Origin of the sequence: Paenibacillus sp. FSL M8-0212 (assembly GCF_038004645.1) — a bacterium.
Lineage (GTDB): Bacteria > Bacillota > Bacilli > Paenibacillales > Paenibacillaceae > Paenibacillus.
In genome coordinates this window covers 4,613,332-4,671,002 of the sequence record NZ_JBBORP010000001.1, presented here as the reverse complement: position 1 = coordinate 4,671,002, position 57,671 = coordinate 4,613,332, and the positions used below count along the sequence as shown (strand labels likewise).

52 protein-coding genes and 1 other RNA gene (2 of these 53 only partly in view) are annotated in these 57,671 nt (G+C 46.8%); 8 read left to right on the top strand and 45 right to left on the bottom strand.

Annotated features, from left to right (window positions below):
* Nucleotides 1-498: the 5' portion of an RsfA family transcriptional regulator gene (locus tag MKX68_RS20520; RefSeq protein WP_076211575.1), read on the bottom strand. 153 nt of this gene lie to the left of the window's left edge; the window shows 498 of its 651 coding nt (coding positions 1-498); the start codon lies at nucleotides 496-498; its stop codon lies beyond the left edge, outside the window.
* A gap of 314 nt (nucleotides 499-812) precedes the next feature.
* On the opposite strand from MKX68_RS20520, the gene MKX68_RS20515 reads away from it, so the two are divergent.
* Together MKX68_RS20515 and MKX68_RS20510 are read left to right on the top strand one after the other, a co-directional pair.
* On the top strand, nucleotides 813-1,049 hold the full coding sequence (locus MKX68_RS20515; protein WP_017687281.1) for a DUF2626 domain-containing protein: 237 nt from the start codon (nucleotides 813-815) through the stop codon (nucleotides 1,047-1,049).
* A 183-nt stretch (nucleotides 1,050-1,232) separates the two neighbouring features.
* Nucleotides 1,233-2,312 (top strand): hypothetical protein, encoded by a 1,080-nt coding sequence (locus tag MKX68_RS20510; RefSeq protein ID WP_338587974.1) that lies wholly within the window; start codon nucleotides 1,233-1,235, stop codon nucleotides 2,310-2,312.
* Between the two features lie 2 nt (nucleotides 2,313-2,314).
* Here MKX68_RS20510 and MKX68_RS20505 read toward each other — a convergent pair whose 3' ends face one another.
* Together MKX68_RS20505 and MKX68_RS20500 are read right to left on the bottom strand one after the other, a co-directional pair.
* Nucleotides 2,315-3,586 carry an extracellular solute-binding protein gene (locus MKX68_RS20505; protein WP_340913958.1) on the bottom strand — a complete coding sequence of 424 codons (1,272 nt, stop codon included), beginning with the start codon at nucleotides 3,584-3,586 and terminating at the stop codon, nucleotides 2,315-2,317.
* Between the two features lie 222 nt (nucleotides 3,587-3,808).
* Nucleotides 3,809-5,143: a PhoH family protein gene (locus MKX68_RS20500; protein WP_024628438.1), complete on the bottom strand. Its 1,335-nt coding sequence runs from the start codon at nucleotides 5,141-5,143 to the stop codon at nucleotides 3,809-3,811.
* Nucleotides 5,144-5,295: 152 nt separating this feature from the next.
* Here MKX68_RS20500 and MKX68_RS20495 point away from each other — a divergent pair, with 152 nt between their 5' ends.
* Nucleotides 5,296-5,991: a YhcN/YlaJ family sporulation lipoprotein gene (locus tag MKX68_RS20495; protein ID WP_133385545.1), complete on the top strand. Its 696-nt coding sequence runs from the start codon at nucleotides 5,296-5,298 to the stop codon at nucleotides 5,989-5,991.
* A gap of 7 nt (nucleotides 5,992-5,998) precedes the next feature.
* Here the strand turns inward: MKX68_RS20495 and MKX68_RS20490 are convergent, their stop codons facing one another.
* From MKX68_RS20490 to MKX68_RS20465, 6 genes are all read right to left on the bottom strand, one after another.
* Nucleotides 5,999-6,451, bottom strand: coding sequence for a pyridoxamine 5'-phosphate oxidase family protein (locus MKX68_RS20490; RefSeq protein WP_339186449.1), 453 nt, complete (start codon nucleotides 6,449-6,451; stop codon nucleotides 5,999-6,001).
* Between the two features lie 98 nt (nucleotides 6,452-6,549).
* Complete coding sequence (locus tag MKX68_RS20485) at nucleotides 6,550-7,611, bottom strand: LCP family protein (protein WP_036614987.1); 1,062 nt, start codon at nucleotides 7,609-7,611, stop codon at nucleotides 6,550-6,552.
* Between the two features lie 90 nt (nucleotides 7,612-7,701).
* Nucleotides 7,702-7,998, bottom strand: coding sequence for a YlaH-like family protein (locus MKX68_RS20480; protein ID WP_036614990.1), 297 nt, complete (start codon nucleotides 7,996-7,998; stop codon nucleotides 7,702-7,704).
* A gap of 311 nt (nucleotides 7,999-8,309) precedes the next feature.
* Entirely contained in the window at nucleotides 8,310-10,154 is a 1,845-nt protein-coding gene (typA, locus tag MKX68_RS20475) for a translational GTPase TypA (RefSeq protein WP_340913955.1), read from the bottom strand.
* 177 nt (nucleotides 10,155-10,331) lie between these two features.
* Nucleotides 10,332-10,826, bottom strand: coding sequence for a hypothetical protein (locus MKX68_RS20470; protein WP_340913953.1), 495 nt, complete (start codon nucleotides 10,824-10,826; stop codon nucleotides 10,332-10,334).
* A gap of 297 nt (nucleotides 10,827-11,123) precedes the next feature.
* Nucleotides 11,124-11,783: a TerC family protein gene (locus tag MKX68_RS20465; protein WP_340913951.1), complete on the bottom strand. Its 660-nt coding sequence runs from the start codon at nucleotides 11,781-11,783 to the stop codon at nucleotides 11,124-11,126.
* Nucleotides 11,784-11,870: 87 nt separating this feature from the next.
* On the opposite strand from MKX68_RS20465, the gene MKX68_RS20460 reads away from it, so the two are divergent.
* Nucleotides 11,871-12,581 carry a TerC family protein gene (locus MKX68_RS20460; protein ID WP_047843768.1) on the top strand — a complete coding sequence of 237 codons (711 nt, stop codon included), beginning with the start codon at nucleotides 11,871-11,873 and terminating at the stop codon, nucleotides 12,579-12,581.
* Between the two features lie 122 nt (nucleotides 12,582-12,703).
* Here MKX68_RS20460 and thiI read toward each other — a convergent pair whose 3' ends face one another.
* From thiI to MKX68_RS20430, 6 genes are all read right to left on the bottom strand, one after another.
* On the bottom strand, nucleotides 12,704-13,945 hold the full coding sequence (gene thiI / locus MKX68_RS20455) for a tRNA uracil 4-sulfurtransferase ThiI (RefSeq protein WP_036615288.1): 1,242 nt from the start codon (nucleotides 13,943-13,945) through the stop codon (nucleotides 12,704-12,706).
* 5 nt (nucleotides 13,946-13,950) lie between these two features.
* Complete coding sequence (locus tag MKX68_RS20450; RefSeq protein WP_340913948.1) at nucleotides 13,951-15,099, bottom strand: cysteine desulfurase family protein; 1,149 nt, start codon at nucleotides 15,097-15,099, stop codon at nucleotides 13,951-13,953.
* A 173-nt stretch (nucleotides 15,100-15,272) separates the two neighbouring features.
* Nucleotides 15,273-16,025, bottom strand: a complete 753-nt coding sequence (locus MKX68_RS20445) for a lytic transglycosylase domain-containing protein (protein WP_036674814.1) — start codon at nucleotides 16,023-16,025, stop codon at nucleotides 15,273-15,275.
* Nucleotides 16,026-16,215: 190 nt separating this feature from the next.
* Complete coding sequence (locus MKX68_RS20440; RefSeq protein WP_036615008.1) at nucleotides 16,216-16,629, bottom strand: hypothetical protein; 414 nt, start codon at nucleotides 16,627-16,629, stop codon at nucleotides 16,216-16,218.
* A gap of 35 nt (nucleotides 16,630-16,664) precedes the next feature.
* The gene (locus MKX68_RS20435) at nucleotides 16,665-16,883 is read right to left on the bottom strand and encodes a DUF1540 domain-containing protein (RefSeq protein WP_074095869.1); all 219 of its coding nucleotides are present in this window, start codon (nucleotides 16,881-16,883) and stop codon (nucleotides 16,665-16,667) included.
* 165 nt (nucleotides 16,884-17,048) lie between these two features.
* Nucleotides 17,049-17,555 carry a YpuI family protein gene (locus MKX68_RS20430; RefSeq protein ID WP_338587982.1) on the bottom strand — a complete coding sequence of 169 codons (507 nt, stop codon included), beginning with the start codon at nucleotides 17,553-17,555 and terminating at the stop codon, nucleotides 17,049-17,051.
* Nucleotides 17,556-17,838: 283 nt separating this feature from the next.
* On the opposite strand from MKX68_RS20430, the gene MKX68_RS20425 reads away from it, so the two are divergent.
* Nucleotides 17,839-19,713 (top strand): S8 family peptidase, encoded by a 1,875-nt coding sequence (locus MKX68_RS20425; protein ID WP_340913945.1) that lies wholly within the window; start codon nucleotides 17,839-17,841, stop codon nucleotides 19,711-19,713.
* A 100-nt stretch (nucleotides 19,714-19,813) separates the two neighbouring features.
* Here MKX68_RS20425 and MKX68_RS20420 read toward each other — a convergent pair whose 3' ends face one another.
* Nucleotides 19,814-20,071: a hypothetical protein gene (locus MKX68_RS20420; RefSeq protein ID WP_076211601.1), complete on the bottom strand. Its 258-nt coding sequence runs from the start codon at nucleotides 20,069-20,071 to the stop codon at nucleotides 19,814-19,816.
* Between the two features lie 86 nt (nucleotides 20,072-20,157).
* Nucleotides 20,158-21,678 (bottom strand): MocR-like pyridoxine biosynthesis transcription factor PdxR, encoded by a 1,521-nt coding sequence (gene pdxR, locus MKX68_RS20415; protein WP_340913943.1) that lies wholly within the window; start codon nucleotides 21,676-21,678, stop codon nucleotides 20,158-20,160.
* Nucleotides 21,679-21,785: 107 nt separating this feature from the next.
* Here pdxR and MKX68_RS20410 point away from each other — a divergent pair, with 107 nt between their 5' ends.
* On the top strand, nucleotides 21,786-23,015 hold the full coding sequence (locus MKX68_RS20410; protein ID WP_307416717.1) for an aminotransferase-like domain-containing protein: 1,230 nt from the start codon (nucleotides 21,786-21,788) through the stop codon (nucleotides 23,013-23,015).
* 257 nt (nucleotides 23,016-23,272) lie between these two features.
* Here MKX68_RS20410 and rnpB read toward each other — a convergent pair.
* The 24 genes from rnpB to MKX68_RS20290 form a co-directional block, all read right to left on the bottom strand.
* Nucleotides 23,273-23,682, bottom strand: an RNA gene (rnpB, locus tag MKX68_RS20405) — RNase P RNA component class A.
* Nucleotides 23,683-23,764: 82 nt separating this feature from the next.
* Entirely contained in the window at nucleotides 23,765-24,880 is a 1,116-nt protein-coding gene (locus MKX68_RS20400; RefSeq protein WP_340913939.1) for a Nif3-like dinuclear metal center hexameric protein, read from the bottom strand.
* The gene (locus MKX68_RS20395; RefSeq protein ID WP_340913936.1) at nucleotides 24,856-25,614 is read right to left on the bottom strand and encodes a tRNA (adenine(22)-N(1))-methyltransferase; all 759 of its coding nucleotides are present in this window, start codon (nucleotides 25,612-25,614) and stop codon (nucleotides 24,856-24,858) included. Before MKX68_RS20395 ends, MKX68_RS20400 begins: the two co-directional genes overlap by 25 nt.
* A gap of 184 nt (nucleotides 25,615-25,798) precedes the next feature.
* A complete protein-coding gene (rpoD, locus tag MKX68_RS20390) occupies nucleotides 25,799-26,938 on the bottom strand; it encodes an RNA polymerase sigma factor RpoD (protein WP_017687256.1) in 1,140 nt (379 codons plus the stop codon).
* A 43-nt stretch (nucleotides 26,939-26,981) separates the two neighbouring features.
* Nucleotides 26,982-28,802, bottom strand: coding sequence for a DNA primase (gene dnaG, locus MKX68_RS20385; RefSeq protein ID WP_340913934.1), 1,821 nt, complete (start codon nucleotides 28,800-28,802; stop codon nucleotides 26,982-26,984).
* Nucleotides 28,803-28,849: 47 nt separating this feature from the next.
* The gene (locus tag MKX68_RS20380) at nucleotides 28,850-29,338 is read right to left on the bottom strand and encodes a YaiI/YqxD family protein (protein ID WP_047843776.1); all 489 of its coding nucleotides are present in this window, start codon (nucleotides 29,336-29,338) and stop codon (nucleotides 28,850-28,852) included.
* Between the two features lie 208 nt (nucleotides 29,339-29,546).
* Nucleotides 29,547-31,622 (bottom strand): glycine--tRNA ligase subunit beta, encoded by a 2,076-nt coding sequence (gene glyS / locus MKX68_RS20375; RefSeq protein WP_340913932.1) that lies wholly within the window; start codon nucleotides 31,620-31,622, stop codon nucleotides 29,547-29,549.
* Nucleotides 31,615-32,502: a glycine--tRNA ligase subunit alpha gene (glyQ, locus tag MKX68_RS20370; RefSeq protein ID WP_340913930.1), complete on the bottom strand. Its 888-nt coding sequence runs from the start codon at nucleotides 32,500-32,502 to the stop codon at nucleotides 31,615-31,617. The genes glyS and glyQ overlap by 8 nt, the downstream gene beginning before the upstream one ends.
* Nucleotides 32,503-32,912: 410 nt before the next feature.
* The gene (gene recO, locus MKX68_RS20365; protein ID WP_047843778.1) at nucleotides 32,913-33,665 is read right to left on the bottom strand and encodes a DNA repair protein RecO; all 753 of its coding nucleotides are present in this window, start codon (nucleotides 33,663-33,665) and stop codon (nucleotides 32,913-32,915) included.
* A 33-nt stretch (nucleotides 33,666-33,698) separates the two neighbouring features.
* Nucleotides 33,699-33,839, bottom strand: a complete 141-nt coding sequence (locus MKX68_RS20360) for a YqzL family protein (RefSeq protein WP_074095877.1) — start codon at nucleotides 33,837-33,839, stop codon at nucleotides 33,699-33,701.
* A gap of 104 nt (nucleotides 33,840-33,943) precedes the next feature.
* Nucleotides 33,944-34,843: a GTPase Era gene (gene era / locus MKX68_RS20355; protein WP_047843779.1), complete on the bottom strand. Its 900-nt coding sequence runs from the start codon at nucleotides 34,841-34,843 to the stop codon at nucleotides 33,944-33,946.
* A gap of 37 nt (nucleotides 34,844-34,880) precedes the next feature.
* Nucleotides 34,881-35,294, bottom strand: a complete 414-nt coding sequence (locus MKX68_RS20350; protein WP_036615035.1) for a cytidine deaminase — start codon at nucleotides 35,292-35,294, stop codon at nucleotides 34,881-34,883.
* A gap of 291 nt (nucleotides 35,295-35,585) precedes the next feature.
* A complete protein-coding gene (locus MKX68_RS20345) occupies nucleotides 35,586-35,957 on the bottom strand; it encodes a diacylglycerol kinase family protein (RefSeq protein ID WP_340913929.1) in 372 nt (123 codons plus the stop codon).
* Nucleotides 35,957-36,454: an rRNA maturation RNase YbeY gene (ybeY, locus tag MKX68_RS20340; protein WP_340913927.1), complete on the bottom strand. Its 498-nt coding sequence runs from the start codon at nucleotides 36,452-36,454 to the stop codon at nucleotides 35,957-35,959. The genes MKX68_RS20345 and ybeY overlap by 1 nt, the downstream gene beginning before the upstream one ends.
* A 218-nt stretch (nucleotides 36,455-36,672) precedes the next feature.
* Nucleotides 36,673-38,922, bottom strand: a complete 2,250-nt coding sequence (locus MKX68_RS20335; RefSeq protein ID WP_036674803.1) for an HD family phosphohydrolase — start codon at nucleotides 38,920-38,922, stop codon at nucleotides 36,673-36,675.
* Between the two features lie 16 nt (nucleotides 38,923-38,938).
* A complete protein-coding gene (locus MKX68_RS20330; protein ID WP_017687243.1) occupies nucleotides 38,939-39,910 on the bottom strand; it encodes a PhoH family protein in 972 nt (323 codons plus the stop codon).
* Between the two features lie 6 nt (nucleotides 39,911-39,916).
* Nucleotides 39,917-41,110 carry a sporulation protein YqfD gene (gene yqfD / locus MKX68_RS20325; protein WP_282320716.1) on the bottom strand — a complete coding sequence of 398 codons (1,194 nt, stop codon included), beginning with the start codon at nucleotides 41,108-41,110 and terminating at the stop codon, nucleotides 39,917-39,919.
* Complete coding sequence (yqfC, locus tag MKX68_RS20320; protein WP_017687241.1) at nucleotides 41,107-41,400, bottom strand: sporulation protein YqfC; 294 nt, start codon at nucleotides 41,398-41,400, stop codon at nucleotides 41,107-41,109. Before yqfC ends, yqfD begins: the two co-directional genes overlap by 4 nt.
* Nucleotides 41,401-41,580: 180 nt before the next feature.
* Nucleotides 41,581-42,183, bottom strand: a complete 603-nt coding sequence (locus MKX68_RS20315) for a hypothetical protein (RefSeq protein WP_340913925.1) — start codon at nucleotides 42,181-42,183, stop codon at nucleotides 41,581-41,583.
* Nucleotides 42,184-42,196: 13 nt separating this feature from the next.
* Nucleotides 42,197-43,207: a flotillin-like protein FloA gene (gene floA, locus MKX68_RS20310; RefSeq protein ID WP_076332307.1), complete on the bottom strand. Its 1,011-nt coding sequence runs from the start codon at nucleotides 43,205-43,207 to the stop codon at nucleotides 42,197-42,199.
* A gap of 160 nt (nucleotides 43,208-43,367) precedes the next feature.
* Entirely contained in the window at nucleotides 43,368-44,690 is a 1,323-nt protein-coding gene (locus MKX68_RS20305) for an NfeD family protein (RefSeq protein ID WP_051447387.1), read from the bottom strand.
* A gap of 282 nt (nucleotides 44,691-44,972) precedes the next feature.
* Nucleotides 44,973-45,416: a GatB/YqeY domain-containing protein gene (locus MKX68_RS20300; protein ID WP_017687237.1), complete on the bottom strand. Its 444-nt coding sequence runs from the start codon at nucleotides 45,414-45,416 to the stop codon at nucleotides 44,973-44,975.
* A 15-nt stretch (nucleotides 45,417-45,431) separates the two neighbouring features.
* Nucleotides 45,432-45,605 (bottom strand): 30S ribosomal protein S21, encoded by a 174-nt coding sequence (rpsU, locus tag MKX68_RS20295; RefSeq protein WP_005547957.1) that lies wholly within the window; start codon nucleotides 45,603-45,605, stop codon nucleotides 45,432-45,434.
* A gap of 232 nt (nucleotides 45,606-45,837) precedes the next feature.
* Complete coding sequence (locus tag MKX68_RS20290) at nucleotides 45,838-46,197, bottom strand: histidine triad nucleotide-binding protein (RefSeq protein WP_024628477.1); 360 nt, start codon at nucleotides 46,195-46,197, stop codon at nucleotides 45,838-45,840.
* 247 nt (nucleotides 46,198-46,444) lie between these two features.
* On the opposite strand from MKX68_RS20290, the gene MKX68_RS20285 reads away from it, so the two are divergent.
* Nucleotides 46,445-47,368, top strand: coding sequence for a PLP-dependent cysteine synthase family protein (locus MKX68_RS20285; protein ID WP_340913922.1), 924 nt, complete (start codon nucleotides 46,445-46,447; stop codon nucleotides 47,366-47,368).
* A 1-nt stretch (nucleotide 47,369) separates the two neighbouring features.
* Complete coding sequence (locus MKX68_RS20280; RefSeq protein ID WP_340913920.1) at nucleotides 47,370-48,503, top strand: bifunctional cystathionine gamma-lyase/homocysteine desulfhydrase; 1,134 nt, start codon at nucleotides 47,370-47,372, stop codon at nucleotides 48,501-48,503.
* Nucleotides 48,504-49,275: 772 nt separating this feature from the next.
* Here the strand turns inward: MKX68_RS20280 and MKX68_RS20275 are convergent.
* From MKX68_RS20275 to addA, 4 genes are all read right to left on the bottom strand, one after another.
* Nucleotides 49,276-49,620, bottom strand: coding sequence for a hypothetical protein (locus tag MKX68_RS20275; protein WP_036674796.1), 345 nt, complete (start codon nucleotides 49,618-49,620; stop codon nucleotides 49,276-49,278).
* A 586-nt stretch (nucleotides 49,621-50,206) separates the two neighbouring features.
* Entirely contained in the window at nucleotides 50,207-53,626 is a 3,420-nt protein-coding gene (locus MKX68_RS20270; protein WP_340913918.1) for an SMC family ATPase, read from the bottom strand.
* Nucleotides 53,623-54,807 (bottom strand): exonuclease SbcCD subunit D, encoded by a 1,185-nt coding sequence (locus tag MKX68_RS20265; protein ID WP_036615059.1) that lies wholly within the window; start codon nucleotides 54,805-54,807, stop codon nucleotides 53,623-53,625. Before MKX68_RS20265 ends, MKX68_RS20270 begins: the two co-directional genes overlap by 4 nt.
* 59 nt (nucleotides 54,808-54,866) lie before the next feature.
* A protein-coding gene (addA, locus tag MKX68_RS20260) for a helicase-exonuclease AddAB subunit AddA (RefSeq protein ID WP_340913915.1) crosses the window boundary here: on the bottom strand, nucleotides 54,867-57,671 show its 3' portion. 1,623 nt of this gene lie beyond the right edge of the window; the window shows 2,805 of its 4,428 coding nt (coding positions 1,624-4,428); its start codon lies beyond the right edge, outside the window — the gene reads right to left on this strand; the stop codon is at nucleotides 54,867-54,869.

The following is a 57,671-nucleotide window of genomic DNA, read 5'->3' as shown; positions in this document are numbered from 1 at the left end:
TACTTCATTCACTTCCTTGGAGAGACGGTCATTCTCAAGACGTAGTTCAAGCAATTCATCTTCTTTCTCGCGAAGCTCCTTCTCCAGCATCTTGAGTTGACGATTACTCTCCTGCACTGTTCCCTTCCATTGCCGCAGGAAGCGGATTACTGCATCCATCGATAATGAATCGTCTGAGATCCCATCTGATTTGTACAGATGTTCTTCAGTGTCCAGTGTAGACAATGCTGCAACCTGCGGTCCGAGCATAGCTGGCTGCTTTCTGAGATAACTTCGTTTTTGTCGTTGTGCCTTGGCGTTACTGATGGCAGAATCATACTTTTTACGTACACAACTGTTCCAGCGAAAACCGCATGCGGCAGATGTTCTGCCTATTTTTTCGCCCACCTCTTCAAAAGCGGCCAATTGTGTACTGCCTTCCCGAATATGACGCAAAGTAACCTCAGCCAATATCAAATCGTCCTCTGTACTCCAAGCATCCTGTCTCACTGCAGTCATGCTATAATACCCTCCTAACAACATCCTAAAATAACCGTCCGCATTACCGGAAGCCCGGTATGTGAATTAGGTATAAAAGCTGCTTCATTCATTCTTATGCCTCTCATAGAGTTCATAGAATTGATTTCATACTAAAATGTATTTCCACATTCAGGCTTGCTCATACGTGACATACGTAAAACATATCCCTATATACTTACTTTGAGTAAAAAAAGAATTCGCTTTCATATCCAAATTTGTTTACACGTTTTTCCTTTCCCGGTATAATGTTGTGTAGACAATCTATGAACGTACTTAGGAGAGGAGGATTTACCGTGGCACGCATGTTTCGGGTACTCGGGTTCTTCACGCTTGCAATTGGCCTGATGGCTTTTGCGGGAGATCTGGTCGAAATGGCTTTGCTTTTTTTCCTGCAGACTGCGTTTTTTGTCATTTTGGGATACTTGAAATTTACCGAGCGAACGTACATATTGCTCTTCTGGGGTTATATGATCGTAACATTCACGGGGTTCAGCTACTGGACCGTATTCGAAATGGGGTTGCCGCTCTAATCCACCTGCAGCATCAAAGTGATCCGATAACTGTCGGGTTGCTTTTTTGTTGTGTTCAGATTAATGAATGTTCATGGTGTTATGTAACCACTAAGGATATTTCACGTATTTGTTTCATATATTGTCTGGAAGACAACAAGCCTGTACGATTGTCATTTAAGAAGCGGAAAGGAGAATGGATCGGTGAATCGTCAATACGGCATTGCCGCCTTTATATTATGCATCATTTTATTCCTCCAGCTACCTTTAGCCCATGCCTATGGAGAGTCTTCACCTGAGGATACACGTGAGATATTGCAAAAAAGTCTATCCATCGTTGAAATCGATCACGAAATCGAACGGATCGCCGAAAGGCAGAAACAGCTGGCTCAACAATACGAGACATTATCCGTCCAGCTTCAGGAACAGGAAGAGCAGATACATATTCAGCAAGATCGGGCCGGAGCTGTCGTGAGGTCCTACTACACAGGAGAACGCGACAGCCTCCTCATGACGGTCCTGGGAGCCAGGTCGTTCAAAGACTTGTTTGTACTGTATGATTATTACCAGATTATTATCGGACGGGATCAGGCTGTGCTGGACAAGTATCAGGACCGTTATCACACCCTGCAACAGACTTCCACTCAGATTCGTCAGACTACAACAGAATTAACCGAAATGAAGACTAATCTTCAAAACCAGCGGGAACGTGTAGTCACCTTGCAAAAAGAAGTGGATGCCCAAATAGCCACCAGCGGAGATGCGGCAGCGATTCAGAAACTGATGGATGAATTAACCCTTTATTGGGAGAATATCGGCATCTATGAGGTGAAACGATATTTCAAAGCATTGGCATCTGCCATGCAGAACCTGCCCGATTTTATCCAAAAACAAAACGGAGGTATATCCACGACTGGAACAACGTATACGATTCGAATTGGGCAGGATGAGCTTAATGCATTTCTGCGTTCCCAAAATTCAATCTTTGAAGATTTTGCCTTTCAGTTTAATCAGGATAAGATTATAGCTTCCGGTCAGCGGGATCAATTGCAATTAAGCATTGAAGGACATTATACGGTAGAAAATGAACCTCAAAACTCCATTCGTTTTCATGTGGACAAACTTGTATTCAACCAGCTTGAATTACCAGACACTACTCGCCGAATGCTGGAAAGAGAATTTGACCTTGGGTTCTATCCACAGAAAATCCTGTCGTTTGTCAAAGCAACCGATGTTTCAACAAGTGAAGGCATACTGGAAGTAAAACTAGCTATATCCTTTTAAAGTTAGTTCGCCGTTCTAATACTGTCTACGTATTGATTCGCTGTAATTTCTCCCTTTAAGAATTGTTGTACTTTTTTATGAAAACGAGTTATTAGAGCATGACTTTCGGTCGTTGCAGCGGGGACATCTTGGGTGGTTGAGAACCAGGATTGTCCCTTTGTCATATCATAACGTCCAACGAGTTTCTCAGACTCCAAATCCAGCTCCTGTTGCTTTGCGGGCAACCGGTTAACCTGTTGGTACCATTTCAGCTGTGTCGTAGCGGACGTCATTCCTTCAATCCATCTACTGGCCTCCTCAGCCTCAACCGAACCCGCAGTAATAACGAGGCTTCTGGAGTTTACAGTTTCCAAGGTTTCGAAAGAAAACCGCTCCAAAGAATCTTCATCAACTGCACTCTCTTGATCTGCACTTAATAATTGAGATAACAATGATACAACCATCGGTGTGTCGTTCTGGTCAGCAGTTGGAGAAAACCCTGGATTGGTAGACTTGAGCCTAATAAGGGGCTGAATCTGATTCATCAACTGAATCCCCTGCTGAAGATCTCTTGTTTGCGAATCTATTTGCGTTTGACTAACTTGATCTGGCGCCATCCTTGGTTCCAAATGATTCAGCCACGCATTTGTCCCGTACATATCATTGATGTTCATTGTAATTAAAGGGATGCCTTCCGCAATGGCTTGTTGAGTAAGTCTGACCCACTGATCTTTATTGTGAGGTAATGACTCCAGACCAGATCTTTTCAGAAATGAAGATTGTGCAGCCAGAATGTACGGATCAAAATCAAAAGGCATCCCCCATTGATAACCATTCCACTCTGTCATTCCCCGTAACCCAACTACCGTATCTCCTAGCGACTTCGACAATGTTGTTCCGTTTAACGGATACAGGTACCCTTTTTGGGCATAGTATTGCACTTCCTTACTATCAAGCAGAACAACATCACCATTCTCCCCTAGTGAAAATTCAAGATCCAAAACATGCTTATATGTATCCGGCTTCTCATTCCGAAGATTAATCTCTACCAGCTGGGAAGCAGCAACTTCTTTAGCTATTTTTTGAAAGGCTTGGAACTCTACATCCGACATGGCCACTACAATCTCCAGCGGAGCTTGAGCATCTTCATTACGGGACAACGAACCCGGAAAGGTATCCTTCTCCTGGTCGCGTTCCTGATTGAGCTGTGAACCTCTAAAGTCAAAACTCGGTGACAAGATCGTTAACGAAAGCAGCAATACCGCGAACAAAACAACCTGATGTCTACGCTTCATTAACTTCCCTCCCTGTTCACCTAGTTTTTTCCTGCAGCAATTATTGTAACAAATAAGTAGTACTCTTGTCCTACCCTGCCGAAAAACACTTTTTCGGATTTTTGCATAATACGAGCATATCGAGTTCTGTGTAATAACGCTTACTTATTTTTTCAGCAAAAAGCCGGCTCCAGGAGCCGGCTTCAATAACAACATTTTCCGGGAAATAAATCCCCCTTAATTTTACAATAAATCAGCTGCAAGCTGTGCCAGCTTGGACCGTTCTCCTTTTTCGAGCATGATGTGTCCGCTGATTCCCTCTTGCTTGAACCGTTCCACGATATACGTCAGGCCGTTACTGGCAGAATCAAGATACGGATGGTCTATCTGCTCAGGGTCTCCCATCAAAATAATCTTACTGCCTTCACCGACCCTTGATACAATGGTCTTCACTTCATGGCGGGAGAGATTCTGGGCTTCATCAATTATGATAAACTGTCCAGGTATCGATCTTCCACGAATATACGTTAAAGCCTCCACCTGAATACTGCCAAGCCCCATTAGAATTTTATCGATATCTCCGGCTTTTTTGGTGTCAAACAAAAACTCCAGATTATCATAAATCGGCTGCATCCATGGACGAAGTTTTTCTTCCTTCTCACCAGGCAAGTAACCGATATCTTTCCCCATGGGAACAACAGGGCGAGCGATCAGCAGTTTTTTGTACTTATGATCATCCTCTACCTTAAGCAGACCTGCTGCAAGTGCCAGCAAGGTTTTCCCTGTTCCAGCTTTACCGGTGATGGTAACAAGCGGGATGTCATCATTCAAAAGCAGTTCCAGTGCCATGCGTTGTTGTGCGTTACGTGCGCTAATGCCCCAGACATTGTCATTACTGAGGAAAAGCGGCTCCAGCTTGGTTCCCTCTGTGTTCACTTTAAGCAAAGCCGATTTATTGGTTCCCATCTCATCCTTGAGAATGACAAATTCATTCGGATACAACGAATAAGACAATTGTAACGGTTTGATTGGTAAAAAACGATATGTGTAAAACTCATCAATCACTGACGGATGAACTTTTAGGGCCGTATAACCTGGATATAACTCACTGAGTCCTGCCGTCCGATCTGATAAGTAATCCTGTGTGAACAGACCAAGTACATCCGCTTTGATACGCACAAGTACATCTTTACTGACAAGCACGACCTGACGTTCGACTACTTCCTTTTCATTCTCCTCAATCTGATAATTCAGTGCGACAGCCAAAATCCGATTATCGTTGGACACTTCACCAAACATTTCCTGAACTTTCACGAAACTCCGATGATTCAGCTCTACTTTCAGGTTACCTCCATTAGCCAAAGGTACCCCACTGTGCAAGTGACCCAGCTCACGTAATCCGTCTAACAGTCTGGATACATTACGGGCATTACGCCCAATTTCATCGGCATTTCTTTTTTTGGAGTCGATCTCCTCCAGTACAACCGCGGGAATGATTACCTCATGTTCCTCAAAGGCAAATATGGCATTGGGGTCATGCAGAAGCACGTTGGTATCCAATACAAAAATCTTTTTCATTCAATCCCCTCCAAAGCGGCGTCGTTAAAGGCATGGATAGTGTGATCTTTCAGCAGCGGCATGGACAATCATGATCCCATACATAAATGTATTCGACTAGGGCAAAATAATTGTCAACCATTCTGAAAAACTCCAAGAAAGGATGAACATTTATGAAAATATGGGTTTGCACGCTGCTTCTGATCTTTATACTTACAGGTTGCAACAGTTCCACACGTAGCGCTTCGCCGAATCAAGGTACACATGCGAAAGGTTACGGAGGAAATGTAACAACTCAGCAAGATCAAGGGAAAGGATCTCACATGCTCAATGCACAGGAAGATCGGATGAATCCTTCACGTTTGGACCGCCTCAATGAGAATACAGGTGAAGTCCATGATACCAACATTGCGGATGATGCACAGAGTGGCCGGATGCCAAATGAAAAACGAATCAATCACCTTAAAGCCCTTGCCAAGCAAGTGGAAGGTGTTGAAGATGCGAACTGCGTCATACTCGGTAATACAGCCGTAGTTGGCATCGATGTTGATGGTGAACTGGAACGTGCTCGGGTTGGTACCATTAAGTACGCAGTTGCCGAAGCACTTCGCAAAGACCCCGAAGGTGTAGATTCCATCGTTACTGCTGATGCAGATGTCACCGAAAGAATTAAAGAAATCGGTGAACATATTCGTCAAGGGCACCCAATCTCCGGTTTTGCTTCAGAACTTGCTGACATGGTGGGACGAATTATCCCTCAACTCCCGAAAGATGTCAAAGTCCGTCAAAATCCGGATGAAAACGTGAATCAAAAACAACAAATGCAGCAGCTGCATTCATCTGACAAAAGACAACAAAAAGCCCAGTGATCTCTCACTAGGCTTTTTTCATTGCAGCAAAAACCTGCTCATCTAATTTCTCAGCAGCACGCTGATCATATATTTTGACATATTGAGGCACAGAGGACAATTGAGCGCCGTAAAACAGAGCATTCCTCACCGCTTCAATTGTAATGTCGAAACAGCACATATTAAATGGAACGTCCAGCAGCGGATCTTGTCGTACCACAGCACGTCCGTTCACTGCGTACACCGTCTCTTCTCCAAAGACAGTAACCGTAATGAGCGGATTAGTAATCATGTTATTCACTAAACGTGAACGATGATCAATTGCTACACGAAAAGTAGAAGCATTCTCCGCATAAATCCAGGAGATGGCTGTTGAAGTCGGACCTCCGGATTCTACATCCACTGTGCTCAGAAGCACAAAGGTCTCATTCTTGAATTGCTGTAAAAGAGATTCAGTTAATTGTGTGACGGCTTCGGACATTCAACCAGCCCCCTAACCTTCTTTATGCAATTCTTATACTTGGTTTATGTTATTATAGCATACCGATTAACGTGCTTCCAATCCCAAAAGAATGAAGGTTATTCGCCTGAAGGCGAAGCCGTTACTTTACCTGAAAGTGTATCTTGTAAAGCCTGCTTGGCATTGGCGAGTTCCGTTTCATTAATATACACATATGGACTTCTCCACTCTCCAGTAACCGGAGTATAATGCACATCCGAAGTGGAAATGTTCCAATACGTCGAGATAAAGTTTTTCATTTGTTCCGATTCCACATCTGTCGTCATATTCTTGTCCACTGCACCAATCACTTTGCTGATCTTTGTAATGCCCCCAAGAGATTTCATCTGATCCAGCATGGAGTTCAGCACTTGGTTTTGACGTTTGTTACGATCAAAGTCATTGGATTCATCAGTCTTTGGATTACAATTGGATTTGCGGTAACGAACAAAATCTAGTGCTGCTTTACCATCGAGATGTTGTGCGCCTGCGACCAGATTAATATCTGTACCATCGGCTGTATCTCTATAACACATATTTTTATCCACAGTCACATCCACGCCACCTACGGCATTGACAGCATCACGGAATGCCTGGAAATTCAGGACGGTTGTATAATTAATATCTACATCCAAATACTTGCCCATCATTTCTTTCATCTGATCCTCTGCATTTTTGCCAGTGGTTTTTTCCTGTGCTTTGAATCTTGGATAATAGGAATTCAGCTTGTTGGATTTGTATCCATCCAATTGAATACGCGTGTCTCGAGGCAAAGATACAATGGTTGCCGTCTTGGTCTCCGGATTCAACGAAGCCACCATAACAACATCCGAGAGATATGTGCCAGTTTCAGGACGGTTATCTGTGCCTAATAACAGCATCGTGATCGGTTTGGTTGTGGCTGACATCCCGGGAGGTACCGGTTTATCGATGCCTGTATCCACGACTTGATTGTATACCCAGTACGCATATCCACCGCCTACCACAATGGCAATAACCAATAGACTTAAAAGGATTCTGCCAAAAGCATTCATTCTCTTTTTCTTCTTAGGCTGCTTGCCCTTGCCATTCTTCGATCCAGAAGCACCGGATTGCGTCGGTGCCTGTCTCCGTGGAGGCAGTCCGTTCGAATTTGAGTTCATATCTTCAACACCTTTATCACATCTGTTTTTGTCTAAATAAAAGACAACCGCTTTCCCTAAGGAAAACGGATGGTCTGTACAAGACAGGATTTATGAATTTCGAGCGGCAGCTTCCGCTTTTTTCTTTTGACGACCTTCAATAAAATAACGCACTCTCACTAATAACATCAAACCAACCGCCACCAGCAAACATTGAATGATGGGAAGCTTGTCGATTTGAAAAATAAGAAGCATGAATGTGCCCATCGCCATCAAAATATAGAGAACGATTTCCTTACCAAGTGGCAATTTCTGACGTACCCGAAACACCTTGTTATATACGTAAGTAATCAATACAAAGATGACGATGTAGGCTACGATCGGGTGTGATGCGAACCATGCTTGCATGCACAGCCAGCTCCTTTCGTGTTCATGCTAGAGTATAAGTTAACTGGTTGATGGAACAACACCAACAACATTAATTACAAAGCTCTGAAATATGACCGTTTCGGATTCGGATCGTTCTTTTGGTCGCTGTTATCCCCAAATTTTTTTGATCCATTTTTCAATGGTAAAATCCGGGGATAAAGGCGAACGCTTCGCTCCTACAGAATCGATTCCGTATCCTCCACTACTTTAGTGGGTTGTAATTAACGCCGATGGTGCATATGTGTTCCATCAAACGTTAACTTATATGTTTTATTTTGTTGTTATTATTATTAGGCTTTAGAAGCCATTTTGCGTTGTTTTTCTGCACGCTCACGCTCGGATTTATTCAGGATCTTCTTACGAAGACGAATGGATTTTGGTGTAATCTCACAAAATTCATCTTCATTCAGATATTCAAGCGCCTGTTCCAACGAGAAGATAATCGGAGTTTTAATTTTAACCGTATCATCTTTACCAGAAGAACGAACGTTAGTCAGTTGTTTTTCTTTGCAGATGTTAACAACGATATCATTGTCACGTGTATGTTCACCAACAATCATACCTTCGTAGATTTCAGTACCCGGCTCCAAGAAGAGCGTACCGCGATCTTCAACGCCCATCATGCCATAGAACGTAGATGTACCTGTTTCAGTTGAAATCAGCACGCCTTGGTGACGTCCACCCACTTGACCGGATACTACTGGAGCGTAGCTGTCAAATGCATGGTTCATTACACCGTAACCACGAGTCAATGTCAGGAAGTTTGTGCTATATCCGATCAAACCACGTGCTGGAATCAGGAACTCCAGACGAACTTGACCACTACCTGTGTTAACCATGTTAACCATCTCTGCTTTACGTGCGCCCAGGCTCTCCATTACGGAACCCATGCTCTCTTCAGGGATATCAATCAACAAGCGCTCAACAGGTTCCATTTTCTTACCGTCAACTTCTCTTACGATAACTTCTGGTTTGGATACTTGAAGCTCATATCCTTCACGACGCATATTTTCAATCAGGATACCCAAGTGAAGCTCACCACGTCCGGAAACGATAAATGCATCAGGGCTATCCGTTTCGTCAACACGTAGGGAAACGTCTGTTTCCAACTCTTTTAACAAACGCTCACGAAGTTTACGGGAAGTTACCCATTTACCTTCACGACCTGCGAATGGACTGTTGTTCACGAGGAACGTCATTTGCAGTGTTGGCTCATCAATTTTCAGAACTGGCAAAGCTTCCGGGTTGTTAGGGTCGGCAATGGTTTCACCAATGTTGATGTCCTTGATCCCTGCAATGGCAACGATGTCGCCTGCTCCTGCTTCTTCCGTCTCAATACGTTTGAGACCTTGGAAACCAAACAGTTTCTCGATACGTGCAGTTTTGCTCTTACCATCACGCATAATAACCGTTACCGATTGTCCTTGACGGATCACACCGCGGTTAACACGACCAATGGCAATACGGCCAAGGTATTCATTGTAGTCCATCAAAGTAACGAGGAATTGAAGCGGTTCTTCAACATTTTCGGTAGGGTGTGGGATATGACTAACGATGGTGTTGTAGATCGCCATCATGTTGTCATCTTGTTTGGCAGGATCATTATCCATGCTGGATGTTCCGTTCAATGCGGAAGCATATACAACAGGGAATTCGAGTTGTTGGTCGTTGGCACCCAGTTCAATGAACAGGTCCAATACTTCATCAATAACCTCAGTCGGACGAGCCGCTGGACGGTCAATTTTGTTTACAACAACGATTGGTGTCAGGTTATGCTCAAGTGCTTTACGAAGTACAAACTTCGTTTGTGGCATACAGCCTTCATAAGCATCAACAACGAGCAATACACCGTCAACCATTTTCATGATACGTTCAACTTCACCACCGAAGTCGGCGTGTCCTGGTGTATCCACAATATTAATCAGGTAATCTTTATAAGTTATAGCCGTGTTTTTGGCCAAAATCGTAATACCGCGTTCACGCTCCAAATCGTTGGAGTCCATTACGCGCTCCTGTACCGTTTCGTGATCTCGGTAAGTACCGGATTGCTGGAGCAACTTGTCAACGAGTGTTGTTTTTCCGTGGTCGACGTGGGCAATAATCGCAATATTGCGAATGTGTTCTCTTGAATGCATGTTTTGTATCCATATCCTTTCCAATTTCAAATCATATCTACTTAAACTTCCCGCAATTTCGCAGGTTACTCACAAAATAAGCGTCGGTGATATCCCGACGCATGTCTATATCCCTTATATTATAGTTTATTATAGGTAAAAATCAAGATATTTCGCACGAAAAGACCACTGGGAATGTTACCAGCCTCTCCCTTGACGTCCTCGTCCAAGTAATAACCAGACTCCACCCAAGATCAAAAGGACAGCAAGTACATAGATTATTCCCGTTTGCAGCAAGGTAAATCCGAATAATATGATGGACACTGCACCAAGGATCAAAGCTGCAGGTAACACATATTCCGGTCTTCGTCGTTCAGCCATTCCATATTCGAGTAACCCTATGGCGATCCCAAGCAAGAATGCTGGCCACAGCCTGCTCATAAGTCCAACGCCCCATGTATTCGTTATACTGAATAAAACACCATACACCGTTAGTATGCCGGCAGGAACGAGTGACCACGATGGTGAAATACGCGCATAATATAACGCATGAAGGGCGATGCCTGGCAGCAGGATCAGCAAAGGCCAGAAATTACGACCAATAAATCCAAACACGCCAAACTTGCCAAGCAGAATAATAATTCCCGCAGCTGCAATAAATAGTCCAATCGCTTTTTCATTTCTCATCCTCATCTAAAATCACCTCTTATACTATGGCTATGTACTTTATTTCTTCATAAACGATAGACATTCCATGTTGACTGTTGATATTCAAACCTATAATCATGCTTCTAGTGTATCCGATGTTTCGGCAAAAAACTATACTTTATGTCGCACTTTGCGTGTGTCCTTTACCTGTATTACCCTAAAATGTGCAACTTATGACCAGCCCAATGGTTGTTGTATTGACAAGCGGATTATCTCACCACAAAACCGCCTAAACCGGACGGTTCAGACGGTCATATGTTCAAGCTTTTATCCAAAATTAAACTATGCGTTCTTCCGCACAAATTTATGTGCGCCTCCAATCGCAACCACAAGACAAGCCATGGCTACGGGTAGCAGCGTATGCACCTCTGATGTCATACCTCCCAGCCATTCTCCTAACTTGGGGTCTTTCATTACCATCTCACCTGCTGTGAAGGCCAGGATGCCTGATCCAACGAATACAAGAATCGGAAATCGCTTCAACAAACCAACAATCAACCCACTCCCCCATACGACGATGGGGATACTGATTGCAATCCCGATGACGATCAGAGCCAAATCTCCATCTGCCAAAGCAGCTATGGCCAAAACATTATCCAAGCTCATTACAAAATCGGCAATCAGAATGGTTTGAATGGCTTTCCAGGTCGTAGAAGCTTCTCGAATATGTACTTCATCCTCATTTTGAAGCAGCAGCTTTACTGCAATCCAGAGTAACAGCAGCCCACCTGCCGCTTGGATAAAGGGAATTCCCAGCAATAATACCGCTACAAAGGTTAACACACAACGCAGCAGCACCGCACCAAAAGCTCCCCACCATACCGCTTTTTTGCGTTGTATTGGTGGCAGATCCTTGCTGGCAAGTGCAATAACAACCGCATTATCTCCACTTAATACCAGATTGATCATTAAAATTTCAGTTAACAGCCATAGTGTATCCATGTCCTCATCCCCCCACATTAACTTGTATGTCGGAGTTGTCCATGCTATTCTTAATGATTGAACCGTATATAAGGAGTGACATATCTCATGGAGCTATTTAGTCCCACATTCTGGCTGGCTTTGCTGAACGTTGTCTTTATTGATCTAATTCTGGCTGGGGATAATGCCATCGTCATTGGTCTCGCAGCTCGAAATTTGCACCCTTCCGTGCAGAAAAAGGCGATTCTATATGGAACTGGCGGCGCACTTTTGATTCGAATTTTAGCAACAGTTGTTGTTTTATGGTTGCTTAAAGTTCCGTGGCTCTTGCTTGTGGGAGGCATACTCCTGATCTGGATTGCCTATAAATTATTGGCGGATCAGGGAGATGAACACAATGATGTCCAAGCGGGAACTTCCTTGTGGACTGCTATTCGTACCATTGTGATCGCGGATGCAGCCATGGGATTAGATAACGTGATTGCAGTTGCTGGAGCAGCGCAGCAGCATCTCGTGCTTGTCATCCTTGGACTCCTGATTAGTGTACCTATTATCGTCTGGGGCAGTACCCTGTTTATCAAGCTAATTAATCACTTTCCTTGGATCATCTATGTCGGAGCCATTGTTCTCGGGTATACGGCTTCCAATATGATCACTGAGGAACAGCGACTCTTGCCTTACTTTACTGAACATCCGGCATTGCGCATTCTCTTTATCGTTGTAGTTATTGCAGGTGTAGTCTTTGCAGGTTATCGCAAACGCTCCAGCAGTTCCAGCCACAAGGGATCTGGTGGGGAACAGCAGCGCTCCTATTCGTAGGCTAATTTAAACTAAAAATTTCATCTGAATACAGCAAAGGACTGAATGATATTTCATCGGACAGTCCTTTTTTGCAGTTAACATAGCCCTTATTATGTCAGCCATGCTAATTTTTATCGAGTTTAGAACCAGTCATCCTTCATGCCATTGTCTCCTGTTGGATTCGTTACCACAGAAGTTTCACCGGCGTGCAGTGTGATCGTTTCAGTTTGTTCCACCGCCTGATCCACCCATTCTGACAGATGGCTCATTGTTGATTCTATTTTATCCACAATTCGAAGATTTGGATTGGTTGAAGGTGACTTTGGCACAAAGAGAGTACAGCAATCCTCATAAGGCAAAATAGAAATGTCATACGTTCCGATCTGTTTGGACAAGGTAATGATCTCCTGTTTATCCATCATAACCAGTGGTCGCAACAGTGGCAGATCCGTCGCACGACCAATGACATTCATACTCGGAAGAGTCTGACTCGCTACTTGGCCCAGGCTATCCCCGGTGATCAGTGCTAATGCCCGCTCACGCTCAGCAAGTTTGGAGGCAATTCGCAGCATTGAACGTCGCATCAGCGTAATAATCAGGTTATCCTGACCCAGCTGGGTAAATGCCGTTTGGATCTCCGTAAACGGAACCAGATGCAGCTTGATTGTTCCTGCATGATCAGCAAGGGCACGTGCCAAATCAATGACTTTCTCTTTGGCGCGCTCGCTTGTGAACGGGTAACTGTAAAAATGTACACATTCCACTTCAAGTCCACGGCGCATGGAAGACCAGGCTGCAACCGGGCTGTCTATACCACCTGATAGCAGTACCATTGCTTTGCCATTCGTGCCCAGCGGAAACCCGCCTACTGCCGGAATGGTTTCGTTGAAAATATAGGTGCCCTGATCCCGAATTTCCACTCGCAGTTCAATATCAGGTTGGCGAACATCAACACTCAATTGCTGGAACTTCCGAAGGATCGGGGAACCAACCAAATGGTTCATTTCATGGGAAGAGTTCGGGAACTCCTTCCATACCCGCCTTACATTTACCTTGAATGTGGTGCCTTCTTTGAATTCGTCCTCCCTTTCGTCCATAAACGCAACTGCAGTTTTCACAATCTCATCAAGCTCGGATGGAGTAACTTTAACCGGACTAATCGACATCACACCGAATACCCGCTTCAGCACCTTAATCAGTTCAGTATGTGATTCGCCGCCAAGATCCACATAGACACGGCCATATTCTTTGCGAAGGCTCGCTCCTGGATAAGGTTTAAGCAAAGCTTTCACCTGTGTAATGATCGTTTTCTCAAATCGGGCGCGATTCTTGCCTTTTAACATAAACTCTCCGAAACGGAGAAGTAGCATATCATATTTCATATCCATTACATCCGCCTTTCGAGGGGCCGCAACTGCGCCACCATCTGATGTAAAGCCTGTTCAAGCAAGGCTACATCTTCTTCTGTATGTTCATCTCCAAGACTAATACGCAATCCACCAGCAGCACAAGCTGCATCTCTGCCCATTGCAAGTAAAGCCCGACTCGGTTCAGCCGAACGTGAAGAACAGGCAGATTGGGTCGATATGGTTACGCCAAGTTGCTCCAAGGTGTGCAGCGCCACTTCTGCCTTCATCCCGGGATAGGAGAAGTGCACAATATGAGGTGCACCCTCTGTGCGACTGTTTAATTCAAATTCAGGAATAACACGTATCGTTTCCATCAATCGATCACGGAGCACCGTTGTACGCCGGGCAAAATCAACCTGATCTTCTGCTGCCATTCGCATGGCCTTTGCCATACCTACCAGCAAAGCCACGTTCTCTGTGCCTGCTCTTAGTCCCTGCTCCTGTGATCCTCCTGACAATAGCGGCGTAAGCTCCACTCCACTACGCACATACAAGAGACCTGCTCCCTTCGGTCCACGAATCTTGTGAGCAGACAGACTGTACAGATCTGCACCCCAAGCAGCAGGTGTAGCCTCTATTTTCCCAAAACCCTGAACACCATCTACATGGAAAAGCACGCGTGGTGCTTTCTTTTTGAGCTGTTTGCCGATCTCTGCAATCGGATGGATGGCTCCTGTTTCATTATTTACATGCATCAGACTCACAAGCACCGTGTCGGGCCTGATCGCGTCTACAACCTGCTGAGCGTTCACCACACCATTGGAATTGACAGGAATTAGCGTCACGTCCCATCCCCATTGCTGCAATTGCATAAAACTTTCATATACCGAGGCATGCTCGGTAGCCGTAGTGATGATATGTCTGCCTCGTGACTGATAACGTAATGCCGCACCTTTTATCGCAAGATTATTACTCTCGGTGGCACCGGAAGTAAATACAATCTCTTCTGGCTTAACGCCGATTGCCGCAGCACATCCAGATCGAGCACGACGCAGCAACTGATCGGCACGCTCTCCATACCCATGGATGGAGGACGGATTACCGAATTGTGTCTCCATAATTTCGGCCATCGTACGAATCACATCAGGATGGGGAGGTGTGGTTGCAGCATAATCAAAATATTTCAAATGAGGTTAGACCTCCCTTATCTCTTCGTTCTTGAACCTACAGTGAGCATTGTAACACGATACCCATACAACACAAAAAGACCAACCGGGAACAGGCGTTTCAAGCGCTACTGCTCCCACATTTGATCTCATCCTGCCTATCATGTGTTTTTCACAAATGTCTATCTGTGAGTTTAAATCACATATTTCGACTGTGCCTTCTCTACCTTGGAGATATAATTCTGAGTTTCTGAAGGCAGACGGTTAAGTACACTCATCAGTTCGCTATCACTCGACACGCCCAGACGTGAAACACGACCTGGTCCTGCATTATATGCAGCAAGTGCCATTTTCACTTCTCCACCGAAACGCTGGAGCTGAAGGGAAAGATACTTCGTACCCGCATCAATGTTTTGGGCAGGATCAAATGAATTACTCACACCAAGCCCTGCAGCCGTGCCATCCATTAATTGCATGAGCCCTTTGGCACCAGCTGAGGACACGACATTTGGGTTGAAATTGGACTCTGTGTCAATGACGGCCTTGATCAATGATTCAGGAACACCGTACTTCGCACTTGCCTCAGCAATCAAAGATTCATAATCCGTAGGTACAGATGCACCGGAATCCACGATTCCTGTATTGGATGAAGATAATAAAGACTCAACGATGTTATTGGAGACAGAGGACGATCCTGCCGTATTTATATCCGGATTGTACGTGCTTCCGAGTTGCAGCCACAACAAACCATCACTGGATCTTTTGGAGACCGTCGCGGTGGAATCTGTATTGCTCGTCGAATTGGCACCCGTACCTAACAGCCCGTCCATCACATTGGCGAAATCCACTGTTGAACCAGCATCCGATTGTGATCCACTGGTTTGGTTATTCACATTTGACAATTGCAGTTCCAACAACTGCCGCGATCCGCTTGGATCAATCTGCATGAGTTATACCCACTCCCGTATAATTAAGCGTATTATGACCTTATTCTACATCGTTTTACAGCAAGGTTCCATTGTTTTCATAAAAATATATGAATCTCTCCACATAACCTGCGCATATACGAAAAAAACCTTCTGTAATTCACCGCATTTGGGTGAGAACAGAAGGCTTTTGAATGAATCATTTTACACGTTAACGAGCGAATGGAATCATGAAAAAATAACTCAGCGTAGCTACAACACCCAGTCCAATGGACCAGGCTCCCGCTGTCTTCCGACCATTCACATATGCATAGTAACCCAGTACAGCTGCGGCCGGTCCAAGTACGATTGACCACATGAACAAAGACGCGATCCCGAAGGCAAGTCCCATGTAACCCGCAACCTTGCCTGTTGATTCCATGACCCGGTCTGCCTCATGCTTCTCAGGTACAGGCTCTGCCCGTTCGGTACCTCCAGTTCTTACGACAGTCGGAGGAGCGACCTCTGCCCCGTATTCTTCCCGATGTGCTTTTCTGGGATAATCGACGCGCATACGCTGTTTTTCACCGTCAACATTGATTTTAGGGCGATCCTGAAAATTAAACTTATTATCGTCATTTTTCATTGGGAAGCACCTCCGTTATGAATAGGGATGACTGCTCACTTGGGTTTGAACGTGTGACAGCATGTTGCAGAGGATGTGCGTGCATGATCATGATGATCGGAGTCAAATGTCTCACCGGCAAATTCCTCATGCAGACGACGGGTGGCATGTTGGTCAATGTCAATCATGATGGCATCAGCGTGGCAGAAGTTGTTCTCTCCCCAAAAGTTGCAGTTGGAGACGCTGCATTTGACAATTGGTTTGTCTTGGCTCATTTTTTATCACCTCGACTACTATTGTCTCCCCGCCACAAACCTGATATTCCCCGTCAAAATGCCAGATGATGACATGATCACACTTCGTCTGATTCTCACTAAAAACACAAAAAAACCGCCACAAGGGCGGTTTCGTCCAATTTCATATTCAGGTTTAAACGTTAATTAGGCGTGATTCCGTTGATTTTGCATACGGCGCTGAGTCAGGTAATCACTTTCATAATATGCCAGATCATCGCGCAATTCTTCGTACGTTTTGGAAACCTCAAGAATGACATCCCGTACTGCACGGATTGGCTTGTCACGGAAACGAATGGCATCTTGTCCTGTGTAAGCGTATCTTCCGTCTTCGGAATAACATTCATTTTTGGGATAGAAAAAGCTGTTTACGCATTGGTGATACGTATTATAAAGAGCCTTTTCGGCAAAATCGACATCAAAGTTGGCACGACGCAGCACAACGCCAAGTTTTTCGTAAGAAACTTCAGAAAAAACGAGCAAATGACGGAGATCTGAAAGAAATCCTTTGTAGAAGGCTGTTGATTCTTCCGTCTGATTCTGATCCAGTTCAGGCAAAGCATTATCATTCAAAAATTTTTCAATCCGATCGATAGCCGGTTTTAACTTTTCCCTAGTTGACTCACATGTTTTCTGTACATTGGCTGCTGACATAAAGGTAGCTCCCCCTTAAATAAGTCCTTACATATAGGTCGGCCAACGGTGGTTTTCCCCTGACCTTTGAATTCTCAGCTATAATCCTACCATAAAAAGATGACGAGCGGTATCCCTTAATCATGCTTTCCGCTTCTGCCGTTAAACATGCCTATTATACGCAGTTAGACTCGAACTCGCCTGCATAAAAATATCCGCTTTTTCTAACGATAGATATAACCAGTGACAACGACGAAGCACTGTTAATGATTGTCCAAAATGAACGAAGGAGGTTCCATCCACCATGTCCAGAACGAAATGGATTAACTGGGCCCTTGCAGCTGGTGCGGGTGCACTCGCCCTGACGCTCCTGCTTCCAACATCCAATCGTCCCGAATCTAAGCCAGGTGCCCTGTCAGACTCTGCTCATGAAGAGCACACGAGTAAACAGCGTCTGAAAGTGCAGGATGTCAAAGCAACCGATCTTCTGACCCGTATGGATGCCAAGCAACATCTCAGTATCATGCTGGAGAAAACCGCCACAATGAATGCTGCGCAGGTTAGCCGATATGTGAATGATCTCCAAAGTTCACATGAACATATCAGATCCATTCATCTCATGAATACCAATGGCTCTTTTAACAAGCCCTTTGATCACGCCTCCACACAAGGAAGCAAGTTGGAACAACAGAAGCTTCAACATTCGCTCAACCTTGCCAAAAAAGCGGTAAACAAACGTCAAAGTTTTGAATCCTCTTCTTTTCCTTTGGGAAAAGAAAAATATTTTGTTATGGGGCAACCCTCCAAAGATGGCAAAAGAGCTGTGATTGCCTTGTTCAGCCAGAACGTATTAAATGCTGTTGAACAACATCAGCGGAAAAATCTGCGCATGATCCCTTATCCGCGTGAGGGTAAATTCAAAATTGAGTCTGTTCACCCGGATACGCTTAACGAAATCACAGTAAAGACCGGACATGATAATGCAAATGCCAGTCATTTTTACGAAAATGAAATCGTCATCCGTTTTCGCCAGGATCCCGGTGAACGGGATATGCGTATCATTAAATCCGATCTAAGAGCGCAATCTGCGCGCAAGCTGGGATACACGTATGTTTTTCGGTCAGAACACATGAGTTACAAGCAATTGCATAGTTATTTCGAAAGCAAATGGAATCCACTCTATATGGAACCCCACTATATGTATTTAACCAATGATACTGTAACTGAACAAACAGATGTAACGATACCCAATGACATTTTGTTCTCCGATTATCAGTGGAACCTGCCTGCGATTGAGACAAACAGAGGTTGGAATATTAGCAAGGGAAACAAAGATGTCATCGTAGCAGTGGTCGACACGGGGGTTGATATGAATCATCCTGACCTGAAGGGCAAGCTCCTTGAGGGTTATAATGTGGTCGAGCCGGGAAGCCAACCGATGGATGATGTGGGACATGGGACACACGTCGCAGGCATTATAGGCGCTATTGTCAACAATAACGAAGGCGTGGCAGGCATGAGCTGGTATAACAAGGTACTACCGGTTAAAGTACTCGACAACTCAGGTTCTGGTACCACGTATGCCGTTGCCGAAGGCATCATCTGGGCAGCCGATCATGGAGCCAAAGTTATCAACATGAGTTTGGGTAATTATGCTGATGCGCAATTTCTTCATGATGCCATTAAATACGCTTTTGACCGGGATATCGTCCTGATTGCAGCCACAGGGAACGATAATACTGAGCGTCCAGGATACCCTGCTGCCTATCCGGAAGTATTTGCCGTATCTGCTACGGACCCGGATATGAGCAAAGCTTCCTATTCCAACTACGGGGATTATGTAGATGTGATGGCTCCAGGGTCCAGTATCGCCAGTACCTATCCAAACAATCAGTATGCGGCCTTATCTGGAACGTCCATGGCTAGCCCCCATGTAGCCGCACTTGCAGGTTTGATTCGTTCATTGAACCCGGACTTGACCAACACGGAAGTGATGGATTTGATGCGCCAAAGTGTTATTGACCTCGGTGATCCGGGTCACGACAAGTATTTTGGCTATGGCCAAATCGATGTCTATAAGGCACTGCAAGCCGCATCAGGCAACAGCGCTCCTTTGCAATTCTGGCCGCAACATGTCAGACAACAAATGGATAATACGATGAAAAAGTATACCCAGTAATCGTAATGACTCTACTCAGCAAAAATACAAAAGCAGCTGCGCCCCGGGGCGTACGCTGCTCTTTTGGTTTATATTCAATTCCCCGGGGCACCCGCTGCGCTTAGCGCTTGCGAGAAGATGTGCGGGCTTTACTTGATTTTTTCACGGATTTTTTCTTCGGATTATGGCTGGATACATAACAAGGGTCTTCTTCTTTGACAACAACAGGATACATGTGGTGATGAATCGGAACACAGTGATGTTTTTTGATCACTTCAATCGGGTGAATTACAGGCACGATTTGTGGGATGTAATAATCCTCAACAACCTGGATCGGGTCACAGACAATCGGGCAAAGCGGTGGACAGTAATGGTTCATTTCAAAACCAACTCCCTTTCTGGTGATACTATAACCTATTGCAACAGATCGAAAGTGGATTGGATGTATGTCCATAGTCCGAAAAATTATATGAGCGGTAGCCTGTCCGCCACTGTCCCACCCTGCCCAGGTGTTACTCTGTCAATGACTTGGCACAGTACACGAAGTCCTTCACACAAAAGCTCAACGTTTGTTACAGTGAAGCAGATACGCAGACTTGGTGTATCCATCTCCCCTACATAACAGGCGGAACCGGGGAGGAAAGAAACCCCTGCAGCAAGTGACTGATGATGCAACTCACGCATATCCAGGTTACTCGGAAGTTGGAGCCACAGATTAAGTCCTCCCTCTGGCAAGCGCCACTGCATGCCCATAGTAGCATGCTCTTCCAGCACTTCAGATGCTGCGCATAAGCGAGAATACAATTCATCCCTCAATCGGGATACATAGGCATCGTACTGATTCTGAATGAAAGATTGCAATGCCTTTTGTGTAAGCAGCGGACTCCCCAAGTCCGCCGTAGATTTCGCGGCCACAAGCCGGGTCAATACACTTCCGTCTGCGATGGCGCAGGCTATACGGCAACCAGGAGACAGCACCTTGCTGAAGCTTTTGATATATACGACATGACCTGTCCCATCCATCGATTTAATGGAAGCCGGGGGAGGGTCCCGAAAATAAAGATCTGCAAACGGATCATCCTCCAGAATGAGGCAGTGGTAGCTTTGCGCGAGATTAAGAAGCTGTGCTCGTCTTCTTGCACTCATCGTGATACCTGTTGGATTGTGATAGGTCGGGATCGTATAGATCAGCTTGGGTGGATAGGTATCACATAATCGTGTCAACAGATCAATACGCATGCCTTCGTCATCCATCGGGACCGTAATGATCTTCGCGCCTCTACTCGTAAATACATCAATGGCTCCGGTGTAGCTCGGTGCCTCCATGTATACAACATCCCCAGGTCCGACAAAAGTCCGTGCCACAAGATCAATTCCCTGCTGAGCACCACTTGTAATTAACATGCATTCAGGTGCAGCCTGTAGTCCACGCTCGGCAAAATGTTCGGCAAAGATCTGTCTAAGTTCCCGATCTCCCTGAAAAGATCCATACGCCGCCATACGCTCTGTATGATCGGAAGAGAGTCGGTAGGCACTGTCGATAATCTCGCGTGTAGGCAACAATTCCGGCTGAATTGCTGACATATGAAGTTCATACCGCACTTGAGGTGACGTATCAAAATGTCTCCAGAGCTGCGCTCGCGGTAAATAATCCACCAGTGCCATCTGCCAATTCCATGACGTACTGGATTCACTGTTGGCATGGTTTCGCTGCGTTCGGTCCATATCCTCCGTCTGATCCACGTTCAATGTACCTCTCACATAACAACCTTTCCCTTGGGAGCAGGTGATCAATTGAATCGCTTCAAGTTCAGCATACGCTTTGGATACAGTGACCAGGCTGACACCCAAATCCGCAGTCATTTTACGCACAGAAGGAAGTCGGGTTCCGGGTTCAATGAGTCCTGATCTGATGCGATCGGCAATCGTTAGCGCAATCTGCAGGTACAATTTGGTACTGCTTCCCCGCTTTAATTCAATATGCATATGTGCTCCCCCAACTGTTATGATCTTCATTTTACTGTTATAGTGTAGTCCGTCTATTATAGTTTATAATATCAGTATAACAGTGAATAACAGGAGATGAGAATAACATGAGTATCCCTTGGTCCAAAATGGCACAAAACACCCCGTCCTCTGTCGTTCGCGACATGCTCCAGGCCGCTCAGGCACCTGGAATGATCTCACTAGCCGGTGGATTACCAGCCCAGACTTCATTCCCGCTGGAAGCCATCCGCGTTGCATATGAAAAAGTATTTATGAGCGGAGCAGCCGCTCTTCAATATGCGGAGACTGAGGGTTACCGTCCTCTTCGCGCCAAAATCGCCGAACGTCTTGAATCCAAGGGCATTCCCGCTTCACCCGATCACATGCTTCTCACTACGGGTTCACAACAATCCATTGATTTGGTTTGCCGCATCCTTCTTGACCCGGGTGACCGTGTATTGGTTGAATCACCAACCTACCTCGCTGCTCTGCAAGTCATTCATTCCTATCAGGCTGAATCTCACGGCGTAGCCTGTGATGATCACGGCATGTTGCCTGAATCTCTGGAGGAACAGCTCCAGTTGCATCGTCCAAAACTTGTCTACATTAATCCCACGTTCTCCAATCCTACGGGAAAAGTATGGTCCCGAGAAAGAAGACAGCAGGCTGTGGATCTGTGCCGCAAGTATGGTGTACTCATTCTGGAAGATGACCCCTATGGTGAAATTCGGTTCAATCCGGAGCAATTGGATGTCCCTGCTCTCGCAGAACTGGATGCAGCATCCTATGACGGCCCTTCCAATGTTATTTACACCAGTACATTCTCCAAAACGGTAGCACCTGGCCTTCGTACTGGCTGGATACTGGCTGCTCCCGATATTGTCAAAATGGCAGCACGAGCCAAACAAGGTGCCGACTTGCACTCCAGCAGTATCGACCAAAGAGCGCTTCATGCACTGCTTGAATCTTTCGATCTGGATGCGCATATCCGCCATATCTCAGAGGATTACGAACAACGCATGAAAACACTGACGACTCTTATGGCAGCCAAAGCTTGGGAAGGTATCTCGTGGAATTCACCACAAGGTGGCATGTTCTTGTGGCTGCAATTACCTGAAGGCATGCTGGCAAGCAATCTGTTCACTTACGGGATCCAAGAGAAAGTGTGCATTGTGCCAGGTGATTCCTTCTATGCAGGTACACCAGAGTTAAACCGCATGCGGATCAACTTTACTCATACGGACCCTGAGCTCCTTCCGGAAGCCGTGGAAAGAATGGATCGCGCCATCCAACGTTGGCATGCTTCCTTAACATCCGACAGTGTTGTTACACTGTAATGAACTGTCATAAACGTTTCGCGATTCTTTAGCGTATAAAGGTTAGTTAACTTGATATGAAAAATAAAAATAAGGCGGCAGGCCCGAGAATCTCGGAACTGCCGCCTTATTTTTATAGAACCTGTTATCAACAGGAGTTATGTTTTTTTAGATGTTCATGGGTCCTTCTGATCAGTCAGGCCATCGGATGATTCATACGAGTTGTCCTCGACTGATAGGTGGACTACATTGTGTTGCAATAGTGTTGTTGTTGCAGTTAGGAAAGCTTACCGTAAGCCGGGTTCTGTGCTCTTCGTGGTTCATACGGGAACTACCCTCCCACCAGAAGCGACAATCATCTATCTAGGCCATACATTGCTGCACAGCTCAAGCGACCAACCTAGACACACCTCGGGCTAAGGTTGCCTCCTCCGAAGAGGCGGCTGTGTCCCATTAGGTCTTGCTCCAGATGGGGTTTACCAGGAACGAAGTCACCAGCGTTCCTCGGGGTCTCTTACACCTCGGTTCCATCCTTGCCTGTGCCGGAAAATCCGGCCATCGGCGGTCCATTTCTGTGGCACTATCCTTCAACTCGCGCTGACTGGACGTTATCCAGCATCCTGCCCTGTGGAGCCCGGACTTTCCTCTCGTGGCAACAAAGGCCACCAGCGATTGTCTGTCAAGCTTTCCGAACAACATTACATAGTATACAGGCATTTAGGTTCCCAGACAAGCTTAATATTACTGGGAACTACACAGCAACGGTCTTTTTAGATAAATTGGAATACCTCCGTATCAACCTCTGAAGCTGTAACTTGCGTATCATATCGTTTCTCTTCCAAACGGGAACGAAGCCAATCCGCTGTTTTTGGTTTCATAATCTTCTCGGAATTATGTCCAGGGTCGATGATACACATACCTGCCATTAACGCATCATGAGCCGTGTGATAATCAATATCTCCGGTCACAATAACATCCGCACCTTTGAAACGGGCAGTGAGCGCGTAGCGGCTACCAGAGCCGCCAAGAACCGCTGCTTTTTTGATCTGCTTGTTCAGATCTCCTACTACACGCACATGAGGCACATTGAATTGGGTCTTCACAACCTCCACAAGCTCACCTAATGTCTTAGGCTCCCTAAGGGGTCCCAAGCGTCCCAGACCGAGCGTACGGCCCTTTAAATCCATTGCATAGAGGTCATAGGCCACTTCCTCATACGGATGAGCCTTAAGCATCGCCTGAACGACTTTACTTCTCAGACTTTGGGGTACGATGGTCTCAATCCGCATTTCTTCCACACGTTCCATCTGCCCTTGGGTACCGATAAACGGTTGAGTTCCTTCACCAGGCACAAACGTTCCTGTACCTTCCGTGTTAAAGCTGCACTTATTGTATTGACCGATACTCCCCGCTCCGGCTTCCAGGATGGCCTGAAGAACCTGCTCATGATGGGTACGAGGCACAAAGACAGCCAGCTTGTACAGATGATCTGTGTGTACATCTTCCAGCGATTCTTTACTCTCGATGCCAAGTGCCTCGGCCATCCAGTCATTCATACCACCCTCGGCCACATCCAAGTTTGTATGACTGATATAGACAGCGATATCATGTTTAATCAGCTTTTCATACAATTTACCCATAGGTGTATCTGTACTCAGTGATTTAACTGGACGGAAAATGATAGCGTGATGAGCGATAATCAGGTTGGCACCAATACGAATCGCTTCGTCCACCACTTCATCCGTCACATCCAAAGCAATTAACACGTGACGGATTTCTTTTTGCAAACTGCCGAGCTGGAGACCAATGCGGTCATCCGGTACAGCCAGATGTTTGGGAGCGAGTTGCTCCATCAGTTGAATTACAGTTTGACCTTTGGCAAACATGCCAAAACCTCCTTCAAGTTTGCGATAAGACGCTCTACCTCAGCCGCCTTGTACCGGGAAGAATCCTGATCGGATTTGGAGATGGAGTTAACAACCCCTTGCAGTTTGACGATCTCACTTTCCCATTTGGCAAAAAATACATCCGTCGGTCGATCAACCAAATAAGGCCCCATCCGTAGCAGCAAATCTTCCGTCAATTCTGTCCCGCCTTGAAGCGGACGTGCACGATACACCTCTACATTGGCGATCGGGCTTACAGATTGTGGCATCGCCGTTATAATCTCATAAATCTTTCCATCTTCTTCGAGCAACTGTTCTGCTACAACTACCCAGTGATGCTCCAGTAACCAGCGTCTGAGGATATCCTCACCCACATTTGGTTGCAAAATAAGTAACTGGACTCCTTCCAGTTTGGATAAACCTCTGTCCAAAATAGAAGCAATCAAGGCACCGCCCATGCCTGCGATGGTGATGACATCCACTTCACCCGCAGAGATCACATCAAGACCGTCTCCACGACGCACCGTGATTTTTTCTTTCAGGCCAGCATCGCTGACTTGTTTGCATGCAGCATCATAAGGGCCAGGATTGACTTCCCCGGCTACTGCATTTGCAGCTTTACCACTGCGGATTGCGGCTACTGGCAGCAACGCGTGGTCTGAACCGATATCAGCCATGCGGCTGCCATCGGGAATTTGATCATGTATTCGCTGTAATCGATTCGAAAGTTTCATGAAGCACCTACACCATTCATTTAATTTATTGATTTGCATTGAACAAGGAAAAGCGATAAAATAAAATCCAATAAAACATTTCAAGGATGAATTTCCAAAACCAAGAAATCAAGACGTTTAAATTAAAAATAAAGGAGACCCCGCCGCCGCTAAAGCGTCTTGCGGAAAGTCTCCCATAGTTCGATTATTCGAGGAAATCCTTGAGCCGTTTACTACGACTCGGGTGACGCAACTTACGAAGAGCCTTGGCTTCGATCTGACGAATACGCTCACGCGTAACACCAAATACCTTGCCGACTTCCTCCAGCGTTCTCGTCCGTCCATCGTCCAGACCAAAACGTAGACGAAGCACGTTCTCTTCACGTTCAGTCAATGTATCCAATACATCTTCGAGCTGTTCTTTCAGCAACTCATACGCAGCAGCATCCGCCGGAGCAAGTGCTTCCTGATCCTCGATGAAGTCACCCAGATGGGAATCATCTTCCTCACCAATTGGTGTTTCCAGAGAAACCGGTTCCTGTGCAATCTTCGTAATTTCACGAACTTTCTCTACACTCAGATCCATCTCAGCAGCGATTTCTTCTGGTGTCGGTTCACGCCCAAGTTCCTGCAACAGCTGACGGGATACCCGGATCAGCTTATTAATCGTCTCCACCATGTGCACAGGGATACGGATGGTACGCGCCTGGTCAGCAATAGCACGAGTGATCGCTTGGCGGATCCACCATGTTGCATACGTACTGAACTTGTATCCTTTTTTGTGGTCGAACTTCTCAACCGCTTTGATCAGACCCATATTACCTTCCTGAATCAAATCAAGGAACAACATTCCACGTCCAACGTAACGCTTGGCGATACTGACAACGAGCCGTAAGTTAGCTTCAGCCAGACGACGCTTGGCTTCTTCATCCCCGTTCTCAATCCGTTTAGCCAGTTGTACTTCATCATCTGCGGACAACAGTGGCACACGACCAATTTCCTTGAGGTACATACGGACAGGGTCATTGATTTTGATACCTGGCGGCAAGCTCAGATCATCATCAAAGTGGAATTCGTCCTCTCCCTCTCTGGTGTTGTTCTCGGAATCTTCACTAGGACGAAGTGTAACCTCTTCATTGTTTTCATTCACTACATCGATACCCAGATCGCTCAGTTGCTCATAGAACTCATCCATTTGCTCTGCATCCTGCTCAAAAGGAGAGAGTTTCTCTATAATTTCCTTGTAATTCAGCGAAGCTCTTTTTTTACCTGATTCAATCAATTGATCTTTAACCTGATCCAGTGTCAATTCTGTTTCTAGTTCAGTATGCTGATCATTCGCCATAATTCGACTCCCTCCTCCCTAGAAACATCTAATCATCAGACGTTCACTGTCTCTCTAGGGCAATCATTTCAATTGCAATCTGTGCCGCGCGTACAGAATCACCTGCCCGCTCTGCAGCAATCATTTCTTCTTTTTTCAAATCGTACTCTTTCTTACGCGGATGCTTCAGCACTTCCCTGATGCAATCATCGAGCATTTGAATACTCCATTCACCTGGACCATCCATCATCGAGATTGAACTGACCGTTTTTTCCAGGCGATCGTCATGCAGTGAAGACATAAAACGGCTTGTATCCGACGGTTTGCCTTGCGCATAGTAGGCATATAGATAAGCAGCAATAGCTGCATGATCATCCAAGTTAAAAGCTTCACCAAGATGCTCATTCACGTACTGGGCAGCCTCATCATCCTGCAACATCCAGGCGATCAGTTTGCGTTCAGCTGCGTGGTAAGCCGGCAACAGATTGGGTGTAGGCACCTGCCTATTTTGTTGCCTACCATTATTCCACCTTTTCGGGTTATTATCCCCAAACTGGAGGTTATTTTTCATCGCCTCCCGTTCTTCATTACACTCCTGCTTCAATGTTTCGAAGGATACGTCCACTTCTGCAGCCAGTTCACGAAGATACACTTCCCTTTCTGTTGGAGAAGGTAAGGGGGCAATCAACTTTACTGCTTCTTTCGAATAGGCGATTTGTCCGCCACCCTCTAGCAGTATATGGCTTTTTTTTAAGTTTATAAGTTTAAATTTTGTAGTTGTCACGGCGCCGTCCACAATCTGGTTTCGGAACCGTTCACCACCATGCTTCCGGATAAAATCATCCGGGTCAAGTCCCTCAGGAATGAGAGCCACTTTGACCTGCAATCCAGCTTCCTCAAGAATAGGGAAGTTTTTGAGTGCAGCAGCCTGTCCTGCTTTGTCGCCGTCATAACATATGATGACTTCGTCGCACATCCCTTTGAGCATTAGTGCCTGATTCTCGGTTAACGCAGTACCCATTGCCGCTACACCATTCTGGATATCCTGATCCCATGCGGAGATGACATCACCATATCCCTCGAACAAAATGGCTTGTCTTTGTTTGCGAATTGCATTTTTGGCATGATGCAGATTATAGAGAACACGGCTTTTGTTAAATAACCGGGTTTCCGGTGAATTTAGATACTTCGGTTGCCCATCTCCCAATATGCGTCCTGCAAATGCAATCGGCTTACCGCTCCTGCCATTAATCGGGAACATAATCCGGTCTCGGAATCGATCCACATATCCCTGACCTTCATTTCGCGGTGACAGAAGTCCACCCTTTTCCATCTCTTCGAGCGGATAGTTACGTTTCTCAAGAAATTGTACCAGTGTGTCCCAACGATTTGGTGCAAAACCAATCTGGAACTGGTCGATTAACTTGTCGCCAAAACCTCTTGAGCGTAAATACTCCATGGCTGACTTGCCGTGCTCTGTATTTTTCAACAAAAAATGATACAGCTTCGCGGTAAGCTCATAAGCCTCCAACAGACGTTCCGTCTCCGGATTCACATGAGCAGATTCACGCCCTTGCCAGTCCCCCATAGAGATGTGACTTTCTTCCGCCATCGTTTTGACAGCCTCGGGAAAGGATAACCCTTCGATTTCCATCCTGAATTTGATGGCATTTCCACCCGTGCCGCAACCGTAGCAGTAGAAAATTTGTTTCTCAGGTGTAACGGTGAACGAAGGCGTCTTCTCGGAATGAAAAGGACAGAGGCCTTTCATATACTTCCCCTGTTTGGTCAGATGCACAAATCGGCTCACCGTATCGACAATATCATTCTGCTGTAACACCGATTCAATAATACTTTCGGGTATACCGCCTTGTCCGGTACTCATCTCTGGCCACCTTCATCTCTTCAACACGTAAATATAATTCGATAAACTTACACATTCTCCTGCAAATCTTTTAAAAGTTTTGTCAGTTTATGTTGAAACATTTCTCGATCCTGCTCTGTGAAAGGCTTTGGGCCTTTCCCATAATGGCCTCTTTTTCGCGCTTTGGCCGCAGTATGACGAGAATCCAACATGAAATCAATGTCACGATCGTTGAACTCACGACCACGAAAGGACAAAACATAACAACGTTTGCCAAGCGCAAGTGCCGCAAGTCCATAGTCCTGAGTGATAACCACATCATATGGCTTAATATGATTAGCAATATACAGGTCTGCGCTCTGATCACTGCGATCCACCTGCACGGTTCGCACCCCTTCTCCTCCTTGAAGCAGATGATCAAATGAAGAGACTAACAGTACAGGGATGTTGAAAAGGCGAGCGGTTTGCGCAATCTCGGTTTTGACCGGGCAAGCATCACCATCCACAACAATGTGGCGTATATTTAACTCACTCAAACCCAGACCACCCGGTTTCATAAAATAGCTGCATATTGTTATATACGACCCCGGCCAGGCAAAATCCTTCTGCCGGAACGAGGGAAATCAAAGGCTAAAATACGGAGCGGTTGTCAAAAATACATTTCACAACCCGTTCCGTATATTTATACCCTCATATATCCTTCTTTAATACTGAATTTTAGCTTTGCGCCAAGTCTGTGAAAAACGACTCATGAAATCCGCCCAATTACCAAACCAACTTGGAAAAATCAGCAAATCCTTTCAAGTCACGATCAATAGCCGCGAGCAAGGCAAGTCGGTTCGCCCGAACAGCCTCATCTTCGGCCATAACCATGACCGAATCGAAGAATGAGGTAATACCATCCTTCCAGGCAGATGCAATAGCCAGTGCTTCAGCAGCATGATGCTGAGTCAACGCCTGACGATATTCTGCATTCGTTTTGCTCCATGCCTCATGTAACTGACGTTCTCCATCTTCTGTGAACAGTTCTGGATGTACGGAAGCATTGGATGCTTTGGCAGCCAGATTGCCCACACGGTTGAACGATTCAACCGTTGTTTTGAATGCGTCTCCTGTCAGAACAGCCGCCATCAACGCTTCACCTTTTGGCACCACAGCGCTGATATCATCGAATCCGGAAGAAATTACGGCATCCACTACGTCGTAGCGGACGGTTTCGGACAACAATTTTTTCACACGAAGACCAAAGAAGTCTTGCAGATCTTTACGAACCTCTTCATCTGCACGTTTCAACAGGTTCATCTGGGCATGTACTTGAAGTGCTACTCCGAACACGTCAGACAATGTCAGCGGAAGCTTGTGATCCAGCAAAATCTGTACAATACCTGCAGCCTGACGGCGCAGCGCATACGGATCCTGAGAACCCGTTGGAATAATGTTGATGGAGAAACAACCCACGATTGTATCCATTTTGTCCGCAGCACTCACAATGGCACCGACAAGAGAAGCAGGGGATTGATCTCCAGCGAAACGTGGCTGATAGTGTTCAAATACCGCTTTGGACACCTCTTCTTTTTCGCCAGCTTTACGAGCGTAATCCTCACCCATCACACCTTGCAGTTCCGGGAATTCTCCTACCATCAGTGTCACCAGATCGAATTTGCAGATATCTGCTGAACGGCTAACGGATTCAGCAACATCACCGGATACTTGTAGTTTGGCAGCAAGTCCATCGGCAATCTTGCGAATACGACGCACTTTATCTCCAACCGTTCCCAATTCTTCCTGGAAGACGATACTTTCCAGCTTCGACAATGCATCCTTAATCTGTAGCTTCTGATCTTCCTCATAGAAGAACTTGGCATCAGACAGACGTGCACGCAGAACTTTTTCATTCCCTCTGGCAATAACGTCCAGTGAATCACTTCCACCGTTACGTACCGTCACGAAGAATGGCAACAATTGTCCTTCACTGTCCAGTACAGGGAAATAACGCTGATGCTCACGCATGGAAGTAATCAATACTTCTTGTGGAATATTCAAGAATGAGGAGTCAAATGTCCCGAACAATACGGTAGGTGTTTCCACCAGGAACAGAACTTCCTCCAGCAAGTCTTCCTTAATCGCAATATCCCATTTTTTCTCCGCAGCCAGTGCCTGAATCTGGGATACAATCATCTGTTCACGTTCTTGGATATCAGCAATGACATGTTCGGAACGCAACACTTCCACGTATGAAGACGGAGTGGAGATCACAGCTTCCTTACCGAGGAAACGATGTCCGCGAGTTACATTACCCGACTTAACACCTGTCACTTCCAGATCGATAACATCACTGCCGAGCATAGCCACAATCCAGCGGATTGGACGTACAAATTTGAAATCATAGGAAGCCCAACGCATAAATTTTGGGAACGTCATGGCATGTAATACAGAAAGTAATCCTTCGCCAACCACAGAAGCCGTCTCCACACCTTTGCTGCTCTTCGTTGCATAGATATATTCGACACCGTTCAGTTCCTTGAACGTGAACTGGTCCGGTTCAACACCTTGACTGCGGGCGAATCCGAGTGCAGCCTTGCTCCAATTGCCACTGTCGTCTAGGGCAATTTTGCGTGAAGGACCTTTCACTTCTTCCTCGATATCTTCCTGCTTTTCAGCCACATTCTGAATCAAAACAGCCAGACGGCGCGGTGTAGCATATGCATTCACTTCACCATAAGCAATGCGGGATGCGTCAAGCCATTTCACGACACGCTCTTGCAGCTGTGCGATTGCTGCGCGCATAAAGCGTGCAGGTACTTCTTCCAGCCCGATTTCAAACAACAGATCCTTAGACATGCTCGGCTCCCCCTTTCTTGATCAGCGGGAAGCCTAGCTTCTCACGCTCTTGCATATATGTTGCAGCGACTTGGCGAGCCAGATTACGAACACGTGTGATGTAACCCGTACGTTCTGTTACACTGATGGCTCCACGTGCATCCAACAGGTTGAACGTGTGGGAACATTTCAGCACATAGTCATATGCCGGGAATACCAGATGCTGCGCCATGGCCTTGTTTGCTTCTTCTTCATGCATGTTGAAGAGTGTAAACAGCATTTTGACATCAGATACTTCAAACGTATATTTAGAGTGTTCGAATTCTGGCTGACGGAATACATCACCATAAGTGATACCTTCCACCCATTCCAGATCAAACACATTCTCTTTATCCTGAATGTAAGAAGCCAAACGCTCCATACCATACGTAATTTCAACAGCTACCGGATTTGCCTCGATTCCACCAACCTGTTGGAAATACGTAAATTGTGTAATCTCCATTCCGTCCAACCATACTTCCCAACCAAGACCTGCACAACCAAGGGAAGGATTCTCCCAGTTATCTTCAACAAACCGAATATCATGTTTGAGCGGATCAATGCCCAGACGCTTTAGACTTTCCAGGTAAATTTCCTGAATATTGTCCGGAGAAGGCTTGATGATTACCTGGAACTGATGATGCTGGTACAGCCGGTTAGGGTTCTCACCATAACGTCCGTCCGAAGGACGACGGGAAGGCTCCACATAGGCCACTTTCCAAGGTTCGGGTCCAAGCGAACGCAAAAAGGTCATCGGGTTCATCGTACCTGCCCCTTTTTCCGTATCGTATGGCTGGACAATAATACAGTTATGCTCGGCCCAGAATTGTTGCAGCGTTAGAATCATCTGCTGAAAATTCATAATCATGCTCCTTTTCAATGGTTTGTTAGCAAGCTTAGGACGGTGAAGACAACAATAAATAGCCCCCGTCCTACGCCTGTTGTACAGACGTAGGGACGAGAGCTATTCCCGCGGTTCCACCCTACTTGGCTTAGATCAAACAAGATGATCCTGTTCGTTCCAGCCCACTTTTCCGTGTCCATTCATGCTCCCGAGTGCCGTTTCAAAAACCGATTCAGCCAGGCTCCCACCATCCCCGACTCGCTCATTCATGATTCCCAAGTGTTATACAACGACTTGTCTCCATAAATGCAATAAATCCAGTCTTTTACTTTCTCGTTCAATGCATGTCTCATAAAGAGAAATTATATTTCATAATATATAAAATCTAGTATGAAGTCAAGATATAGTTTCACTTCCACCAAAACGCCTCAAATCCCGTACTTCTCCATCTGATCGAGGAAAGAACGGGATTTAAGATTCAGACCAAGCTGATGATCCATAAAGGCACGCATCAATTTTTTGATCTCATCACGGGTAGATTCACTCACTGATATATTCCCCAAGCGCTGCAGATCCAACTGTGCGAACAAACGTAACAACTTCAGAGCCTTTGGACTAACCGACATCGCTGGAGGATCAAAGTGTTTGCATGCTCGACACAAGACGCCACCAAGTCTGGGACTTATAAACAACTGCTCATCTGGTCGCTCCTGGTTGCAGGAGATGCACTCATCGAACTGTGGACCATATCCGGATGCCTGTAATATTTTCATTTCATACAGACTTGTAATAACAACCGGATCTTTCTCTTCCTTCAGCGCCTGCAAACACGCCTTTAACTGTTTGAACCAAAATGTACCTGTCTCTTCATCCTGAAGCACCCGATCCAATAGCTCACACGCATAAGAGGCATAAGAGGCCTTGACCAGATCTTCACGCAACTCATGATAGGATTCAACAATTTCTCCAGCGTTCAGTGTGCCTAGACCTGTATTGCGAAAATATACATATTGACCATACGTAAACGGCTGCACCAGTGCAGCATGTCGGCTCTTGGGCTTTTTGGCACCGCGGACGAGTACCCCTACTTTCCCGCCGCTTTCGGTGCAAAGCGTAATGATTTTGTTCCCTTCGCCGTAGTCCATGCTGCGGATGACAATCCCTTCCACCCTGTATAGCATGCCTCGTCACCTAACCATTCCCGAATCAGCCAGTTATCCTTCGGCTTCTTCATCTTCAATCACTTCCCTTGCATTATCCGACTCCTGTCCTAACGAGTTACACGCCTCGGTATATAACAAATAGGACTCCACATCCCCCGTCATCGCAAAAACCTTCCACGAAAAATCTCGCATCGGAATTTCATCCTCTCTTCGGAAATGACGTCTGCATCTACCAAATAGGATGGAGTCTTGCAAGGTAAACTATGTGTTGCAATTACTGGATACAATTCCGACGATCAGTCGCGGCCAAAGCCAAGGTCACGCAGAACTCTATCCTGATTTCTCCAGTCTTTTTTCACTTTAACCCACAGGTCCATGAAAATTTTGGAGCCGAGCAAGTTCTGAATGTCGTGTCGAGCTCGTTTACCCACTTCTTTCAGAAGGGCACCTTGCTTCCCGATAATGATCCCTTTTTGGGAATCCCGTTCCACAAAAATGACAGCTGAGATATAAACGACACCATTATCTTGCACTTTCATATCTTCGATCGTTACAGCAATGGAGTGAGGCACTTCTTCACGAGTCATTTGCAGAATTTTCTCACGAATCAACTCGGCACATACAAACTGCTCCGGATGGTCAGTAACCTGGTCATCAGGATAGTACTGTGGACCTTCTGGCAAATACTTGCCGAGCTGTTCCAGCAACGTGCTGACATTGCTGCCAAGCATGGCAGAGACAGGAACGATTTCAGCGAAATCGTGAAGCTTGCGATACGTCTCAATGAGTGGCAGCAGTGCTTCCGGCTCAATTTTGTCAATTTTATTCATGACAAGAATGACAGGTGTACGGATATTTTTCAACTGTTCCGCAATATAACGGTCACCGCCACCCAAGCCTTCCGAAGCGTCGATCAGGAACAGTGCTGCTTCTACTTCTCCGAGCGTATTCAGAGCAGTCTGATTCATGTAATCGCCAAGTTTGGATTGACGTTTGTGAATACCCGGTGTGTCCAGGAATACGATTTGCTGATGTTCGGATGTATACACCCCATGAATTTTATTACGTGTGGTTTGTGGCTTGTCCGACATAATCGCAATCTTCTGTCCGATCACTTGGTTCATCAGTGTGGATTTACCTACGTTTGGACGTCCAATAATGGCTACAAAACCGGATTTAAATGCTTGTTTTTTCATATGTTCCTCCTCAGGCGCCTAGGCCTGGAATATTGGTTTATTTTTTGGCAGAATTCAGATCAGAAGGCCCAAATGCCCAAGGTAACAGTTCAGCAACGGTGGTCTCTTGCAGATCACCTTTCAAGTTCCCCAAGATGACTTTCATATCAGGTTCACACAGTTCGTACATGACCTGACGACATACGCCACATGGAGCAATCGGACCATCCGTGTCTCCCACAATGGCAATCGCTGTGAAGCTGCGAGGCTTCTGCCCACCTGCAATGGCACTAAACATCGCTGTACGTTCAGCACAGTTACCTGGGGTATACGCAGCATTCTCAATATTACAACCATGATGCACATGACCTTCACTGTCAAGCAAAGCCGCGCCTACACCAAAATGGGAGTAAGGCGTATACGCCTTCGTACGTGCCTTAATTGCTTCTTGCATTAACAAACCGTTATCCATTAATATTCTCTCCCTTAGGGTGCAATATAAAGTTACTACCTACGAATTAAGTTCAACCAAAGCCAAATTTACACTAGCCACTCCGAGTCCAGAATAACCCTTCGATCGCTGTTATCCCCAGATTTTTTGATTCACTTTTTCAAAGTGAAAATCCGGGGATAAAGGCGAACGCTTCGCTTCTACAGGTTTATTTCTGTCCTCTTCGTTATCGTGTAACGTCTACAAGTTCAACTTAAACAAGGTCTAACTTTACAAAGTTGTGTAGTATTAAAATCACAAAACGAATCAAAATCAGTACAAACCCAGCCAGCTCATCACCGGCTTAGTGAAGACGATACAACCAATGATGACGGCGAATACCGCAGCCAGCAGAACTGCCCCGGCCGCGGTATCCTTTGCCGCTTTTGCCAGCGGATGGATATGGGGGTGTGCCAAGTCAACCGCTGCCTCTACAGCCGTGTTCATCAATTCAGTCACCAGGACCAAAAAGACAGCGGTCAGCACAAACATCCAATCCGTTCTTGAGATTCTGAAAAAAAAGCCGGCTACACACATCAAAATAGCCACTCCCGTGTGAACTCTCACATTACGCTGAGTCCGCAACCCATATGCGATTCCTTCCGCAGCATTGCGGAATACCAGACCCCAGGAGCGTCTTTTCATTATCGTGTCAACCCGGCCTGGGCCAATACCGCTTCTTGTTTACCCATCATTTCAGCCTCACTTGCTTCATCCTGATGGTCGTATCCGAGCAGGTGCAAGAAACCATGGACAAACAGAAAACCAAGTTCACGTTCAAATGAGTGTCCATACTCTTCACTTTGCAGGATGGTCCGTGGTACGGAAATGATGATGTCTCCAAGAACATCCGGCATTTCTTCCATTTCTTCATCTTCGTCCAGCACATAGATAATATCTAGCTCTTCATCTACCGTTTCGTTCATCGCAAAAGACAGTACATCCGTAGGACGGTCAATGCCGCGATAATCACGATTCAACTCATGGATCTGCTCATCATTCACAAAAGTCAGAGCCACTTCCCCGTCTGCCACACCTTCCGCTTCTCCGGCAAGATTCAGCAACTGTTCCAGCATTGCAATCATCGGTTCTGTAATTTCTTTATCCTGTTGTTCATTATTCCATGCCAGATTAAGACTCATTCTTTCATAACTCCTGTCTACTAATATTAGAGGTTGTTCAAAAAGCCCGCTTTTGATTACGAATGATACCTAAGGGCATCATCAGCATCGAATATGGAATTCAGCCGAAATGTCCGTTGCTCACGTAGTTTTCCCTACGCTCCGCTACTCCATTTCTAACTTCATCCCATCTTCTCGGTACTGAAAACCAACCTTTTTGAACACGAACTATTATTGAATTAGCCCGCTTCGGGTGAAGTTGGCTTTGGTTTCTTGATCTCCTCCGGATATTCTATCCTGGAGTGGAAGATACCCATCACCGTTTCCTTCAATGTTCTGGCGACGATATCCAGTTCACGCATCGTAAGGTCACAATCATTGAATTGATGATCGTCCAATCGTCCTTTAATAATCTTCTCAATCATGGACTCCACTTGTTCCACTGTCGGTTTGCGCAAAGATCTCACAGCAGCCTCTACACTATCAGCAATGCCAACAATAGCCGATTCCTTGGACTGAGCCTTCGGCCCAGGGTAACGGAAATCTTCTTCCGTGAAATCAGGCTCAACGCCTGCTTCTTCCGCCTGGCGCAGTGCTTTGTGATAGAAATAGTGGAGAAATGTCGTGCCATGATGCTGTTCCGCAATATCCCGAATAGGTCTGGGCAGCTTATAATCCTTCTGCATTTCCACCCCATCGCGCGCATGGGCAACGATAATGGATTTGCTCAGTTTCGGATCAATTGAATCATGCGGATTCTCCATATTGTTCTGATTTTCAATAAAATAGATGGGACGCTTCGTCTTGCCAATATCATGATAATACGAACCCACTCGGCAGAGCAATCCGTTAGCTCCTATGGCTTCTGCTGCTGCTTCGGACAGATTGCCTACCATAACGCTGTGATGATAGGTACCCGGTGTCTCCGTCAGCAACTTACGTAGAAGCGGATGGTTCGGATTAGATAGTTCTACCAGTTTGAGCGCTGACAAAATGCCAAATGAAGTTTCAAAAAATGGCATCAGCCCAATAACCAGAATCGCAGTCAGCACGCCACCAGCAAATGCAAACCCAACGCCATACAGTGTCGTTGTTCGATTCCAATCGCCCGAGTCAATCAAAGCCAAGGTGAAGACGGCTATCGACCCGAACAGACAGACCATAATGGCTCCTTTCAGGATTGTTGATCGCTGGCTAGCCTTATGAGTTGCAAAGATCGCAACAAATGAAACCAATACAGCAAAGAAACCTAGTTCGAAGTCAAAAAGTTGACCCTGATGCGTATTCAAAATAATGCTGGACAACATACCGATCAAAATCGAACATACAAAGGCAAGCGACGTATCCAGCAACAGCGCAATTAACATCGCTCCTACCGCAACAGGTGCAAGGAAGCCAACATAAGACCTCTCATTGGTCTGGATAATCGCCGTCACATGCATAACTACAATCGTAATAATAAAAATGAGAACAAGCATCAACAGCTGCGCATTATTATATTTGAAATGTGTTCCGCTGCCTTGCTGAATATACATCAGAATGGCTGCCGACAACAGGCAGGAAAACATAAGAAGTCCAAGCTGCGGCCAGTAGTTCACTTCATTTTTCAGCAAATCATTTTCATCCAGCAAAGTATACATCTCCGGGGTGATCATCTCACCCTTGGCAACTAATGTGTCTCCTTGCTTGATAAAGACGGTTTGCGTGTTCTCACGCGCCTGAACTTTCGCTTCCTTCGTTCCCTCTTCATCGTAGAAACGGTTAGCGGTCACCACGAGGCGAGCAAGTTCTTGCACGACCTCACGTTGCGTACGCTTACCAAGAGAGCTGACACTCACCATCTCAGCTACTTTGGCACGGGCAGTAGTTGCATCGCTGATCTGATCCGTCATTAACCGGGCAACAATATCCCTCGCAACCGGTTTCATCTCCTGGATATCATCCGATGTCAGACGCGAGATTTTGATGTAAGTTTCTTCAGGAATACGGTAGCTTTGCTCCTGTACCACATTTCTGATCTCTTCCAAAAGAGTCTCGGAGTATGTACCGGCTTTCCGATTATTATTGATATAGTTGGTCACAAAGTCCTTCTGGCGCTGCGGAATTTCATCCCGATAAATATCTATCTTGTCCTGACTTGAAATCTGATCATCCTGATTTAATCGATCTACACGATCAAGCAGGGTAGTCATCAAATTTTCATTTCGTAACTGGACAATCTGAAATATCGGCTGTACCCGTTCAGCAGCTTCTTCCTGTGCTTTGAGTGTGGCCTTGTTATTCGGAATCTGCATGGGCGCAGCAATGTCCACTTCACTCCGTGTACCTTCCTGAATATCATACCGCTCAGGGAGCAGCTTGGAAGCCAGACTCACGTAGAAAAGAATCACCAGAAACAAAAACAGAAGATAGCGTGCCCACACGCTATACTTCCATCCTGTAGCCTTATTCTGAAAAGATTTGCCTTTTGACGGTTCCTTCGAGGTCACTTTAGACAATCCCTTTCTATGCTTGATTTTCTGCGGCGTGGTTGTAAGCCACGATAATTTTCTGGACAAGGGAATGCCGTACAACATCTTGCTCGGCAAAATAGACAAATCCAATCTCGTTAACTTCGTTCAAGATCGTATTCGCTTCCACAAGCCCGGATTTCTTACCACGCGGTAAATCAATCTGTGTCACGTCTCCGGTGATGACCATTTTGGAGCCAAAACCAAGACGGGTCAGAAACATCTTCATCTGTTCCGGCGTTGTGTTCTGTGCTTCATCGAGAATGATGAAGGAGTCATCCAGCGTACGCCCCCGCATGTAGGCGAGTGGCGCAATTTCGATTAACCCACGCTCCAGTGCCTTAGCGGTCTGTTCCTGTCCCATAACGTCATATAGGGCATCGTACAGCGGTCTCAGATACGGGTCTACCTTCTCTTGAAGATCACCTGGCAAAAACCCAAGACTCTCTCCTGCTTCAACAGCAGGCCGTGTGAGCACAATGCGTTTGACGCTGCCTTCTTTAATTGCGGCAACAGCCAGTACAACAGCAAGGTAGGTTTTACCCGTACCGGCAGGACCAATGCCAAATACAATATCACGTTTTTTAATTGTAGTTACATAGTGCTTCTGTCCAATGGTTTTAACACGGATTGGTTTACCTCGGTATGTCGTTGTAATCTCGCCCTTGAACAGATCCAATAGCTGGTCTGCCCGCATATCCTTGGCAAGTTCAATCGCATACTTCACATCTCTCTCGGTTAACACATATCCATTGCGTATCAATTGCAGTAACACATCAAATAATTGTTCAAGCGATTCCACCTGCTGTGCATTGCCAAAAATCACAATCTCCGCTTCACGGGATGCAATCTGGGCGGGAATCTCGGATTCAATCAGTTTAAGAAAAGTATCTTGGGGTCCAAAAAGAGATTGGCCCTCTCCCGCACTCTGGAGGGAGATTTGTATGCTGCGTGTTTGCTCTGACAAATATCCTCATTCTCCTTGACTATGGACTAGCGGAAGTTCTTCCGCAATGCTTTCTTCTACTTCAAATAAGACTTTCATATAAACTTTACCATTCTCTTTCTTCTCATGCAAAATTTTTTCACTTATAATTTTTGTTCCTTTGCCGTTTTTGGCGATAATATCGTTCCTTGCTCCTTCCAATCCTTTTGTTCTGGCCCATTCTATCGTCTGTTGTTGCTCATGCTCTCGGGTCTCCAGATCTTTCTCTGTCAGCCAACCCATGGGAAGTGTAAAGGATCGCCACGTCAATGGTTTATGATTACTCTCGGTATCAAATGAACTGAACGGTGTACTTCCGTACCCCCACAGTTGGATCGCCCAATTTCCCAGCACCATGTAAAAACGTTCTTTGCTCTCACCTGTCATTGTATTATGTTTTTGCACCAGCGGAACCTCTACCTGATACTCACGCCATACCAGGCCACGAACTTCACCTTTGGCAACGATGGTTTTGGTGTTCTCCTCATCCCCGAGAATTCCCGAGATCAATACCTGACCCTTTTTGACACGCATGTCCTTCTGAACAACAGGGCGTCCCTGCTCCGCATAGATTTGAGTGACCACAGCATCTGACTTACTGATCAAATGTCTGGGATTCAGCAATGGTTCGCGCTTTGGTTGCGCCGATTCTACGACCTGAATGGTAATGGTTGTCCCCTCTTTGCTCACGCCAATCCAGGTTACATCCGGCAGAGCGAGTGCAAGCTGCCTGGAGAGCTTGTCTTGGCTTTGCAGACGGAACCCCCATTGCAAAGGATATATCCCCTCTTTCTTCGCTGCTGCAAGCACCTCGTCGGTGGGAATGGTGACGTTACCCTTGACCTCCACACTCCATACCATGGACGACAACGCAAACAAAGCTGCCACAAAAAACAGCATCCCCCCAAGAAAGAACTTCCTCCGCAATAATCGGGCCGCAAAAAAAGGGAAACCGCTGCGATGGGTTACTTTCACCCTGCAGCCTGTCCGTTTCAACACAGGACGCAACCTGAAAAAATGCGGCAGCAGAATGTTCATCTCTGCCACGCGTCCATCGTGAGCACGCAGGTTCCAAACTTCCAGTCCCTGCTCTGCCACCGTGTTGATCAATGTTTCAATGTCTCCCCCAGTGACCGTGATTCGGACTGCTCCCCGCAGTTTGTACAGACTGGGCTGCTTCATCCGTTCCCCTCCACTCCATTCATATGAATATCCAGAATCGTTCCTTCAACAGCTACTTCATCCGGCAAAATGTTACGTATCACCAAGGCAGTTCCTTTGATCTCCAACTGGCCTTGGGAAAGAGCCAGCACGATGCGATCCGGGGTGAAATGGATGACACCGCGATGATTCTCTATATACAGTTGCTTACTGCCGATCAGGGTTAACCGTGGCATATCATAAAGCACATCCTGCGGCAGATCCAACACTTCACTGGTCCATCTGCGCAGCTTGCGGCTGATCCGGGTCATTCGAAGGTCTTCCCCCTTCCTCTACAGTTCAACTTATGCGCAGATTCATGAATTTATGAAAATTCCGGGGCGTGTTAGGGACGAATGTTGAGAAAAAAGGATCGCACACAGAAAAAGCCGTCTCCGGCGGCTTTATGCTCACCAGAGACGGCTTTATTTCCGTCCAATAAATTGACTTCTTTACAGTTTTCCTCTTGTACCAAACGGTTGCTTGGAACGAGGAGAACCCAGTACTTCTGCCCACAGGACACCTGTGCGAATATCAGCAGGACGAAGCGGAGACGCTCCCGATTCATCGATGCTGGTCTCATCCCAACTGGAATCAGACACAACTGGCCGATTCGCAGAAGAGATGCGATTCAAGCGTTCTTCAATCAAGCGCTGCTGTTCTTCCATGCCTCTCATCTGTTCCTCAAGTGAATTTTCCATGGCACTCATCGTGCCCTCACTTCTGTAGTCAGTTGCAGGGCGAGAAGAAGCAGCAGGCTCTGAATACGGCTCATCATACTGATTCTCATATTGCACGTCATCATACCGATCGTCATACTGTTCATCATAGCGGGGGTCTGCAGGTCCGGAAGACTGCTGCTGCGGAGATGAGTTGTCTCTTGAGCGTTCATCCCGGCCTGAATCACCGCTGCCTCCAAACGTAGGCATCCCGTTGGCAGGACGCTTTTTGTTCGGATCAGCCGATTTGGCAGCTTTCCCCAAGAAGGAGAAGAGTGCAAAACCGATGACGGCCACAATATACAGATTATCAAAAATCCATTCAAATAGGCCCATATGCACTCACCGCCTATCTTCCGTTTTTGGAATCACCCTGATCGTTGGAATTCGAACCTTCACCAGGTTTTCCCAATGTGTTACGCATTTGAGTATCCGCTTCAATATTCTTCAGGTTCATATAATCCATGACACCAATCTTACCACTACGCAGAGCTTCAGACATTGCCAAAGGTACTTGGGATTCGGATTCAACAACGCGTGCTCTCATTTCCACTACGCGTGCTTTCATCTCTTGCTCTTGGGCTACGGCCATTGCGCGACGCTCTTCCGCTTTCGCTTGTGCGATACGTTTGTCAGCTTCTGCTTGCTCTGTTTGCAAGAAGGCACCAATGTTTTTACCTACATCAACGTCCGCAATATCAATGGACAGGATTTCAAAAGCAGTACCTGCATCCAGACCTTTGGACAATACGGTACGGGAGATCAGGTCCGGGTTTTCCAGGACGTCTTTGTGAGAATTGGAGGAACCGTTTGTACTTACGATACCTTCACCAACACGGGCGATGATCGTTTCTTCACCAGCACCACCGACGAGACGGTCAATATTGGCACGAACCGTAACCCGCGCTCTAACTTTAACTTCAATACCATCTTTGGCTACCGCAGAGACAATCGGTGTTTCGATAACACGTGGGTTAACGCTCATTTGTACGGCTTGTAATACGTCACGACCTGCGAGGTCAATGGCAGCAGCACGTTCAAATTCGAGTGGAATGTTGGCACGTTGTGCAGCAATCAGAGCGTTTACAACACGGTCAACGTTACCACCGGCCAAGAAGTGACTTTCCAATTGGTTCATTGAGAGTTTAAGACCGGCTTTGGTTGCTTTAATCATTGGATTAACGATACGGCTAGGCGTTACACGTCTCAGTCTCATCGCTACCAGTGTAATAATACTTACACGTACGCCGGATGCAATCGCTGAAACCCAGAGCATAACCGGGAAAAAGCTGAAGAATACGCTCAATACGATAATACCTACTACCGCAATGAGCAAAATCGTAATCATAGATGTGTCCATTGTTTAATTTCCTCCATTTGCAATTTGAATTTGATAAAAATGTTTGAGAAGACACTCATGAGTCCGCTGCTAAATGAAAGAATGCACCACCTCGCTGGCAGCTTCAGCACGTGGTTATGTACATTGCCGAAGCGTTAATGCGCTTCGACAACAGAGCGAGTTACACCGGCAAAGCTTGCTGAACCACAATCCGGGTACCTTCCGCTTTAATCACAATAATCGGAGTATCGATGGGAATAAAATCTCCGTCGGTCACAACGTCAATTCGTTCCCCTTCAAACATCGCTGTTCCAGAAGGACGAAGTGGTGTCAGACTGATTCCTTGCAGACCAACCAGCTCTTTGCGTTCTGTGGCTGATGAATAACCCCGATCCGCAGACATGCTGTCACTCAATATGAACCGATTCCATATCCCTCGATCCTTAAAGATAATTGAGATGATCGCAATGACTACCAGTGCTGCTCCAAAAGCGATACCCAGAGATACAAATGCATCACTCGTATCATAAGCAGCCCTTACAACACCGGCCACAAGCGCAATTGATCCCAAAATCCCCAGAATACCAAAGCTCGGAATAAACATCTCCAGAATCATCATGATGAGTCCGACGGTAAATAGCACCCATGTCTCTGCTCCGGCAAATCCCGCAATGTAATTACCCGAGAAATACAACACGAAACACACGATACCTACAATACCAGGAACTCCAAAACCAGGAACAATCAATTCAATGATCACACCCGCGATTCCGAGGAACAATAATACAGTCATGACAACCGGATTGGTAAGAAAAGAGGAGATATTCTCCGCTGTCGTTCGTTCTACCTTAAATACGTCATCCTGACTGTAACCTGCCCAAGCTGCCGCTTCTTCCGGTGTGTTGCTGATGTGGTCGGCATAACCAACTTTCAGCGCTTCTTCAGCCGAGAGAGCAATAATTTCACCTTTTTGCTTGGTTTTATTAATCTCTGGCATTTCAACAACGATGTTAACATCCGTCATTCCAGCTGCAATCTTGCCATCACGACCACTGATTTCTGCCGCTCCCTGCATTTTGCTTTTCCAGAATGCAACAAGCTTTGGATCATCAACATGTTTACCCGTACTGTCCACCATTGCTGCCGCACCAATCATACTGCCTGGTGACATTACGATCTTATCTGCATTCAGAGCCAGAAAACTCCCGGCTGAAGCAGCATCTCCACGAACAAATGCAACAGTCTCAATCGGACTGTCCTTGATCAGGGTACCCAATGCTTCTGCAGTGTCGACACGGCCTCCCGGCGTATTGATATCAAGAACGATCAGGCCAGCATTCATCTCTTCTGCTTGTTTGAACCCGCGTTCCATAAACTTGCCAAGTCCCTGCTCGATTGGTTTATCAACCGGAATAATATATACGGCGCCACTCTTCTCAGCTGCATGCGCTGACGGTGATCCAATCCAGACAGGAAGCAACAGCGTCAGCAGCATTAAGAGCATCAATGGCCCCGTAAGCTTCTTCCGGCGCTTTCCCTTCACAATAGTCCCCCCTTTTCCATTAATGTTATACTGTCCAGCTTATGGTATTTATTACGTGCAATGCAACATTTCGTTTCAAAATCTTAAAATTATATTTGAAATCTCGATCAATTGCAAGAATAAAAATCCATAATAATATATATTAACCATTAAAAAGAAATTTCATCATCCCAAGGATATCATCCCTTCTGGTAAATGGAAAAAACACCTCCTGACAAGTCAGGAGGTGTTTATTGATTTGCTTTATTGCAGAAATTGTTGAACTGCTTGATTTACCAGTTTGCCGTCCGCTTTGCCTTTAACTTTCGGCATAAGGGCCGCCATGACTTTCCCCATCTCGGCTTTCGAAGAAGCACCGGTTTCCTGGATGGTCTGCTGTACAATAACTTTAATTTCTTCTTCGGTAAGCTGTGTGGGAAGGTACTGGATGAGTACTTCAATTTCCGCTTTTGCATTTGCCGCGAGATCTTCACGGCCCGCTTTGTCAAATTCTTGGAGGGCATCTTTGCGCTGTTTGATTTCACGACTCAGGATATCAAGCACTTCGTTGTCATCCAAATCTCTTTTCAAATCTATTTCAAGATTCTTGATCGTCGAACGAATCAACCGAATGTTGGAGAGTCTGAACTTGTCCTTACTCTTCATCGCTTGCTTCATATCTTCGTTCAATCGTTCGCTAAGATTCATGTAGTTAAAATCCTCCTAAAACTTTCTCTTACGAGCAGCCTCGGACTTTTTCTTGCGCTTTACGCTTGGCTTCTCATAATGCTTACGTTTCTTCACCTCAGCCAATACGCCATCTTTAGCGATGGAGCGTTTAAAACGACGAAGTGCAGCATCAATAGTCTCGTTTTTGCGAACTTTAGTTTCAGACACCAGTTTTCCCTCCCTCCGACCAGACCGTCCAAGAGCAATAACACGGTTCATCATCTTACATTATAGGCGAAAGATAATAAAGGTGTCAACCTCAATGTAATGATCACTTATTTGAATCCATTTTATAACTCAAAGGTATTATGAAATGGATTCATTATATAAGCATTTGGTCACACATTCATGGATTTAATGCATATGACTAAATCCTCAATAGTAGTACCCATCAGCTCGTTTATTTGTGAGAATCGGACAGACTTGTCAACACGCCAAGTCTGGTACCACCCAACAAGTGGTAATGCAGATGATGAACGGTTTGTTCTCCATCCTTACCACAATTGTTGATTAATCGATATCCTGTTTCCTCCACGCCAAGACGCTTCGCCGCTTCTTGAGCAGCCAGATGAATCTCGCCGATCAATGGCAGATCTTCTGCAGTAACTTCATTCATGGAAGCAATATGTTTCTTCGGAATGACAAGAACATGTGTCGGTGCAGCGGGCTGGATGTCATGAAAAACGATAACATGGTCATTCTCCAGTACTTTATTGGAGGGAATGCTGCCCTCTACAATTTTGCAAAATAAGCAATCCATAGTTCATACCCTCCTTTGTATTCCAGTGTATGTATTCCCCTCTATCATACTAAAAGTAAAAACCCACGTCCAATCTCTAGACACACAACCAGGTATTCTAGGTCAACTCTCCATCTATCATCGAGCCGAACACTATACAACATTGGATGTATACCAAGCCATTTTATCGAAATATGGTTTTATCACGCACTTTTCCCAATTAAACAAATATGTATGGTTAATGACACACAAAAGGAGATTGGTTAATTTGACCGTTTATCAACATGTACAGGAACTTATAGGTAATACACCTTTGCTTGAATTAACTCGTTATCCATTACCGGAAGGAATCCGCCTGTTCGCCAAACTGGAATTCATGAATCCTGGAGGAAGCGTGAAAGACCGAATCGGCAAGTTTTTATTGGAAAAGGCCTTGGCACGAGGAGATGTTAAGCCAGGTGGAACGGTGATCGAAGCTACCGCAGGCAACACAGGAATTGGTCTTGCAATGGCGGCTGTAGGCCTTAATTTAAAGGTCATTTTCACAGTACCTCAGAAGTTCAGCGTTGAGAAGCAGCAGTTGATGAAAGCCCTTGGGGCTACGGTCGTCAACACACCCACATCCGAAGGAATCACTGGTGCCATACGCAAGGCGGAATCGCTGGCGAAAGAAATACCTGGTTCGTATATTCCAGGTCAGTTCTCCAATACGGATAACCCACTCGCACATTATGAACATCTGGGCCCTGAGATTTGGCGTGATCTGAACGGGCAGGTGGATGTATATGTCGCCGGAGCCGGGTCTGGCGGAACTTTCATGGGAGTGTCTCGCTATTTGAAGGAGCAAAACCCCTTAATTAAAACATGTATCGTAGAACCCGAAGGTTCGATTCTCGCAGGAGGTCCATCGGGACCACATCGCACAGAAGGAATAGGGGTCGAAACGTTATCTTCTTTTATGGATGTGAGTTACTTTGATGCCATTCATACGATCTCAGATGAAGATGCCTTTGAGCGGGTCAAGGATCTAGCCTTGTTGGAAGGCTTACTGGTAGGAAGTTCCTCAGGTGCAGCTATGCAAGCCGCATTAAACGAAGCGGTTCACGCAGCTACCGGAAGTAACATCGTCGTTATTTTCCCGGATAGCAGCGAACGGTATTTAAGCCAAAATATCTATAATGGAGGTCAATGAAATGAGACCAAAAACCAAGCTGATTCATGCAGGTATTGTTGGTGATCCACACACTGGAGCAGTGAGTGTACCGATCTATCAAGTAAGCACGTATGAGCAGGAATCGGTTGGCGTACACAAAGGATACGAGTATTCACGTACAGGCAACCCTACCCGTCATGCGTTGGAAGAAGTCATTAAAGAGCTGGAGGATGGCGTTCGAGGTTTTGCTTTTAGTTCGGGCATGGCTGCAATTCACGCTGTACTGTCTCTGTTGAAAACTGGAGATCACGTCATTCTGACGGATGACGTATACGGCGGGACTTACCGCATTTTCACCAAGGTTCTAAATCGTCTGGGGATCGAGTCTACCTTTGTAGATACCACCTCACTACAAGCAATGGAGCAGGCTTTGCAATCCAATACAAAGGCCATTTATGTAGAAACACCTACCAATCCGTTACTCAAGGTCACCGATATTGCTGCTGTAGCGAAGTGGTCGAAACAACATGAATTGCTGTTCATCGTGGATAACACGTTTAGTACGCCTTATTGGCAGACCCCGCTGGCTCTGGGGGCAGATATTGTACTGCATTCTGCAACAAAATATATCGGTGGTCATAGTGATGTCGTGGCAGGACTTGCGGTTGTTAACAGCGAGCAACTTGGAGAAGATCTGCATTTTATCCAAAATGCAATCGGCGCAGTCCTGGGACCCATGGATTCCTGGTTGTTAATGCGAGGTCTTAAAACATTGGGATTGCGGATGGAAGCACAGGAACGCAATACAGAGCAGCTTGTGACATTTTTGAATCAGCATCCAACAGTGAGCAAAGTTTATTATCCCGGGTTGCCCGACCATCCACAGCACAAGCTCGCTTCCACGCAAGCGAGAGGATATGGCGGTATGGTTTCCTTTGATGTAGGCAGTGCTGAAAAAGTAGATGAAATATTAAGCAAAGTTCGTTATTTCACATTGGCTGAAAGTCTGGGAGCGGTGGAAAGTTTAATCTCTGTACCTGCCCGAATGACGCATGCCTCCATTCCTTATGAGCGTCGGCAAGAATTGGGCATCACGGATGGATTGATTCGGATCTCCGTTGGGATCGAGGATGTTGAGGATTTACTTGAGGATTTGAAATCCGCATTAGGTTAAGGGCATTTTGAAGTCCGTGCTGGCTGATACTCGTGAATGGGTGGTCGAAGATTTACTAAGGAACACAGGAAGTCTTATTTGATGTTCAGGCCCTCATTGGAAATTATTAGGAACAACAGGCACGTTATTTCCCAAAATAACCTCAAAAAATGCTGAAAACGGCTCTTTATACGGTTATAACGTGTCTCAGATTCCTTAAAATTTTGGCGGGCGCTTCAAAACCTTGAATAAGATGCCTCAGATTCGTCAGCGCTCGCACACCATGCTCCGCTCCTCCAACCGTGGGCAAGAGAACAGCAGCGATTCCACCCCGAAGCGTAGATTTTCATCGGGATAAAGAATTAAAGCTTTATGTCTTGATCGTTTGCTCGCACTTAGGAACGTTCTCACATATTCAGGATGTGGTATGCCTCTGCTGCGACACGTTTAGACCTGCTTCTGCTTTCAGCAAGGTTTGAATACACGCTATATACTATCCGTTCATCCTCAACCTTACACTAATTAGGTTCAAAAAAAGGTCATGCCTTACAGAAGTTCGCTTCTGCACAGGCATGACCTTTTTGGATGTTCGTATGTTGCCAGTTGTATTGCAATGACTGTTGCGATACATCAGGCTGAGACTCTGTATGTGATAAGACCTCTCTGTTTCATGCTGTACGGTACCATGAATGAAACATCCATCCTCAGCTAGTTATTTTTCGAGGATTTTCATAGGATGCCCATAGGGTACATAAGAATGTGTCACTTGCAGTTATGACTGTTTTTTCTAATTTCAATAGTACGGTAAAAGAGTTAACGCTGTAAGCGCAAATAACGGGAGCACCAGTCGGTTAAAACGTCTACGGCCATAACCATAATACGGATAAGGAGTAGGGTACCCGTATCCTGGGTAAAATCCGCGAGTATGACCTATCGGATAGTTTGCTCCAGGCATTGCATTTGGAGCCCAGTTCGCATGATTCACCATGGCTTCTGGTCCAACGGGAACAGCCAGGTAGATCATTTCGTCATCCACATTTTCCATAATACCATCGTAGTGCATACCGTCATTCATCTGTACACATACATAACGGTGCATGTGTTCCTTGCATATTTTCTTCGCTTCCACTTTTTCCACTTGCCAACGCCTCCCTGATTCTGCTCTTGATCACCTTTTCATGGTATTCAGAACTGGGCGAATTGACACTACTGACGAGAAAACACAAAAAAGAAGCACCCCGTGAGCGGCTTCCTTGGAAGTCTGCTGCGCGGACATCTATTCAGGAAACGTCCTGATCAGATGTCCGCCGGGGTACTTAAAAAAGTTTGTCGGCTTAACTGTAGTATAACAGCGGGATGAACCTGTATCTGTGATGTAACTCACTCCGCTATGTTATAAAAGCAAGAAAAGAAATATTTTTACAAAAATGATATTCCGTAATAGTGCGTGTTTAAAAAGGGCTGTTTTCAATACCAAAAAGACGGGATAAAGCTAGAAATGGAGTAGCGGAGCATAGATAGAGCTACGTGAGCAACCGCAATGTTTCCGAAGAAAAAACCTCCGTAAGCCCCTACTTATTTCAGCTGAATTCCATATTCGATGTTGATGATGCCGCCAGGCACCATTCGTAATCAAAAGCGGACTTTTTGAACAACCTCTAATATTCATTTTGCTTGGACTATTAGAGGCGCTTCTATGATCTATATTGCTTACACATTGCCCTCTACAGGGTCTCCAAGACCACACGTGAGCCGTTTCCGGCCTCACCCGCCGGAATCACAACAAGTTTGCGCGGCAAGCGTGCACGCAGTTCAGGCACGTGACTGATTACACCAACAGCCAATCGGTCGTCATGCAATTTTTCCAGAGACGTAATGACGGTATCCAACAGTTCAGGGTCAAGAGTACCAAACCCTTCATCCAGGAAGAAAAATTGAAGTGGGTACTGACCTCGCAGCTGAATCTGGGCCGACAGTGCCAAGGCCAGTGACAACGAAGTCAAAAATGTCTCGCCACCTGACAACGTTGATACCGGTCGTTTGACTCCCCCGTTGGCATCATCACAGATTACAAAACCACCACCGGAATCCACCTCCAGTGAATAACGCTGTTTGGTCAGAAAGCGCAGACGCTGAGATGCCGCATGGCTAACCTGCATCAGTTGTTCTTCGGCAATATACTCAACAAAAGCATTGCCTCTGAACGCGGATTGCAGTTTGCTGAGCAGTTCGCCTTGACGGCTTACCTCCACCCGCTTGTTCTCAAGTTCGGTCCAGCGAACATGTCGCTGCTCCACATCCTCCAGATCACGTTCTGCACGTGCTTTAGCACGAAGGGCAGCCTCGTCCTCAATTCGGACCTGCTGCAAACGTTCGGTGCAGGCTAACCACTGTTCCTCCGATACGACAGCTCCAGCCAGCTTTTGTTCCAATTCACGCAACTGGGATGCCAGTTCACGCTCACGTTCACGGTGCTGCTGGATCTCCCCTGCCAGTCGCTCTGCTTCCTGGGATGGAATCGCCGCGGATACAACAGCATCATCCGAGTCAAACGGGGATTGTTCCAGCAATTGCTTCCACCGTTCCTGTGCCTGCTGCAGATGTTCTGTGGCCGAGGCGGCTGCCTGCTGAGCCATAACGTCTTTCTTGGCTGATTCCTGCTTCAGCGTGTCCGCTTCTTTGAAGCGTTGTGCCAAGTCTGTAGCTGCTTTCCGCAGTCCATCCAGACGAGCCTGAGCCGCAGCAATCAGATCCTCTACCCGCTGCTCCCCTACCCACTGGCGTAAACGTTCTTCCTTCTCGGCCAGCTGTTTGCTATTGCCCTGCCACTCCGTTTGCCACTGAATCAGTTGTTTATCCAATTCAACCAGCTTCTGCTGGAGAGATTGGATGATCTGGTCTTTTTCCTCAAGGAACGTCACGCTTTTGTTCAGACGTTCCTTGATGTCTTCGGCGCGCGCATCGCGCTCCTGCATCGCCTGATAGAGGGCCTTGGCCTCCTCCTGAGCGATGCCCGGCAGTTCCGCGGCCCAGCGGCTCTGCAAGGCAGCCGCTGTGGCCTCGCTCTCGGCCAGCTTGCGCTCCGCCTGGACGAGCCCGGCACGGCCGGCCTCTTGCGCAGCTGCCGCTTCCATGCGGCGCTGCTGCGCGCCCACAGCCGCCTGCTGCAACGCGGCGGCTTCGGCCTGGAGCGGCGCTGCTGCGGCAGCCAGCGCCTGCGCGGCTTCGCGCAGCGCAGCGGCACGCGATGCCCAGCCTGCCGGGGAGCGCCCGTGTTCGGGCGACCCGGCGGGCTCGGGCTCCGCTGCCGCAGGCGCGGCCTCGGCTGCGGCCGGAGCTTCGCCGGCCGCAGCGCCAAGCTGCGTCAGCAGGCTGCGACGTTCGTGCAGCTGCTGGCGCAGCCCAAAGCGCAGCTCCTGCAGCTCTGCGTGCAGGCTGCGCAGCAGTTCCAGGTCCGCATCGCCTGCGTGCGGACCTTCTCCCGGCGGCGCAGCCGGGAGCGGGTGATGCGGCGAGCCGCACACCGGGCATGGCTCGCCGTCACGCAGCTCGGCGCGCAATGCGGAGGACAGCCGGTGCAGCTCCTGCTCACGCATTGTGCCACGCAGCTGTTCCTCCGCAAGAGCCAGCAGGCTCTGTTCGCGGCTAATGTCCTGCTCACAGGCAAGCAAGGCCTCAAGACCTGCTGACGCCTGTTCTACCAGATGCTGACGCTGATCACTCAGGCGTCTTTCCTCCTCAGCCGCCGCCTTCAGCTTGTCGGCTCCTTGTTCCGCCGACTGCTTATAGGCTTGCATGTCAGCCTTGTATTGATGTAATTGCTCCGCAGCAGTATCCACACGATGCTTCAGTTCAAGCGCAGCCTGAAGTTGCCTGCGTTCCTCTGACTTCACCTCATTTGGCTTGAGGCTCTCCTGTAGTTCCTCACGCCGTTTGCGCCCGCGCAGCTGCAGCTCCTTTTCTTTCTCAAGTTGCTGTCCCAGCGCAGTCTGCTCGCCCTGCCCCTGTTCCAGAAACTGAGCAAGGCGCGAGCAATCGGCTTGAAGCCCGTCGCGTTCCCGTTGCAGCTCTTTCGCTTGTTCGAGCTGCTCAAGGCGCAGCAACAGTTTCGGTTCTTCCTCCGCCATTTGCTTGCGTGCCGTCTCGGCCTTCTCCGCTTCCTGAACAGCCATACGCTCATGTTCCAGTGCTTGCTGATGAGCTGTCTCGGCGGTATCCTGCCGCTGCTTCTGTGAAGCCATAGCATCTCGAACCGTCTGCAACGCAGGAAGTATTGCATCTGCCGCAACGGATTGTTTCAGCCGTTGTTCGCCTGCCTCTATCTGTGGTTCCAGTGCTTTCAGCTTCTGCTGTTCATCCGTCCGGGCCTGCCGTTCGTTACTTAACTCACGAATTTTGCCCAGTTGTTCAGCTTCCTTCGCAGCTTCATCCAGCGCTTTGCGGGACAATTCAGACTGCTGAACAGCGGCTTGAAGAAGACGTTTCGTTTCTTCCAGCGTCTCCTTGCTGGCATTGCCCAGTCCCTGTTGCTCCGCAGCAAGAGATTGGTGAACCATATCATTATCCTTGACCCGCCGACTTAATTTGATAGCCAACTGGTCCCCATACTTCTCCAGATGGAATAATCGTTGCAACATCTGGCGACGTTCACTGCCTTTGAGTGACAAAAACTCGGCAAACTTTCCTTGCGGAAGCACCACTGCCCGTGTAAAATCATCCATCTTCAAACCGATCACATCTTCAACACAACGATTCACATCTGCCAATTTGTCGGCAAGTACATGTTCTTCGCCATTAACCGTCTCTATGAATTTGCTGATCGTGTTACTCACCGACACTTCATTATTTCGTTTGAAACGTCGCTCTACCCGGAACCTTCGAGTGCCTTCCGCCGACATCAGTTCAAATGTAAAAGCAACCGACAACGAATCCTCTGCATGATTCATAATGCCTTGCGTCCCGTTCACCGCGCGTTCCACTTTTCCGTACATGGCGAGTGTGATGGCATCGAGCAAGGAAGATTTACCACTACCCGTTGGACCGAATATACCGAATAGCCCCGTCTCCGTCAGCACGGTAAAATCAATTTCCTGCATCTCCCGATAACTTTGCAGTCCGGCAACTTTTAATAGAATAGGCTTCATCTTTCCTCGACCTCCTCACGCACACCCGGCTCATCTTCATCGACAAGTTCCAGGAAAAGCTGTACCAGGCTGTCTTCCGGTTGTGCGCCACCGGTCTGACGCTGATAGAATTTACGGAACAGTTCATGTACAGGTAGCTCGGATCGTTGCTCCAAAAGTCCTGCTGCAGCCATCTCGGGATACACCGGGCGAATATGGATGATACCTTCATGTGATTTTCGCAGCTGCTGAATCTCCTTCAGAGACATCGCCTCGTCCAGCCACACTTCCATGTCAATAAAAGCCTGCGGATCACGTCCCTCATCCAGCCAGCGATATACTTCTGCCAGACCACCACGCGCCTGCCAACGCACAAGCGGACGCCCGGACGTTAACAAAACTTCCTCTACTTGTGCTGCTCCACCCGGTGCCAGATCAACCATCGTGACAGACTTGCTCTGCCCCGCTTCGGAGAAGCTGTAGGCTAGGGGAGAACCGCTATATCGAATCACACCGTCTCCTTTGACAGCCTGTGCGCGATGAAGATGCCCAAGTGCCGTGTATTGCGCACCAGTCGATAAAGATGAAGGGTCCACCGTGTAGGCCCCACCGATCTGAATCGGACGTTCCGAATCACTCTCAAGTCCGCCGAGCACATAGATATGACTCATGGCCAAGTTAACGGTATCCGGGCGAAAAGAAGCTGCCAGACGCTGCATTAACATGCCCACACGGTGACTGTATGCCTGACGAAGCACATTTTCGTCCCCATCTGTTGTCAGCAGTTCATTCAATCTGGCTTCAGAAGGATACGGTAATGCGGCAATCTGTGCAATTTCTCCGGTTCGCTTTGCATGGATGGTCACCGCTTCTGAAGTAGGCATCCCTACGAGTGTGATGCCCTGTCTGTTCACAAGTGGAGTTACAGAAGCTACACGTTCTGGCTGATCATGATTTCCTGCAATCACCACAAGAGGTCTTCCATGCTCCGTCAGACGCGCTGCCGCTTCATAAAAAAGCTGTTCCGCCGCTGCGGGAGGATTCACCGAATCATACACATCTCCGGCCATCAATATAGCATCCGCCTGCTGCTCATCAGCCACCCTGACGAGTTCATCAACGAAATCTTCCTGTTCACGCAGTCGGCTTCGTCCTTCCAACGTTTTTCCCAAATGCCAGTCCCCTGTATGCAAAATACGCATCGTCCGTTCCACCCCTCTCCCATATGAAATCCATGGTTTTAAATTCCGATCCAGTTCTTTTACAATTTCACTGCATGTCCACCATCAAAAAAGTACAGCCATTTCCGGTCAACTTTCCGTCCCAATATATCTTCAATGGCCCGTCCATACAGATCCAGCTGGAAGCGATATTTTTTAGTGAGTTCATCCAAACCACCACGATGCTCCAACACCCGATCCGTCTTGTAATCAAGCAAGACAAGCTCGCCGTCCACCTCATAGAGACAATCGATAATCCCCTGTACAAGCACGGTTTCATTTTCAATCGTTGCCTGCATTTTGCTATCTTCTTTTAGCATCTGTGTATCTGAGTCCGCCGCCCGTTCATGTATCCATTCCACAGGAGACTGATGTGCCGGAAGTCCATACACAAACGGAATCTCCCGTTTCACCCACGTTGCACGCAATAATTCTTTTCCTGGTTCTGTATTGAAGAATCCGGCCAGTTCTTCAGGTTCGATTGCCGCAGCATGATGGGGCAGCAAAATCTGAAGCTTAATCAACCGCTCAATCGTCTGTTCAATAAGCTGTGAATCAACAGATGATCCATCTATAGGAAGATGCTGCATCAACGTATGATACACGTTCCCCCGTTCTGCCCCTGTCAGCTGCGTTGCCTCCATGAATTTGGGACGACGCAGGTGCAGTTTGAAAGACGTACCCGCAGATCCCGCATCCGGAAGGTTCACCGTACGGTTTGAATCTGACCCTAACCCAGCCTCATGCTTGATAGAATCACTGGATGCATCACGATGAGCATGGCTTGTTTCATCCTTGATGTTATTGATTCCTGAGGTGTTATAATCCAATAATTTCTCGGACTTCTCCCCCAGTTCCTCCATCACCTCTACGGACTGGATGTCCTGCATCGCAAGTAACGTTTTCAACTCCGTGACAGATGTACTGGCTGCCACTTGAGTTGCAGCTTCATAGGGATATGTCCACGAAAGCCGTTGATCAACTTCGCGAATCAGGCGTGTCTCTTCTTCATGAAGAGCTACTGTGTGTGTACCTGCATCTTCAATGTTTTGGTTAGCCGTGACTTGTGCACTCTTCGTCAGCTCTTCTACTGTTGAGGATGGAACCAACTTCACAGGCTGAACCGCTTGTAGTGCAGCAATTCGTTCTTTCCGTACCTCAGTCATCACGTCTTCTTCTCCGAGTGTCTGATCCACTACATGATCACGGGATACCTGATCGGCGGAAATAATAGAAATCGCCCAGCGTGATTGATCATCTGCAAGACAGGCTGAGAACGAATCATTGCTTCCAGCAAGTTCACGAAGAACAGCCGCATCTGGATGTCTCATCAGGGATGGTCCAATCCAGTCCAGGTAACTCCGTCCAGCAGCCAGCAAATAGTCTGGCAATGCCAATTCAGGGCTATCTTTGACCTGAGACCACGCCAGCGCTTTTTTCGCGGCATCTTTTACAGTACCCAGCAGAATCATTTTCTCTTTGGGACGGGTCAACGCAACATACAGCACACGCATCTCTTCAGCAAGCAGTTCAAATTGCGCACGACGACGAATCGCCAGATTGGCTAATGTAGGATAGGCAACCCGGTTCTCACGATCCACAAACCTCGGGCCAAATCCCAGTTCCTTATGCATTAGAAACGGTGCGTTCAAGTCCTGCTGATTAAACATCTTGGATATGCCACCGACAAAAACAATTGGAAACTCCAAACCTTTACTCCGGTGAATCGTCATGATCCGTACGGCGTTGTCCTGCTCGCCAGAACTACTTGCTACAGTCCCGAGGTCTCCCCCGTTTTCCCGCAGTCTGGAAACATAGGTCAGGAAACGGAACAAGCCGCGATTCGCAGTTGTTTCCTCATATTGTCGTGCGCGATCGTACAATGCCTTAAGATTACTTTGACGTTGCAGTCCTCCTGGAAGACCACCAACCCAGTCCAAATACCCGGTTTCCCGATACATACGCCAGATCAGTTCACTTAAACTGCCTTGTCTTGCCTCAAGTCTCCACTGCTCCAATTGACGCATAAAGCGAATTAACTTTTGCTGTAACTCCGAGCCTGAGATCTCCGTTATGCTCAAATCCTCACTTGCATGTCCCGCAACACCAGCATCTTGCATTCCATCTGTATGCAATGTAGGCACATCGGATTCATAGACACCATCCAGGATCTCTGCCTCGACTGAAGCTGCTGTCTCCCGCTGTCCCAGTTCCATCTCTGACCAGGCTTCCGGCCACTGTAACTGGACGATATTGGTATCAGGATGATTATCCTGCCGGGATTGTTGTACAGCATTAGTGGAGGAATCGCTCCACTCTCCAGCAGCCGATATAACCGCATCATAAAATGACTGTCTTTTGTCACCAAGCCGAATCTGTGCCAGTTCCTCTTCATCCAGTCCGACAATCGGGGAACGAAGCACGGAAGCAAGCGGAATATCCTGCCTTGGATTATCAACAAGCTGAAGCAGAGACATCATGATTTCCACTTCTGTAGCCTGAAAATAACCCTTGCTCTGTTCTCCTCCAGCAGGAATTCCCTGCTGTCTGAATTCCTCAATCATGAGCGGAGCCCACATCAAGGTCGAACGCAGCAAGATGACCATGTCACCGTAACGTGCCGGGCGCATCGTTTGCAGGGCTTTGTCATATACATGGAGGGCAGGTTTGTCCGTATCCCCAACCATCTCACGAATACGCCTTGCGATCGCCCTTGCTTCCAACTGGGCTGTTTCAAGTTCGGCACTCTCCAGTTCTGCGGAGACCGATACATCCCCATTCTCATCCGTGCTCTCTGTCAGATCAGGACCACCACCCTGACGATCGATCAGCATGAGTTCAGGTGT

Bases quoted from the DNA above. Each gene is read 5' to 3' on its own strand.
- MKX68_RS20505 (WP_340913958.1), bottom strand. From the start codon at position 3,586: ATGAAGCGTAGACATCAGGTTGTTTTGTTCGCGGTATTGCTGCTTTCG.
- MKX68_RS20500 (WP_024628438.1), bottom strand. From the start codon at position 5,143: ATGAAAAAGATTTTTGTATTGGATACCAACGTGCTTCTGCATGACCCC.
- MKX68_RS20495 (WP_133385545.1), top strand. From the start codon at position 5,296: ATGAAAATATGGGTTTGCACGCTGCTTCTGATCTTTATACTTACAGGT.
- MKX68_RS20490 (WP_339186449.1), bottom strand. From the start codon at position 6,451: ATGTCCGAAGCCGTCACACAATTAACTGAATCTCTTTTACAGCAATTC.
- MKX68_RS20485 (WP_036614987.1), bottom strand. From the start codon at position 7,611: ATGAACTCAAATTCGAACGGACTGCCTCCACGGAGACAGGCACCGACG.
- MKX68_RS20480 (WP_036614990.1), bottom strand. From the start codon at position 7,998: ATGCAAGCATGGTTCGCATCACACCCGATCGTAGCCTACATCGTCATC.
- typA (WP_340913955.1), bottom strand. From the start codon at position 10,154: ATGCATTCAAGAGAACACATTCGCAATATTGCGATTATTGCCCACGTC.
- MKX68_RS20470 (WP_340913953.1), bottom strand. From the start codon at position 10,826: ATGAGGATGAGAAATGAAAAAGCGATTGGACTATTTATTGCAGCTGCG.
- MKX68_RS20465 (WP_340913951.1), bottom strand. From the start codon at position 11,783: ATGGATACACTATGGCTGTTAACTGAAATTTTAATGATCAATCTGGTA.
- MKX68_RS20460 (WP_047843768.1), top strand. From the start codon at position 11,871: ATGGAGCTATTTAGTCCCACATTCTGGCTGGCTTTGCTGAACGTTGTC.
- thiI (WP_036615288.1), bottom strand. From the start codon at position 13,945: ATGAAATATGATATGCTACTTCTCCGTTTCGGAGAGTTTATGTTAAAA.
- MKX68_RS20445 (WP_036674814.1), bottom strand. From the start codon at position 16,025: ATGCAGATTGATCCAAGCGGATCGCGGCAGTTGTTGGAACTGCAATTG.
- MKX68_RS20440 (WP_036615008.1), bottom strand. From the start codon at position 16,629: ATGAAAAATGACGATAATAAGTTTAATTTTCAGGATCGCCCTAAAATC.
- MKX68_RS20435 (WP_074095869.1), bottom strand. From the start codon at position 16,883: ATGAGCCAAGACAAACCAATTGTCAAATGCAGCGTCTCCAACTGCAAC.
- MKX68_RS20430 (WP_338587982.1), bottom strand. From the start codon at position 17,555: ATGTCAGCAGCCAATGTACAGAAAACATGTGAGTCAACTAGGGAAAAG.
- MKX68_RS20425 (WP_340913945.1), top strand. From the start codon at position 17,839: ATGTCCAGAACGAAATGGATTAACTGGGCCCTTGCAGCTGGTGCGGGT.
- MKX68_RS20420 (WP_076211601.1), bottom strand. From the start codon at position 20,071: ATGAACCATTACTGTCCACCGCTTTGCCCGATTGTCTGTGACCCGATC.
- pdxR (WP_340913943.1), bottom strand. From the start codon at position 21,678: ATGCATATTGAATTAAAGCGGGGAAGCAGTACCAAATTGTACCTGCAG.
- MKX68_RS20410 (WP_307416717.1), top strand. From the start codon at position 21,786: ATGAGTATCCCTTGGTCCAAAATGGCACAAAACACCCCGTCCTCTGTC.
- MKX68_RS20400 (WP_340913939.1), bottom strand. From the start codon at position 24,880: ATGTTTGCCAAAGGTCAAACTGTAATTCAACTGATGGAGCAACTCGCT.
- MKX68_RS20395 (WP_340913936.1), bottom strand. From the start codon at position 25,614: ATGAAACTTTCGAATCGATTACAGCGAATACATGATCAAATTCCCGAT.
- rpoD (WP_017687256.1), bottom strand. From the start codon at position 26,938: ATGGCGAATGATCAGCATACTGAACTAGAAACAGAATTGACACTGGAT.
- dnaG (WP_340913934.1), bottom strand. From the start codon at position 28,802: ATGAGTACCGGACAAGGCGGTATACCCGAAAGTATTATTGAATCGGTG.
- MKX68_RS20380 (WP_047843776.1), bottom strand. From the start codon at position 29,338: ATGAAACCGGGTGGTCTGGGTTTGAGTGAGTTAAATATACGCCACATT.
- glyS (WP_340913932.1), bottom strand. From the start codon at position 31,622: ATGTCTAAGGATCTGTTGTTTGAAATCGGGCTGGAAGAAGTACCTGCA.
- glyQ (WP_340913930.1), bottom strand. From the start codon at position 32,502: ATGAATTTTCAGCAGATGATTCTAACGCTGCAACAATTCTGGGCCGAG.
- recO (WP_047843778.1), bottom strand. From the start codon at position 33,665: ATGCTATACAGGGTGGAAGGGATTGTCATCCGCAGCATGGACTACGGC.
- MKX68_RS20360 (WP_074095877.1), bottom strand. From the start codon at position 33,839: ATGCGAGATTTTTCGTGGAAGGTTTTTGCGATGACGGGGGATGTGGAG.
- era (WP_047843779.1), bottom strand. From the start codon at position 34,843: ATGAAAAAACAAGCATTTAAATCCGGTTTTGTAGCCATTATTGGACGT.
- MKX68_RS20350 (WP_036615035.1), bottom strand. From the start codon at position 35,294: ATGGATAACGGTTTGTTAATGCAAGAAGCAATTAAGGCACGTACGAAG.
- MKX68_RS20345 (WP_340913929.1), bottom strand. From the start codon at position 35,957: ATGAAAAGACGCTCCTGGGGTCTGGTATTCCGCAATGCTGCGGAAGGA.
- ybeY (WP_340913927.1), bottom strand. From the start codon at position 36,454: ATGAGTCTTAATCTGGCATGGAATAATGAACAACAGGATAAAGAAATT.
- yqfD (WP_282320716.1), bottom strand. From the start codon at position 41,110: ATGAAGCAGCCCAGTCTGTACAAACTGCGGGGAGCAGTCCGAATCACG.
- yqfC (WP_017687241.1), bottom strand. From the start codon at position 41,400: ATGACCCGGATCAGCCGCAAGCTGCGCAGATGGACCAGTGAAGTGTTG.
- MKX68_RS20315 (WP_340913925.1), bottom strand. From the start codon at position 42,183: ATGGGCCTATTTGAATGGATTTTTGATAATCTGTATATTGTGGCCGTC.
- floA (WP_076332307.1), bottom strand. From the start codon at position 43,207: ATGGACACATCTATGATTACGATTTTGCTCATTGCGGTAGTAGGTATT.
- MKX68_RS20305 (WP_051447387.1), bottom strand. From the start codon at position 44,690: ATGCTCTTAATGCTGCTGACGCTGTTGCTTCCTGTCTGGATTGGATCA.
- MKX68_RS20300 (WP_017687237.1), bottom strand. From the start codon at position 45,416: ATGAATCTTAGCGAACGATTGAACGAAGATATGAAGCAAGCGATGAAG.
- MKX68_RS20290 (WP_024628477.1), bottom strand. From the start codon at position 46,197: ATGGATTGCTTATTTTGCAAAATTGTAGAGGGCAGCATTCCCTCCAAT.
- MKX68_RS20280 (WP_340913920.1), top strand. From the start codon at position 47,370: ATGAGACCAAAAACCAAGCTGATTCATGCAGGTATTGTTGGTGATCCA.
- MKX68_RS20270 (WP_340913918.1), bottom strand. From the start codon at position 53,626: ATGAAGCCTATTCTATTAAAAGTTGCCGGACTGCAAAGTTATCGGGAG.
- MKX68_RS20265 (WP_036615059.1), bottom strand. From the start codon at position 54,807: ATGCGTATTTTGCATACAGGGGACTGGCATTTGGGAAAAACGTTGGAA.